The following is a 57,671-nucleotide window of genomic DNA, read 5'->3' on the forward strand; positions in this document are numbered from 1 at the left end:
TTGGGGGTGCTTGGTCCGGGGTTGCGTGGGGTGGTGGCGCCGTTGGCGCAGCAGGCTTTTGTGGGTGGGTTTGAGACGGTGTTGCAGGTTGCGGGGGGGATGGCGCTGGTGTTTGCGGTGGTGGTTGGGGGGCTGCTGGGAAGGCCTCTGCCACAGACTCAAGGGCAAATCGTAGGTGTATGAAAAAGGCACTTGGTTAACCAAGTGTATTTTTTGGGTTTGGTGGGAAGGGGATTTGAACCCGCATCCATACCAGGCCGTCTGGCCATCATCTCAAAGACGCTGCATTTCCTATGGTTTGGCTCGATTTGACGGTAAATCAGTTGCAGAGCTGGCGCTCCTGCGATTGTTGAGTATCCCTTTATCGCGCAATATTGCGCAAAAGCGGTCGGAAGGATGCCGAATCCTGTAGAATCTCGGCCCGCGAAAAAAGGGGGATTTATGGCTCACACGGCACAGACAAAACAGGCTCGACAGGCAGACCAAATGGCTGCTGAGTCTTCGAGCCAGGCACTTGCCTCCGCCAGAGTCATGGCTCGCGCCCTGGCTACCACTTTTCCAGCAGATCACCAACTGTCTCTGGCACGTGCGTTCGGTGTTCGTCTGATCGAGGCTTGGTGGTGTGGTCTGACTAGCGTCGACATCGTACCCCAGGAATTGCGCTCTCCGCTCCAGCCGTTTCCTACCGAGCCCCTGCCAGAGGCCGCCGCCGCACTCGCGGAAACCATCGGTCGCACTGCCGCGAAATTTGATGCCGAGACCGCCGCTTATCAGATTGGCCTTACCTATACCGGTATGCTCCCAGCTGAACATCGCGGGGAATTCGGAATTTTTTACACTCCCCCTGCCTTGACTGAGCGTTTGCTCGACCAAGTAACGGCCGTGAATGTTGACTGGGCGAAGTGCCGCGTACTTGATCCGGCCTGCGGCGGAGGAGCTTTCCTGGCACCTATCGCCCAGCGGATCATGGATGCGCAGAAGGACTGCAGCCCGAAGTTGCTAATGCAGAGCATCGGCAACCGCTTGCGCGGCTACGAGATTGATCCCTTTGGGGCATGGCTCAGCCAGGTTACCCTGGATGCCGTGGTATTGCCGATTAGTCGTCTGGCTGGGCGCAAGCTGCCCGTCATGGTTACGGTTTGCGACTCGCTTCGCCGTAACCCACCCAAAGACCGTTTTGACCTTGTGATTGGCAATCCTCCATACGGCCGCGCCAAGCTCGATGCTGAGATTCGCGAGCGCTACAAGCGCTCGCTGTATGGTCATGCCAATCTGTATGGGCTGTTCACCGATTTGGCACTCCGCCACACCAAGATAGGCGGCGTGATAGCCTACGTCACCCCGACCTCGTTCCTGGCCGGTGTCTACTTTAAGAACCTGCGAGCTTTGCTGGGGCGCTCAGCTCCGCCACTGACCATCGACTTCGTCACTGCTCGTAAGGGCGTTTTTGATGATGTGCTACAAGAAACGGCCCTGACGACCTATCGTCGCGGCGGGGATAGCGCTCCAGTTGCAGTTGCCGAGATTGCTCCCTCTAGCGAGGGGTTGGAAGTCCAAAAGACGGGCGAGATACTCCTCCCAGCTAATGATCCATCCCTGCCTTGGCTCTTGCCCCGTACCACCGCGCAAAGCGCTTTGGTCGAGCTCCTGACACGTATGCCCCATCGTCTATCCGACTGGGGCTATGGCGTGAGTACCGGACCTCTAGTTTGGAACCGTTTCAAGAGTCAGCTTGCACACCGCCCAAGCAGCAAACGCTTGCCGCTAATTTGGGCTGAGGCAATCACTGCCGATGGCCATTTTGTGTTCCGTGCAGACAAGAAGAACCACGCACCCTACTTCGAACTGAATGCTGGAGACAGCTGGCTGGTGACCACTAAGCCTTGCGTTTTACTGCAACGCACAACGGCCAAGGAACAAAGTCGTCGCCTGATTGCCGCAGCATTGCCTGCTGAGTTCCTGAAAAAGCATGGGGGTGTCGTCATAGAGAACCATATCAATATGATTCGACCAATTACCGAAACACCACAGGTTAGCGCCGAGGTGCTGGGGGCATTTATCAATAGCGCAGCCGCAGATCGCGCGTTCCGCTGCGTAAGTGGCTCTGTCGCGGTTTCTGCGTATGAGTTGGAGTCGCTGCCGCTGCCTGGTCCAGAGAAACTCGTGGAGTTGGCCCAGTTGGTCTCCGAAGGTGCCGATCGCGACTCCATTGAGGCTGCATGCAATCGATTGTTTGAAGGGGATATGTAGTGCTGCCACCTTATGTACCAAGGGAGTTGGTCGCTGAGAGGCTCCTGCTAATCTTCCCGGAAGGAACTCCAAATCGGATTTATTGCACTCGTGAATTAGCCGCAAGCACTGTATTTGCCATGCTTTATATCGGGGCCGTTGAGCACTCCAGCGTTCGACTGGGGCCTGTGCATGTCTATCGCATGACTGACGTGCAGGCAGCGAATAACAGCGACGAGGAGCGCCTCTGCTACAGGACTAACTTACGCAAGAAGTCTTACGAGGTTCCCGGTAAGCGCTGGTACGCCGACAACACTCGTGAACCCATTCGCGATGAGACCCTCCGCGAAGGTCTCGTTGCAGTTGGTGCTGTCATGGAAGACAAGGATGTGCCGACTACATCCGGTAAGCCGCGTTACGCAATCAAGACTGATCTGGCCGCCTTGTTCGACCCTGCGCTCCAGGGGAAAGAGTTAGAAGGCGCTATTCTTGAGTGGCAATCTGAGCATTTGAACAAGGGTGCGCTTGCGAGGATTTCGCTGATGCGTATGGGCGCTGCCGATCAGGAAGGCGTGCTTGTTCACTTCCCCAACGGTGAAACGCGAGCACTCTCTCATGGCCCCAGCTCAATGATATCTCGGGCAGTCGTTGAGGCTTTTGCCAAGCATTTCCTAGAGAAGCCGGTCGTGCTTTGGCTCAGTGAGTCGAGCAACAAGGTCGCCATGCAGGACCTGCGCATGGCTTCCACCATTGGACTCGACATCGAGGCACAGAAGAACCTACCCGATCTAATCTTGGTGGATCTCGGACCGAGCAACCCGCTGATCGTATTTATCGAAGTTGTGGCCACCGATGGTGCGATCACTGCGCGCCGCCAGAAGGCACTGTTCGATCTGACGGACAAAGGCGGCTTCAAACGCTCGCAAGTAGCGTTTGTCACTGCGTATGCAGATAGGGAGTCAGCAGGCTACAAGAAGACCATCACAGGCTTGGCTTGGGGCTCGTTTGCTTGGTTTATGAGTGAACCCGATAAAATTCTAATGCTCCGTGATGGAGTCAGTCCTCTGTCTAGCTTGAATCAGCGGCTAGCTCCTTAGAGAGCACAAGCAACAGAGAGCACAAGCAGCGCGCAAGGGGAAACTTGGCTGGGTCCAATCAGTTATCAATTCAAGTACATCATTTCTCGAGAAGTACTTTAGGAGGCTGTATGGCGGATAAGGAATGGGCCGAAGTAGCGTACGCCGCAGTGCGTCAGGTCGCTGAGAGACAGTTAGAGTTCACGCCTGACGATATATGGGCAACTGGACTTCAGAAACCAGGTGATGCGCGCGCCCTAGGTGGTGTGATGCGTCGGGCTCACAGGGAGGGGCTGATAGAAAAAACAGGGCGTGTACAACCGACTACGCAACCAGAAAGCCACGGTACCGATATAACGGTCTGGCGTTCACTAATATTTGTCGCCGCAGGCGTATAGCAGCGTACTTGATCAGCCCAGAGGCTATGAGGTCGGATACCGCTGGTGAGCCAGTAGTTCTGTATACCTCTCGGGCTCTTGAGAACGCAGGCATGCTCTTCGTAGCTCTCAGTTCTGTCTGCCGTGCTTTCCATTCACACAAGCGATCAGCATTGCTACAGTCTCGCCTCGATTCTGTGAAAGCAATGAGTATCAACATGCCCGCGATGTGGATGATTCGAGGTGATGGTGGCCGTCTCTATGACGATTTCAGGGATCGCAGTCTTGCTGCCATTGGGTGGGCTCAGCTAGCGCTTGAGGCCAAGCCCGGCGTTTCCAGGAAGGCATTGATCCAAGCCTATAAAGACCTTCAACCAGGAATAAAGGACGCGAGTGCCGTAGCGGGGGCGTCGCAGGTCTTCCGTTTCGTTAACGAAATCAACATTGGCGATACGGTTGTTACCTATTCCCCTGCAAACCGGACCTACCTGGTAGGTCGCTTCACTGGAGCGTGCCTGCTCCGCCCCGATCTGGCAGATGATGGTATGTCTTTGACCCGACCTGTTGAGTGGTACACGCAGGAGGTCGATCGCGACAAGCTAACAGGCGCCAGCAGAAATAGCCTGGGGTCCACGCTAACCGTATTTAAAGTTTCTGAGGATGCTCAGAAAGAGCTACTTGCCCTTGCTACTGGAAAAAACATCTCCACACCACCGAAAGACTTGATTGAAGATTCCGAGGTTCTGGAAGACCCGTTGAAGGGGGTTCAGGAAATTGCGTTTGAGCGGATCAAAGACCAAATCAACAGCCTGGATTGGGCTGAGATGCAGGAGCTGGTGGCCGGAATTTTACGAGCAATGGGCTACAAGACACTGGTGTCTCCGGCCGGTGCTGATCGCGGCAAAGACATTATTGCTTCACCCGATGGTTTCGGATTTGAGCCTCCGCGCATCGTTGTGGAGGTCAAGCACCGGAATGCCCGTATGGGAAGTAACGAGATCCGTAGCTTTCTCGGCGGCAGGCACAAGGATGATCGAGGACTGTACGTGAGTACTGGCGGATTCACGAAGGAGGCGTTGTATGAGGGGGAGCGAGCCAATGTGCATCTGACGATGTGGACACTGGATGAGCTGGCTCGGACGCTGATGGCGCATTACCCAGCCACCGATCCGGAGACGAAGCGGTTGGTACCGTTGACTTACTTCTATATGCCTGCGTGAAACGTGCTATGACCGGATCCTAGGCACAAAAAAAGACGCCCGAGGGCGTCTTCTTCTTTGGATTTGGTGGAGCCGGGGGGATTTGAACCCCCGTCCGCCAGTACTCCGCTGTCGGTACTACATGCTTAGCCGTGTCTACTGATTTAATCCGCAGCCGCCCGACGGGCAGGGTGCTTTGGATGAGTTGGGTAAGTTTTAGTCGCTTCGCCCCCAACGTGCTGCACGACGATCCTGTTCTGTATGACAATCATTTCGGGTTTACAGGCATCCCCTGATGATTGCTGGACCCGAAGGTACCAGGAGTGCATGTCAGCTGCAGTTAAGCAGCGAGAGCAGCACCGTATTGGTCGTCATTGGCAACTATAGAAAGTTGCAACAGTGGATTTACGAGTTCTGTTACCAACTCGGCATGCACCTAGAGTTTCGCTACCGGCGTCGAATCCTAATCGGCCCCACACTCAGCTCTAGCTGACCGTACCTTTCGGCACGTGAGGCGGAGTATACGCCTTTGCGCGCGCTGCGTCGACAGGTGCGCCGTTTCAGGTGCCGTTGCCGCCTTTCTCGGTTTTCTCCAGGCGCTCGAGCACTTTGCTGGTGATGGCGATGCATTCCTTGGTGTCGCCGGAGGCCTGGGCGGCCTTGGCTTTGTCCACGTGCTCGGTGAGGGCCTTGTCCAGGCCTTCGGAGGTGGCGCCGGCGGTGGCCATGGCGTCGTCGATCTTCTGCAGGTTCATGGCGCACAGGTCGTCGGCGGCGAAGACGGGCGAGGCCAGCAGGGTTGCGGCCGCGAACAGGGCGGATAGCGCAGTGCCTTTCATGGGGGTCTCCTCGTTAGGCCTCTGGAGGGTGGGCCTGATTGGTGGACTGTGCGGTGTTGGCGGGGGTTCCATCGGAGTTGTGAAGCACGCTGGCCTGTAGGGGCGGCCTTGTGCCGCGAAAGGGGCGCGTAGCGGCCCCCGGGTTTCAGTGTTGAGCAAAGATCGCCGGGGCCGCTTGGCGGCCCTTTCGCGGCACAAGGCCGCTCCTACAGGAGGTGGCGGTGGGGCTTAGTGAGGGGACTTTTCCAGGGCTAGCTCCATGTCGTCGATCAGGGCCTTGGCCATGGCGCTAAGGATGCGCGCTGAACTGCCGGCGAGCAGGTCGCCTTCCATTTCGGCTTCGCAGGTCAGGTGGCGGATGCAGCCAAGCAGTACCGACAACTCGCTGAAGGCATCTGCGAACGGGATGTCGGGTTGCACGCTGAACATGTCCATGCAGCGGGTCTTACCGGGAGTGACGGTCATGGTTGCACTCCTGGCTTGTGTTCGAGCAGCGCGCAGGCGAGCTGGCCGAGGTAGTCGCTGGCGGTGAACAGGCGGTCGCGGTAGGCGCCGGGTTCGGTCTTGAAGTAGACGTCGAGTACATCGGAAATGGCGGTGGCGACCTCGACGGCGGCGGCCATGGCGTCTTCGCGGGTTAGGGTGGGGGAGATGGTGAGGTAGGACGCGATGTGGGGTGGGTCTGGGACGAGCTTTTTCATGGTGAACACTCCGGCGCATTGAATGAATGCTGCCAGCCGTGCCTTTCTCACGGGACGAAGGGTGGCAGCCTTGCACGGGGTGAGAAACCGAGGCGCAGGAGGAACTCGGCCAGACCGAAGTCTGCCCATGCACGGCTGCCATAACAGGATTGCCGAACTCCTAACACCTCGGGTTCTCACGCCCGGTCACCAAATGTGGCGACGGAGTGACGTTATCCTTGGGGTATTTCCCCGGCAACGCGGCGGCTTCCGACAGGTGCGTAGGATAGGTCCCAAGCTGGTTTGGTTTGAAGCATTTGGTTGCAGGTTCGGAAATGTCGTACGGCTTGAGGGTGGTTCGCCGGCAAGGCCGGCGCCTACGAGGGGGCAGTTCGCAAGGCTTTGGGAGCGGGTTTGCCCGTGAAGCCGGCACTGCGGGGGATGGCACCGGCTTTGCCGGTGTTCGCGGATAAATCCGCTCCTACAGGGACCGTGCCGGGCTTGGTATCGGCACCGTACCTGTAGGCGCTGGCCCGGGTGATTTCAGATCGCGCGGGCCCTTGTCACGCGGTCTACGAGGTACACGAGGCCGTGATAGTCGATGCCGCTATGGCTCGACAAGCCGATCTCGCAGGTGCGGCTGGTGGAGATCCCTTCGCTGCAATACTGCACCGCGTCCTTGAGGGTGCGCAGCGAGTGGGCGTTGAGCTCCGGGGTGGTGAAGCCTTTGTCCCCGGCAAAGCCACAGCAGTGAATGCCTTCGGGGATCACCACCTGCTTGCTGCAACGCCGCGCCAGGTCGATCAGCGCCTGGCTCTCGCCCAGGTGCTGGGTGCTGCAGGTCACGTGCACCGCCACCGGCTCGTCCTGGGGGGTGAACTCCAGTTTGTCGACCAGGTGGGTGCGGATGAAACGCACCGGGTCGTACAGGTCCAGCCGGGTTTCGCCCAGGTCCTGCACCAGGCGCAGGGTGCAGGGGCTGGTGTCGCAGTAGATCGGGTCGAGGCCGCCGCGGCTGGCGTGCAGCAGCGCGGTGATCAGCTCCTGGCGCTTGTGCTCGGCCTGCTCGGGGTAGCCCTTGGAGGCGAACGGCTGGCCGCAGCACAGGCTGTCGGGGTTGTCCGGGAACACCACCTGGTAGCCGGCCTTCTCCAGCAGGGCGCGGGTCTTGTCCAGCAGCGAGCTTTGCTCGCGGTCGGCGTAGGCCGGGCCCATCACCCGCGATACGCAGGCGGCCAGGTAGACCACGCGGGGGCGGGCATCGTGGCTCGGTGCGCTGAATTCGATGGCGCGCAGCGGCTGCGGCATGGCGGGCGTCCACTGCGGCAGGCGGCCTTTGCTGGCTTTGCTCAGGCTGGCGCTCAGGCGGCTCATGCGTGGGGCGCCGAGCAGCTTGCGCGCGCCGTTGGCGGCGGCCAGGGTGAAGCGGGCGCCGCGCAGGGTGGCGTGGAAATGCTCGGCCAGCCAGTCGGCGGCCTTGCCATGCTCGGCCGCCTGGCCGCGCAGCTTCTTCACCAGCTCGCCGGTGTTGATGCCCACCGGGCAGCGCTGGGCGCACAGGCCGGTGGCGGCGCAGGTGTCGAGGCCCTGGTACTGGTAGGTGCGCAGCAGCTCGCGGGTGTCGGCGCCGGCGCGTTTCTTCGCCTGGATGTCGCGCCACATGACGATGCGCTGGCGGGGGCTGAGGGTCAGCCCTTTCGATGGGCACACCGGCTCGCAGAAGCCGCACTCGATGCACTTGTCGACGATCTCGTCGGCGGCCGGCAGCGGCTTGAGGTTTTTCAGGTGGATGTCCGGGTCGCTGCTCAGCACCACGTCTGGGTTGAGGATGCCGTTGGGGTCGAGCAGGCGCTTGAGCTGCCACATCAGCTGGTAGGCGTCCTTGCCCCACTCCAGCTCGACGAAGGGCGCCATGTTGCGCCCGGTGCCGTGCTCGGCCTTGAGCGAGCCGCCGAACTCCACCGCCACCAGTTGCGCCACGTCGTCCATGAAGGCTTGGTAGCGCGCCACTTCTTCAGCGCTGTTGAAGCCTTGGGTGAACACGAAATGCAGGTTGCCCTCCAGGGCGTGGCCGAAAATGATCGCCTCGTCGTAGCGGTGTTTGTCGAACAGCTGGATCAGGCGGTTGACGCCCTCGGCCAGTTGCTCGACGGGGAAGGTCACGTCTTCGATGATCACCGTGGTGCCGGTCTGGCGCACGGCGCCGACGGCGGGGAAGGTGTCCTTGCGGATTTTCCACAGCTGGTTGTACACCGTCGGGTCTTCGCTGAAGGCGACGTTCTGCTCCAGCGGGAACTCGGCGATGGACGCCATCACCTGGTCGAGCTGTTCGTGCAGCAGGCTCTGGCTGGCGGCGCGGGATTCGATCAGCAGGGCGCAGGCGTTGGCCGAGAGGCCTTTCACCCACGCCGGCATGCCAGGCATGTCCTGCACCGAGCGCAGGCTGCGGCGGTCGAGCAGCTCCACGGCGGACACCGGCTGCGGCTTGAGCAGGGTCACCGCCCGGCAGCAGCTTTCCACGCTGGGGAACACCAGCAGCGCACTGGCCTTGTGCGGGTGGTCGGGCACGGTGTCGTAAGTGACGGCGCTGATGAAACCGAGGGTGCCTTCGGAACCAACCAACAGATGTTGCAGGATGTCGAGCGGCTGGTCGTAGTCCACCAGCGCGTTGAGCGACAGACCGGTGGTGTTCTTCAGTCGGTACTTGTGCCGGATGCGGTCGGCCAGCTCAAGGTTGGCGCGGGTCTCGCGACCCAGGCGGGCCAGTTCGTCCAGCAGGCCGGCATGGCTTTGCTCGAACGCGGCGACGCTGGCCGGGTCTTCGCTGTCCAGGCGGGTGCCGTCGACCAGCACCAGGCGCAGGCCAGCGAGGGTGTGGTAGGTGTTCTGCGCGGTGCCGCAGCACATGCCGCTGGCGTTGTTGGCGACGATGCCGCCGATCTTGCAGGCGTTGATCGAGGCCGGGTCCGGGCCGATCTTGCGCCCGAAGGGGGCGAGCCAGGCGTTGGCCTGGGCGCCGATCACGCCGGGTTGCAGGCGGATCTGCGTGCCCTGGCCGCGAATCTCCCGGCCGTTCCAGTTATCACCGAGCACGATCAGCACCGAGTCGCTGATGGCCTGGCCCGACAGGCTGGTGCCGGCGGCGCGGAAGGTCACCGGCACGCGCTCGCGCTGGGCCAGCTTCAGCAGCGCGACCACTTCGTCTTCGGACTCCACGCGCACCACCAGCTTGGGGATCAGTCGGTAGAAGCTGGCGTCGGTGCCAAAGGCCAGGGTCGAGGTCGGGTCGTCGAAGCGGCGTTCGGCGGGGATCAGGCGCTCGGCATCACGCAGGAACGCGGCGGGCAGGCTCATGCAGTCTCCTCGCGGGGCCGCGGCGTCTCGTGCGCGGCGTGCCCCGGGCAATCAGGCGTTGGCGGGCGCGTTCAGGCGCCCAGTTCGCGGACCAGCGAGTCGCGGGTGATCTCGCTGATGGACTTGGCGCCGGTCAGCACCATGGCCACGCGCATTTCTTTCTCGAACAGCTCCAGCAGGTTCTTCACCCCGGCCTCGCCGTGGGTGGCCAGGGCATAGAGGAAGGCGCGGCCGATCAGCACGGTGTCGGCGCCCAGGGCGATCATGCGCACCACGTCGAGGCCGCTGCGGATGCCGGAGTCGGCGAGGATCTTGATGTCGCCCTTCACCGCGTCGGCGATCGCCGGCAGGGCGCGGGCGCTGGACAGCACGCCGTCGAGCTGGCGGCCGCCGTGGTTGGAGACGACGATGCCGTCGGCACCGAACTTGACTGCGTCGCGGGCGTCGTCGGCGTCGAGGATGCCCTTGATGATCATCGGGCCGTCCCAGAATTCGCGGATCCACTCCAGGTCTTTCCAGGAGATGGACGGGTCGAAATTGTTGCCCAGCCAGCCGATGTAGTCGGCCAGGCCCGTGGGGTTGCCACGGTACTTGGAGATGTTGCCCAGATCATGCGGGCGGCCGAGCAGGCCGACATCCAGTGCCCACTGCGGGTGGGTCATGGCCTGCCACACGCGGCGCAGCGGCGCGTTCGGGCCGCTCATGCCGGAGTGGGCGTCGCGGTAGCGGGCGCCGGGCACGGGCATGTCGACGGTGAACACCAGGGTCTTCACGCCGGCCGCTTTCGCCCGCTCCAGGGCGTTGCGCATGAAGCCGCGGTCCTTCAGTACATACAGCTGGAACCACATCGGCCGGTCGATGGCCGGGGCCACTTCCTCGATCGGGCACACCGACACCGTCGACATCGTGAATGGGATGCCATGGGCCGCCGCCGCGCGCGCCGCCTGCACTTCGCCACGGCGGGCGTACATGCCGGTGAGGCCGACCGGGGCCAGGGCCACGGGCATGCTCAGGGTTTCGTCGAACAGACGGGTCTTAAGGCTCAGGTCCGACATGTTCTTCAGCACGCGCTGACGCAGGGCGATGCTGGCCAGGTCGGAAACGTTGTGGCGCAGGGTGTGCTCGGCGTAGGCGCCGCCGTCGGCGTAGTGGAACAGGAAGGGGGGCAGCTTGCGTTGGGCCGCGGCGCGATAGTCGGTGGAGGCGGAAATGATCATGGATTCTCGCAGCGTGGGTTGGGGGAGATGCCGGGCGCCAGGGCGCCCGGCCCCTTCACTTTAGTGATGAACCAGCATGCCGGTCAGCCAGTAGGCCTGGATCAGGGTGATCAGGCCGACGATGGTGGCGAAGAACAGGCTGTGCTTGACGGTGAAGCGGAACAGGTCGGATTCCTTGCCCACCAGGCCGGTGGCGGCGCAGGCCACGGCGATCGACTGTGGCGAGATCATCTTGCCGGTCACGCCGCCGCTGGTGTTGGCCGCCACCAGCAGGGTGTCGTTGACCCCGATCTGGTGCGCGGTGGTGGCCTGCAGCGAGCTGAACAGGGCATTGGACGAGGTGTCGGAACCGGTCAGGAATACGCCCAGCCAACCTAGGAATGGCGAGAAGAACGGGAACGCGGCGCCGGTGCCGGCCAGTACCAGGGCCAGGGTCGAGGACATGCCCGAGTAGTTGGTGACGAAGGCGAAGGCCAGCACCATGCCGATCGACAGGATCGGCCAGCGCAGCTCCCAGAAGGTCTCTTTGAAAGTGGTCAGACCAGTTTTGACGTTGATCTTCAGCACCCACATCGACACCAGTGCGGAGAGGAAGATCGCGGTGCCGGTGGCGGAGATCGGGTCGAGCTTGAACACCGCCGGCATGGCGGTCGGCGCGGTGACGATCGGCGCGGTCTTGATCACCAGTTGGTCGAGGTGCGGGATGGCGAAGTTGAACACGAAGTTGTACATCGCGCCGCCCGGGGCGAAGGCCGCCTTGAACGGCTTCAGCGTCCAGATCGTGACCAGCACGGTCAGGATCAGGAACGGCGACCAGGCCTTGAAGATCTCGCCCAGGCTGTATGGCGAAGGCTGGCTGCCACCGCTGCTGACCACGGCGGCGCCGACGCTGCCCTTGGCTTCGGCGAACGAGCGCTTGGGCTGCCAGACTTTCAGGAACAGGGTCAGGGCGATCAGGCTGGCCAGGGCCGAGGTGATGTCCGGCAGCTCCGGGCCGATGAAGTTCGAGGTGAAGTACTGGGTGACGGCGAAGCTTGCGCCTGCGACCAGGGCGGCGGGCCAGGTCTCTTTCACGCCGCGCAGGCCGTCCATCATGAACACCAGCCAGAACGGCACGAACAGCGACAGCAGCGGCAGCTGGCGGCCGGTCATGGCGCCGATGTGGAAGGCGTCGATGCCGGTCACTTGCCCTGCGACGATGATCGGGATGCCCAGGGCGCCGAAGGCCACCGGCGCGGTGTTGGCGATCAGGCACAGGCCGGCGGCGTACAGCGGGTTGAAGCCCAGGCCCACCAGCAGCGCGGCGGTGATGGCCACTGGGGCGCCGAAGCCGGCCGCGCCTTCGAGGAAGGCACCGAAGCAGAAGCCGATCAGCAGCACTTGCAGGCGCTGGTCGTCGGTGATCGACAGCACCGAGCTGCGGATCACTTCGAACTGGCCGCTCTTGACCGTGAGTTTGTAGAGGAACACCGCGGCGACGATGATCCAGGCAATCGGCCACAGGCCGTAGAGGAAGCCATAACCCGCGGCGGCCAGGGCCATGTCGACCGGCATCTGGAAGGCGAAGATCGCCACCAGGATCGACAGCGCGAGGGTGATGCTGCCGGCGACGTGGCCTTTGAGGCGGAACACGGCGAGGGCGAGGAAGAAGAACACGATGGGGATGACCGCCGCCAGCGCGGACAGGCCAAGGCTACCAAGCGGGGTATAGAGTTGTTGCCAGGTTTGCATATGGGGTGGCCCCTAATTGTTGTTGGTCAAGGCACTGGCATTGGATAATTGGTAAGACCAATTTACAATGGCTGGGCGCTAGGTTAAGAGCCCGGTCATGGCTGTGTCAATTTGTCCTACACAAAACTTTGGTCGAGCGCCGATGAGCGGCCGTTTGGATGAGTGGGGTCGCAGTGGCGACGCATTCGGGTTTTTCTACGGCCGTTTTGGCCGGTGTAGGAGCGGCCTCGTGCCGCGAACGGGCCGCAACGCGGCCCCTGCGTGGCGGAACATCTGTCGCCCCGCTGCGGATAAGCGCAGAATAAGCGCCCCCGAAATCGGTGCCGGGGCATGTGGAGAGCAAGCAATGGTTTTTGATCAGGTCCGCCAGCGGCGCCTGTCCGACGACATCGTCGATCGGTTGGAAGGGATGATTCTCGAAGGCACGTTGACGTCGGGGCAGCGCCTGCCCGCTGAGCGTGTCCTGGCCGAGCAGTTCGGCGTGTCTCGCCCGTCGCTGCGCGAGGCGATCCAGAAGCTGGTGGCCAAGGGGCTGCTGGTCAGTCGCCAGGGCGGTGGCAACTACGTGGCCGAAGCCTTGGGTTCCACCTTCAGCGACCCGTTGTTGCAGTTGCTGGAGCGCAATCCGGAGGCCCAGCGCGACCTGCTGGAGTTCCGCCACACATTGGAGGCGTCATGCGCCTACTACGCGGCCCAGCGGGCCACCGAGCCTGATCGCGAGCGATTGAAGATCGCGTTCGATGCGCTGCAGGACTGCTACAACCGTGTCGGCGAAGTCGACCGGGCAGAGGAGGGCGCGGCCGATGCGCGTTTCCACCTGGCCATTGCCGAGGCCAGTCACAATGCCGTGTTGCTGCATACCATCCGTGGGTTGTTCGACCTGCTCAAGCGCAACGTGGTGACCAATATCGGCGGCATGTACCAGCAGCGCAGCGAAACGCGCGACATGCTGATCAGCCAGCATCGCGAGTTGTACCAGGCGATCGTCGAAGGGCGCGCGGAGGATGCGCGGGAGGTTTCCAGCCGGCACATTCTGTATGTGCAAGAGGTGCTGGAAGAAGCGCAGCAGCAGGCTCAGCGGGTGGCGCGAGCGGAGCGGCGCAGCGGGCGTTGAGCGTCGTGGCTTATCGCGGATGAATCCGCTCCTACAGGGGTGTGGAACCTGTAGGAGCGGATTCATCCGCGATGCAGGCGCCGCAATGCGAAGGGCTGCTTACTCTTCCTTGCCCTTGTTGCGCATGGTGCGCTGCAGCTCGCGGTTGGAGTCGCGCTCGCGCACGGTGTCGCGCTTGTCGAACTCCTTCTTGCCCTTGCCCAGTGCGATCTCGCACTTGATCAGGTGCTTGCTCCAGTACAGCGACATCGCCACGCAGGTGTAGCCCTTCTGCGCCACGGCCGCTTCCAGGCGCTCCAGCTCGCGCTTGTTCAGCAGCAGCTTGCGGGTGCGGATGGGGTCGGCGATGACGTGGGTGCTGGCGGTGGTCAGCGGGGTGATGTGGCTGCCGAACAGCCAGGCTTCGCCATCCTTGAGCAGCACGTAGCTGTCGGTCAGGTGCGCCTTGCCGGCCCGCAGGCTCTTTACTTCCCAGCCGGACAGGACCAGCCCGGCCTCGAACTTGTGTTCGATGAAGTAATCGTGTCGCGCCTTCTTGTTCTGCGCGATGGTCCCGGTCGGATGTTTCTTTTGCTTAGCCATAGGGGCGGCATTATAGGGAGAGTCCGCGTCCTCGGCTACGGGGTTTAGGTGCGCTTGAGCCAGTTGTGTGAATCCCGGACAATACAGGCCTCGTTCTGCCGCGCAGAACCGTATTCGAGGCGCTGCAACGCGCCACCGCCCAGATTGGAAGTGACGCCTGGATGACTACCCATATTCAACGCTCCGCCCTGCTGCCATACCCTGCCCAGGCGCTCTACGACCTGGTCAACGATGTGGCCAGCTACCCGGAGTTCCTGCCCTGGTGCTCCGCCTCGACGGTGCTCGAGGCCAGCGACACGCACATGCGCGCCAGGCTCGAAGTGGCCAAGGGTGGGATGAGCCAGCAATTTGTCACTAGCAATGTGCTGGTGCCGGGGCAGTCGATCGAGATGAACCTGGAGGAAGGGCCGTTCACCCAGCTGCATGGGGTGTGGGTGTTCAAGCCGCTGGGCGACAAGGCCTGCAAGATCAGCCTCGACTTGTCGTTCGATTACGCTGGGGCTTTGGTGCGTGCCACCCTGGGGCCGTTGTTCAACCAGGCGGCCAATACCATGGTCGATGCCTTCTGCCAGCGCGCCAAGCAACGCTATGGCTGACACTTCGCTGCGCATCGAGGTTGTCTGAGCCACGCTTGAGCATCAGTGGCTGCTGGCGTGCGAGGTGCCGGCCGTTTCGGCTCGGCGAGCGGCTAAAGCCAAGGCGGCACGCGAACGTTGAGTGCCCCTGGCCTACCAAGCAGGCAATAAAAAGCCCGGATCCAGTCCGGGCTTTTTTTGTCGCCGCAATTATTGCGGAGAGGTTTCCAGCGGTGCTGGCGTCGGGACCGGGGTGGTCTCGATGGTGTCGATCTCTTTCTGCAGGGTGTCTTCCAGCGAACCTGGCTTGGCCGGTTTTTCCTGCGGCTGGCTTGGTTGCTTGTTTGGGCTTACCGTGGTGTCGCCGCTGCCGCCGAGGATCTCCTGGTCGCGGCTCACGCCCGGCATGAAGTCGCCGGACAGGCTGACCAGTTGGTCGCTTTCGTTGAAGAAGATGCTCATGCGCTCTTGCTGACGCTGGCCGCCACCAGGCTGCAGGCTATAGAGATAGTCCCAGCGATTGGTGTGGAAGGTGTCCTGGATCAGCGGGTTGCCCATGATAAACCTTACTTGCCGACGGGTCATTCCGGGGCGCAATTGGTCTATCATGTCCTGCGTGACGACATTGCCCTGCTGGATGTCGATTTTGTAAACCCCGGGAAACGAGCAACCGGCGAGTGCGAGCAGTCCCACGAGAGTGAAACTGGTTAGCAAGAGCTTGGTGTTGTTTTGCATCGGTGGGCGACTTCCACTATCTTGGCTGGACAACGTAAACCCCGATCATACCCGTATTAAGAGAAGCTGCGAAGCAGCATCGGCGAGAAAGCTGACCATGGTTGAAAATAGCGAATTGCGCAAAGCGGGCCTCAAGGTAACCCTGCCTCGAGTCAAGATCCTTCAGATGCTCGACTCCACCGAGCAGCGTCACATGAGTGCCGAGGATGTCTACAAGGCACTGATGGAAGCTGGCGAGGATGTCGGTCTGGCGACCGTGTATCGCGTACTGACCCAGTTCGAAGCGGCGGGTCTGGTGGTTCGCCACAACTTCGACGGCGGCCACGCGGTGTTCGAGCTGGCCGACGGCGGCCACCACGACCACATGGTCAACGTGGAGACCAGTGAGGTCATCGAATTCATGGATGCTGAAATCGAACGCCGTCAGAAAGAAATCGTGGCCGAGCACGGCTACGAGCTGGTGGACCACAATCTGGTCCTCTATGTGCGTAAGAAGAAGTAACGATTTCGATCGTTATCAACAGCAAAGGCGACCCTAGGGTCGCCTTTGTGCTTTCGGGGGAAAACTGCAGCCCCCCGTAGGAGCGGCTTCAGCCGCGATCACCCGCAAAGCGGGTGCCAGGCACCGCGTCGCCGGCATCGCGGCTAAAGCCGCTCCTACAGGCGAACAGGTCTCAAGCCTTGCCGCTCACCACCATCTTGCGCGCATGGGCCAGTGATTCCTTGGTCAGGTCGATCCCGCCAAGCATCCGCGCCACCTCCTCGACCCGCTCGCGCTTGCCCAGGCTGGCGACGGCGGTGTGGGTGGTGTCGCTGTTGCGCACCTTGTGCACGAACAAGTGATGGTGCCCCTGCGCTGCGACTTGGGGTAGGTGAGTCACGGTCAGCACCTGGCCGCGGTCACCCAGCCGGCGCAGCAGCTGGCCGACGATCTCTGCTGTGGGGCCACCAATGCCTACGTCCACTTCGTCGAACACCAGCGTCGGGATGCGCGAGGTCTGCGCGGTGATTACCTGGATCGCCAGGCTGATGCGCGACAGCTCGCCGCCCGACGCGACCTTGGCCAGCCCTTTGAGTGGTTGGCCGGGGTTGGCGCTGACCAGCAGCTCGATCTGCTCCAGGCCATGGGGTGAAAGCTCGCCGTTGTCGAAGGGCGTGAGCGCGATGCAGAAGCGCCCGCCCGGCATCCCCAGGCGCTGGATCTCCTGCTCGACGGCAGTGGCCAGTTGTTTCGCGGCCTGCTGGCGCAGGGCGCTGAGCTCGCAAGCCTTCTCTTTATAGTGATGGGCGTAGGCTGCCAGCTCTTCGCCCAGGCGTTCGATCGACTCGTCGCTGGCGTTCAGGCCCTCCAGCTCTTCCATCAGACGCTGTTGCAGGTGCGGCAGCTCGGTGGGGTGCACGCGATGTTTGCGGGCGAGGGTGTAGATGGTGTCGAGCCGCTCTTCCAGAACCTGAAGGCGCATGGGATCGGCGTCGAAATGGTCGAGGAAGCGATTGAGTTCGCCGACCGCTTCCTCCACCTGGATCTGCGCGCTGGCGATCAGGTTGACCGCCTCGCCCAGCGCCTTGGGGGCGTTGCTGACGGCGGTGAGCCGGCTGAGGCTGACGGTCAGGGCGTTCAGTACGTTGCCCGAATCGCTTTCGCTGCACTGGTCGATGACCTGGCGGCAGATGCCGAACAGCGCCTCGGCATTGGTCAGGTTCTTGTGCTCCTGCTCCAGCTGCTCCAGTTCGTGCTCGCCCAGCCCCAGGTTGTCCAGCTCTTCGAGCTGATAGCTGAGCAACTGGTGACGCGCGCGCTGCTCGTCCCCTGAATTGCTCAGCCGCTCCAGTTCAAGGCGGGTCTGGTTCCAGCGCTTGGCGGCCAGCTGTACCTGGCGTGCGAGATCAGTGGCGCCGGCGTACTCATCCACCAGGCGGCGGTGGGTGTCGGTTTTCAGCAGCGACTGGTGCTCATGCTGGCTGTGGATATCGATCAGCAGTTCGCCCAGCGCCTTCAGGTCGCCCAGCGGGCAGGGCGTGCCGTTGATGTAGCCACGGCTGCGGCCTTCGGCAGTGATCACCCGGCGCAGGATGCACGGGCCGTCGTTTTCCAGGTCGCGCTCCACGAGCCAGTCGTGGGCTTCGGGGATGTCGACCAGGTCGAAGGTGGCGAGGATGTCGGCCTTGTCCGCGCCCGGGCGCACCACGCCGCTGTCGGCGCGATCGCCCAGGGCCAGGCCGAGGGCGTCGAGCATGATCGACTTGCCGGCCCCGGTTTCGCCAGTGATCACGGACATGCCGCGGGCGAGTTCGAGGTCGAGGTGTTCGACGATGGCGTAGTTGTGAATGGACAGGTGCACCAGCATGGGGCGGCTCCCGAGGGGTCATGTCTGGATATTTATACAGTGCTTTTCGCGGCTCTGCCAATAGCCGCCGATGAATGTCGAAAAGCGCCTCGCCCCTTGAACCTGGTTTTTCCGGCCCCATATAGCCGGCAAGACATGGCGAGCCTGGCTCGTACAACAGAAATTGCGGAGGAGAAACCTAATGGCTGACGAACAGCTGGATGAGAAGAACCTGAATTCCGAAGAAACCGGCGCAACGAATGTCGATGCCCGCGTCCAGGAGCTCGAGGAGCAGCTGGCCGCCGCCAAGGACCAGTCCCTGCGCGCCGCCGCCGACCTGCAGAATATCCGCCGCCGTGCCGAGCAGGACGTCGAGAAGGCCCACAAGTTCGCCCTGGAGAAGTTCGCCGGCGACCTGCTGCCGATCATCGACAGCCTGGAGCGTGGCCTGGAACTGTCCAACGCCGATGACGACACCATCAAGCCGATGCGCGAAGGCATCGAGCTGACCCTGAAGATGTTCCACGACACCCTCAAGCGCTACAACCTGGAGGCCCTCGAGCCGCACGGCGAGCCGTTCAACGCCGAGCACCACCAGGCCATGGCCATGCAGGAAAGCGACAAGGTCGAGCCGAACACCGTGGTCAACGTGTTCCAGAAGGGCTACCTGCTCAACGGCCGTCTGCTGCGCCCCGCCATGGTGGTGGTCAGCAAGGCGCCGGCACCGGCGCAACCTTCTATCGATGAGAAGGCTTGAAATCCGCCGGGGCATCCCCATCTAGGTGTCAAGCATTCAAATATTACCGCAGTTGGCCAATGTAGCCGCTGCCACCTAATTCAAGTTTCGGGAGAGTAAACATGGGTAAAATCATCGGTATCGACCTGGGGACCACCAACTCCTGCGTCTCCGTGCTGGAAAACGGCACCGCCAAGGTTATCGAGAACGCCGAAGGCGCGCGTACCACCCCTTCGATCATCGCCTACGCCAACGACGGTGAAATCCTGGTCGGCCAGTCGGCCAAGCGCCAGGCGGTCACCAACCCGAAGAACACCCTGTTCGCGGTCAAGCGCCTGATCGGCCGCCGTTTCGAAGAGGAAGTGGTTCAGAAAGACATCAAGATGGTCCCTTACAAGATCGTCAAGGCGGACAACAACGACGCCTGGGTCGAAGTGAACGACCAGAAGATGGCGCCGCCACAGATTTCCGCTGAAATCCTGAAGAAGATGAAGAAAACCGCCGAAGACTACCTCGGCGAGCCAGTGACCGAGGCGGTCATCACCGTTCCGGCCTACTTCAACGACAGCCAGCGCCAGGCTACCAAGGACGCCGGCCGCATCGCGGGCCTTGAAGTCAAGCGGATCATCAACGAGCCGACCGCAGCCGCACTGGCCTATGGCATGGACAAGGCCAAGGGCGACCACACCGTGATCGTCTATGACCTGGGTGGCGGTACCTTCGACGTTTCGGTGATCGAGATCGCCGAAGTCGACGGCGAGCACCAGTTCGAAGTGCTGGCCACCAACGGTGACACCTTCCTGGGTGGTGAAGACTTCGACATGCGCCTGATCGACTACCTCGTCGACGAGTTCAAGAAAGAGTCCGGCATGGACCTGCGCAACGACCCGCTGGCCCTGCAGCGCCTGAAAGAGGCTGCGGAAAAGGCCAAGATCGAGCTGTCGTCCGCCCAGTCGACCGACGTCAACCTGCCGTACATCACTGCAGACGCGACCGGTCCGAAGCACCTGAACGTGAAGATCTCCCGCGCCAAGCTGGAGTCGCTGGTGGAAGACCTGATCCAGCGCACCATCGAGCCTTGCCGCATCGCCCTGAAGGACTCGGGTATTGATGTAAGCAAGATCGATGACGTGATCCTGGTCGGCGGCCAGACCCGCATGCCGCTGGTGCAGAAAACCGTTGCCGATTTCTTCGGCAAGGAAGCGCGCAAGGACGTCAACCCGGACGAAGCCGTCGCCATGGGCGCCGCGATCCAGGGCGCCGTTCTGGCCGGTGACGTGAAGGACGTGCTGCTGCTCGACGTCAGCCCGCTGACCCTGGGTATTGAAACCATGGGCGGCGTGATGACCGCGCTGATCGAGAAGAACACCACCATCCCGACCAAGAAGTCGCAGGTGTTCTCGACCGCCGACGACAACCAGGGCGCCGTGACTATCCACGTGCTGCAGGGCGAGCGCAAGCAAGCTGCGCAGAACAAGTCGCTGGGCAAGTTCGACCTGGCCGATATTCCGCCAGCACCGCGTGGCGTGCCGCAAATCGAAGTGACCTTCGACATCGACGCCAACGGCATCCTGCACGTCGGCGCGAAAGACAAGGCCACCGGCAAGGCTCAGTCGATCGTGATCAAGGCCAACTCCGGCCTGTCCGACGAAGAAGTCGAGCGCATGGTGCGTGACGCCGAGGCCAACGCCGAGGAAGACCGCAAGTTCGAAGAGCTGGCCGCTGCCCGCAACCAGGGTGACGCGCTGGTCCACTCGACCCGCAAGATGGTCGCTGACGCCGGTGACAAGGTCACCGCTGAAGAGAAAACCGCCATCGAAGCGGCCGTGGTTGCCCTGGAAGCCGCCGTCAAGGGCGACGACAAGGCTGCCATCGACGCCAAGGTCGAAGAGCTGTCCAAGGTTTCGGCTCCGGTAGCCCAGAAGATGTATGCCGAGCAAGGCGAGCAGGCTCAGGGCGGCGCCCAGCAGCAGGCCGAGCCGGAAGCCAAGCACGATGACGTGGTTGACGCCGAGTTCGAAGAAGTCAAAGCCGACGACAAGAAGTAAGCGTTGCATGTTGTCGGCCAGTTCATCGCCGTTTGGCGGTGAACTGGTAGGATGTCGCCGCGCGGGGGCTTGCTCCCGCGTTGGCGTGTCTGGAACACGAGAATTATTTACAGCATCTGTCTGGGCGCATTCGCGTATGGCGGCAGGTGCTGGCGGCATGGCGCACAGATGCGCAGAGGTATGCCGAACGCCCCCAAGAGTGCATATGACCTATGGCAAAGCGTGATTTTTATGAGGTCCTGGGTGTCGAGCGCGGCGCCAGCGAAGGCGACCTCAAGAAGGCCTACCGCCGTCTGGCGATGAAGTTCCACCCGGACCGCAACCCGGGCGACAAGGAATCGGAAGACAAATTCAAGGAGGCCAACGAGGCCTACGAAGTGTTGTCCGATGCCAGCAAGCGCGCGGCCTACGACCAGTACGGCCATGCCGGTGTCGACCCGAGCATGGGTGGCGGCGGTGCCGGCTTCGGTGGCGCCAACTTCTCCGACATCTTCGGTGATGTCTTCAGCGATTTCTTCGGCGGTGGCCGTGGCGGTTCGCGCAGCGGCGGCGCCCAGCGCGGCAGCGACCTGCGCTACACCCTCGAGCTGAATCTCGAAGAAGCGGTGCGTGGCACCACGGTCAGCATCCGCGTCCCCACGCTGGTCAACTGCAAGCCGTGCGACGGTTCTGGCGCGAAGAAGGGCTCGACCCCGTCGACCTGCCCGACCTGCGGCGGTATCGGCCAGGTGCGCATGCAGCAGGGCTTCTTCGCTGTGCAGCAGACCTGCCCGCGTTGCCATGGCCAGGGCAAGATCATCACCGACCCATGCACTTCGTGCCATGGCGAAGGCCGTGTCGAAGAGTACAAGACCCTGTCGGTCAAGGTGCCGGCCGGTGTCGACACCGGTGACCGCATCCGCCTGTCCGGCGAGGGCGAGGCGGGCACCCACGGTGGCCCGACCGGCGACCTCTATGTGGTCATCAACGTGCGCGAGCACGATATCTTCCAGCGCGACGGCAAGCACCTGTACTGCGAAGTGCCGATCAGCTACACCGACGCCGCCCTGGGTGGCGAGCTGGAAGTGCCGACCCTCGATGGCCGGGTGAAGCTGAAAATCCCCGAAGGCACCCAGACCGGCAAGCAGTTCCGCCTGCGTGGCAAGGGCGTTGCGCCGGTGCGCGGTGGTGCGGCGGGCGACCTGCTGTGCCGCGTGGCGGTGGAAACCCCGGTCAACCTCAGCCGTCGCCAGCGTGAGCTGCTCGAAGAGCTGCGCGACTCGCTCGAGGGCGACAGCTCCCATTCGCCCAAGGCCAGTGGCTGGTTCGAGGGTGTGAAGCGCTTCTTCGGCGATCTCTGAGAGGGAACAGGCTATGCGACGTATTGCGGTAATGGGCGCGGCTGGGCGGATGGGCAAGACCCTGATCGAAGCCGTGCAGCAAACCCCGGGTGCCGGGCTGACCGCGGCGATCGATCGCCCGGACAGCTCCCTGGTCGGGGCGGATGCCGGTGAGCTGGCGGCGCTGGGGCGGATCGGCGTGCTGCTGTGCGACGATCTGCACAAGGTTGTCGATGAGTTCGACGTGCTGATCGACTTCACCCACCCGTCGGTGACGCTGAAGAACCTGGCGTTCTGCCGCAAGGCCGGCAAGGCGATGATCATCGGCACCACTGGTTTCAGCGTCGAGGAGAAGCAGCTGCTGGCGGAGGCGGGCAAGGAGATCCCGATCGTCTTCGCCGCCAACTTCAGCGTTGGCGTCAACCTCAGTCTCAAATTGCTGGACATGGCGGCCCGCGTGCTGGGTGACGATGTGGACATCGAGATCATCGAGGCCCACCACCGGCACAAGGTCGATGCGCCGTCGGGTACCGCGCTGCGCATGGGCGAAGTGGTCGCCAATGCGCTGGGGCGTGACTTGCAGGAAGTGGCCGTTTACGGCCGCGAGGGCCAGACCGGCGCCCGTGATCGCAAGACCATCGGCTTCGCCACCGTGCGTGCGGGTGATGTGGTCGGTGATCACACCGTGCTGTTCGCCGCCGAAGGCGAGCGCCTGGAGATCACCCATAAGGCGTCGAGCCGCATGACCTTCGCCAAGGGCGCGGTGCGTGCCGCGCTGTGGCTGGATGGGCGCGAGCCTGGCCTGTACGACATGCAGGACGTGCTCGAGCTGCGCTGATTTCAGGGCCTTTGTAGGAGCGGCTTCAGCCGCGATGCAGGCGACGCGGTGGCACCCGCTTCGCGGGTGATCGCGGCTGAAGCCGCTCCTGCAATGGATTGCGCCATTTCCCTCTGTCGCAATCCTGTGTTTTAGAGACACATTCCAGGTAGACCCAAAACGCATTTTTCTGTAAGCTACAGCTTTAGTGTGTCCACTAAAAGCGCGCAGACTAATTCAGCATAAAAGCGGGGTGACGTGTCCATACGTCATTCCGCTTTTTTGCAACCTGCGATCGCCCTTTCAGGCTTGATTTACGGGAGGTCTTCTTGACTAAGCCAGCCATACTCGCCCTTGCTGATGGCAGCATTTTTCGCGGTGAAGCCATTGGAGCCGACGGTCAGACCGTTGGTGAGGTCGTGTTCAATACTGCAATGACCGGCTACCAGGAAATCCTCACAGACCCTTCCTACGCCCAGCAAATCGTTACCCTGACCTACCCGCACATCGGCAATACCGGCACCACCCCGGAAGACGCCGAATCCAATCGCGTCTGGTCCGCCGGCCTGGTCATTCGCGACCTGCCGCTGCTGGCAAGCAACTGGCGTAACACCCAGTCCCTGCCCGACTACCTGAAAGAACACAACGTCGTCGCCATCGCCGGCATCGACACCCGTCGCCTGACCCGCATCCTGCGTGAGAAGGGCGCCCAGAACGGCTGCATCCTGGCCGGTGACAACATCAGTGAAGAGGCCGCCATCGCCGCCGCCCGCGCCTTCCCGGGCCTGAAAGGCATGGACCTGGCCAAGGTCGTCTCCACCAAGGAGCGCTACGAGTGGCGCTCCAGCGTGTGGGAGCTGAAGACCGACAGCCACCCGACCATTGAAGCCGCCGACCTGCCGTACCACGTCGTGGCCTTCGACTACGGCGTCAAGCTGAACATCCTGCGCATGCTGGTCGCCCGTGGCTGCCGCGTCACCGTGGTGCCTGCACAGACCCCGGCCAACGAAGTCCTGGCGCTCAACCCCGACGGCGTGTTCCTGTCCAACGGCCCAGGCGATCCCGAGCCGTGCGACTACGCGATCCAGGCGATCAAAGAGATTCTCGAGACCGAGATCCCGGTGTTCGGCATCTGCCTCGGCCACCAGCTGCTGGCCCTGGCCTCCGGCGCCAAGACCATGAAGATGGGCCACGGCCACCACGGTGCCAACCACCCGGTCCAGGACCTGGACACCGGCGTGGTCATGATCACCAGCCAGAACCACGGTTTCGCCGTCGACGAAGCCACCCTGCCGGGCAATGTCCGCGCCATCCACAAATCGCTGTTCGACGGCACCCTGCAGGGCATCGAGCGCACCGACAAGAGCGCGTTCAGCTTCCAGGGCCACCCTGAAGCGAGCCCAGGCCCGACCGACGTCGCGCCACTGTTCGATCGTTTCATCGATGCCATGGCCAAGCGCCGCTGAGCATCCTGCAGCAAGGCCCCGGGCCGGCAATCGCCGCGCCCGGAAGCGCCTGACCCAGATTGTTCAAGACGGCTTGCCGACTGACCCGCGGATTTGAGTGACAACCATGCCAAAACGTACAGACATCAAAAGCATCCTGATTCTCGGCGCTGGCCCGATCGTGATCGGCCAGGCCTGCGAATTCGACTACTCCGGCGCCCAGGCGTGTAAAGCCCTGCGCGAGGAAGGTTTCCGCGTCATCCTGGTGAACTCCAACCCAGCCACCATCATGACCGACCCGGCCATGGCCGACGCCACCTACATCGAGCCGATCAAGTGGCAGTCGGTGGCCAAGATCATCGAGAAAGAGCGCCCTGACGCGGTGCTGCCGACCATGGGTGGCCAGACCGCGCTGAACTGCGCCCTGGACCTGGAGCGCCACGGCGTCCTGGAAAAGTTCGGCGTGGAGATGATCGGTGCCAACGCCGACACCATCGACAAGGCTGAAGATCGTTCGCGCTTCGACAAGGCGATGAAGGACATTGGCCTGGAGTGCCCGCGCTCCGGTATCGCCCACAGCATGGAAGAGGCCAACGCAGTCCTCGAGAAGCTCGGCTTCCCGTGCATCATCCGCCCGTCGTTCACCATGGGCGGCACTGGCGGTGGTATCGCCTACAACCGTGAAGAATTCGAAGAAATCTGCACCCGTGGCCTGGACCTGTCGCCGACCAAGGAACTGCTGATCGACGAATCGCTGATCGGCTGGAAGGAATACGAGATGGAGGTGGTCCGCGACAAGAAGGACAACTGCATCATCGTCTGCTCGATCGAGAACTTCGACCCGATGGGCGTGCACACCGGTGACTCGATCACCGTGGCTCCGGCACAGACCCTGACCGACAAGGAATACCAGATCATGCGCAACGCCTCGCTGGCGGTGCTGCGTGAAATCGGTGTCGAGACCGGCGGTTCCAACGTGCAGTTCGGTATCTGCCCGAACACCGGCCGCATGGTTGTGATCGAGATGAACCCGCGTGTATCGCGTTCGTCCGCACTGGCATCGAAGGCCACCGGCTTCCCGATCGCCAAGATCGCCGCCAAGCTGGCCATCGGTTACACCCTCGACGAGCTGCAGAACGACATCACCGGCGGCCGCACCCCGGCGTCCTTCGAACCGTCGATCGACTACGTCGTCACCAAGCTGCCACGCTTCGCCTTCGAAAAATTCCCGAAAGCCGACGCCCGCCTGACCACCCAGATGAAATCCGTGGGTGAAGTCATGGCCATCGGCCGTACCTTCCAGGAGTCCCTGCAGAAAGCCCTGCGCGGCCTGGAAGTCGGCGCCTGCGGCCTCGATCCGAAAGTCGACCAGGCCAGCCCTGAAGCCGCCAGCACCCTCAAGCGCGAACTGACCGTGCCGGGTGCCGAGCGTATCTGGTACGTCGCCGACGCCATGCGCTCCGGCATGACTTGCGAAGAAATCTTCGCCCTGACCGGCATCGACATGTGGTTCCTGGTTCAGATGGAAGATCTGATCAAGGAAGAAGAGAAGGTCAAGACCCTGGCCCTGTCGGCGATCGACAAGGACTACATGCTGCGCCTCAAGCGCAAGGGCTTCTCGGACCAGCGCCTGGCCAAGCTGCTGGGTATCACCGACAAGAACCTGCGTCGCCACCGCCACAAGCTGGAAGTGTTCCCGGTGTACAAGCGCGTCGACACCTGCGCCGCCGAGTTCGCCACCGACACCGCCTACCTGTACTCCACCTACGAGGAAGAGTGCGAGGCCAACCCGTCGACCCGCGACAAGATCATGATCCTGGGTGGCGGCCCGAACCGTATCGGCCAAGGCATCGAGTTCGACTACTGCTGCGTGCACGCCGCCCTGGCGCTGCGTGAAGACGGTTACGAGACCATCATGGTCAACTGCAACCCGGAAACCGTCTCCACCGACTACGACACCTCCGACCGCCTGTACTTCGAGCCGCTGACCCTGGAAGACGTGCTGGAAGTCTGCCGTGTCGAGAAGCCGAAAGGCGTCATCGTCCACTACGGCGGCCAGACCCCGCTGAAACTGGCCCGTGCCCTGGAAGAAGCCGGCGTGCCGATCATCGGTACCAGCCCGGACGCCATCGACCGTGCCGAAGACCGTGAGCGCTTCCAGCAGATGGTCCAGCGCCTGAACCTGCTGCAGCCGCCAAACGCCACCGTGCGCAGCGAAGAAGAAGCCATCAGCGCCGCTGGCGGCATCGGCTACCCGCTGGTGGTTCGCCCGTCCTACGTGCTGGGTGGCCGCGCCATGGAGATCGTCTACGAGCTGGACGAGCTCAAGCGCTACCTGCGTGAAGCGGTACAGGTCTCCAACGACAGCCCGGTACTGCTCGACCACTTCCTCAACTGCGCCATCGAGATGGACGTGGATGCGGTCTGCGACGGCACCGATGTGGTGATCGGCGCGATCATGCAACACATTGAGCAGGCTGGTGTTCACTCCGGTGACTCCGCATGCTCGCTGCCACCTTACTCGCTGAGCCAGGAAGTGCAGGACGAAGTCCGCGTCCAGGTCAAGAAGATGGCCCTGGAGTTGGGCGTGGTCGGCCTGATGAACGTGCAGCTGGCCCTGCAGGGCGACAAGATCTACGTGATCGAAGTCAACCCGCGCGCCTCGCGTACCGTGCCGTTCGTCTCCAAGTGCATCGGCACCTCGCTGGCGATGATCGCGGCCCGTGTCATGGCCGGCAAATCGCTGAAAGAGCTGGGCTTCACCCAGGAAATCATCCCGAACTTCTACAGCGTCAAGGAAGCCGTCTTCCCGTTCGCCAAGTTCCCAGGGGTTGACCCGATCCTCGGCCCTGAGATGAAATCCACTGGTGAAGTCATGGGTGTCGGCGACAGCTTCGGTGAAGCCTTCGCCAAGGCCCAGATGGGCGCCAGCGAAGTGCTGCCGACCGGTGGCACCGCATTCATCAGCGTGCGTGACGACGACAAGCCACAAGTGGCTGGCGTTGCCCGCGACCTGATCGCCCTGGGCTTCGAAGTGGTTGCAACGGCAGGCACTGCCAAGGTCATCGAAGCGGCTGGCCTGAAAGTGCGCCGTGTGAACAAGGTGACCGAAGGTCGTCCGCACGTGGTCGACATGATCAAGAACGACGAAGTGTCGCTGATCATCAACACCACCGAAGGCCGCCAGTCGATCGCCGACTCCTACTCGATTCGTCGTAATGCGCTGCAGCACAAGATCTACTGCACGACCACCATTGCGGCGGGTGAAGCCATCTGCGAGGCGTTGAAATTCGGTCCGGAAAAGACCGTTCGTCGCCTGCAGGATCTGCATGCAGGACTCAAAGCATGAGCATTACCAAGTATCCGATGACCGTCCAGGGCGCTCGCGCCCTGGAGGAAGAGCATCTGTTCCTGAGCAAGACCGAGCGTCCGCGCCTGAGCCAGGCGATTGGCGAAGCGCGCGAGCTGGGCGACCTCAAGGAGAACGCCGAGTACCACGCCGCCCGCGAAGAGCAGGGCATGGTCGAGGCGCGCATCCGCGATATCGAAGGCCGTCTGCAGAACTCGGTGGTGATCGACGTCACCACCATCGCCCACACCGGCAAGGTGATTTTCGGCACCACCGTGGTGCTGGCCAACACTGAAACCGATGAAAAGGTGACCTACCAGATCGTCGGTGAAGACGAAGCCGACGTTAAGCAGGGCAAGCTCTCGAGCGGTGCGCCAATTGCCCGTGCCATCATCGGCAAGGAAGAAGGTGATACGGTTGTCGTCAAGACGCCAAGCGGCACGGTCGAGTACGAGATTGTCGAAGTCAAGCACATCTGACCGGCGCCTGCGGGCGCCATCCCTCGAGGGGATCCTCTGGCAGCTGGCCCAGGTGTTCTGGGTCGGTGGCCTGTGGGTGTTCCATGTGGGGCTGGTGCCGGCGCTCAAGGTGAGCGGCCTTGCGCCGTTGCTGGTGCATGACGTGGCCGCGCAGATCGACCGTTGGTTGATCGGCGTGGCGATGCTCGGGCTGATCACCCAGCTGGCGGTATTGGCGAGGGTAGACGGCCTGGCGGCCTGGTGGCGGCAATTCCGCGGGCAGATGCTGTTGCTCGGTTTCGCGGCCTGCGTCAGCTACTACACGCTACGCTACGGGATTTCCGTGGGCGAGCGTTGGCAGATGTTCTGTTTCCTGGTGCTGGGCTTTTCCGGCATCGTGCTGGTGGCCCAGCCGGTCCCGGTCAGGGCGCGTCGGTAACCAGTTCAAGATCGCCGGGGCCGCTTTGCGGCCCTTTCGCGGCACAAGGCCGCTCCTACAGGGATCGCGTTGCGCCGAGGTCGGTGCAATCCCTGTGGGAGCGGCCTTGTGTCGCGATGGGCTGCGCAGCAGCCCTGCTACCGTTACTTGTAACGGTGGATGTTGGACAGCTGCTTGTTCGGCTGCGGGTTCTTGCGGTAGATCAGCGCTTTCTTGCCGATGGTCTGCACCAGCTCGGCGCGGCCAGCCTTGCACAGTTCGGCGATGGTCTCGGCGCGCTCTTCGCGATCTTCCGAACGAATCTCGACCTTGATCAGCTCGTGGTCGACCAGGGCGCGTTCCAGCTCGGCGATCACGCCTTCATTCAAACCGTTGCCAGCAACGATCAGGACCGGCTTCAGGTCATGACCAATGGACTTGTATTGCTTCTTCTGCTCGTTATTGAGCGGCATAATCTGACCCTTTTCGTCTGATTCTGTAAAATTGACGGGCATTTTACCCGAGGGCCTGTGGCTCCGCCCAGTCAAACACGACGCATATCATCGAGGTGCCCCGTGGTACAACGTTCCAAAAGCAGCGCAAACTGGCTGCGAGAACATTTCAACGATCCTTTCGTCAAGCAGGCGCAGAAGGATGGCTACCGCTCGCGCGCGAGCTACAAGCTGCTGGAGATCCAGGAAAAAGACCGCCTGATCCGCCCTGGCATGAGTGTGATCGACCTCGGCGCCGCGCCGGGTGGCTGGTCGCAGGTGACCAGTCGTCTGATCGGCGGCCAGGGCCGGCTGATCGCCTCGGACATCCTGGAAATGGACTCGATTCCCGATGTTACCTTCATCCAGGGCGACTTCACCCAGGACGAAGTGCTTCAGCAGATCCTGCAGGCGGTCGGTGATTCACATGTGGACCTTGTGATTTCCGACATGGCCCCCAATATGAGTGGTACGCCCGCGGTGGACATGCCGCGCGCCATGTTCCTCTGTGAGCTGGCCCTGGATCTGGCAACCCGCGTGCTCAAGCCTGGCGGGGATTTCCTGATCAAGATTTTCCAGGGCGAAGGTTTCGACATGTACCTGAAGGACGTGCGCAGCAAGTTCGACAAGGTGCAAATGCGCAAGCCGTCGTCCTCGCGGGACCGTTCCCGTGAACAGTACCTGTTGGGCAAGGGGTTCAAAGGCGCGTGAGCGGCGTTATGCGGGGGCTCCGATAGTTAAAACCAATCGGTCACCCCGTCTGGATCGTCCGAACTTCGTGTAGTCTAGCTTTCACAAAGGGTTACAGACGGTGCCTGCGGATGCGTGGGTAATGTAGTAAGTTAGGGCGATGAATATCATGCGAGGCACGGCTGCGTCGTGCGCCGGCCTCAGAGGGTAGCGAATTGAACGACATGGCAAAGAATCTGATCCTCTGGTTGATCATCGCCGCCGTCCTGGTGACGGTGATGAACAACTTCTCCAGCCCTAACGAGCCGCAGACCCTCAACTATTCCGACTTCATCCAGCAGGTCAAGGATGGCAAGGTCGAGCGCGTGACCGTCGACGGCTACATCATTACCGGCAAGCGCACCGACGGCGACAACTTCAAGACCGTGCGCCCGGCCATCACCGACAATGGCCTGATCGGCGACCTGGTCGACAACCACGTTACCGTCGAGGGCAAGCAGCCTGAGCAGCAGAGCATCTGGACTCAACTGCTGGTAGCCAGCTTCCCGATCCTCGTGATCATCGCCGTGTTCATGTTCTTCATGCGCCAGATGCAGGGCGGTGCCGGCGGCAAGGGCGGCCCGATGAGCTTCGGCAAGAGCAAGGCGCGGCTGCTCTCCGAAGACCAGGTCAAAACCACCCTGGCCGACGTTGCTGGTTGCGACGAAGCCAAGGAAGAGGTCGGCGAGCTGGTCGAGTTCCTGCGTGACCCGGGCAAGTTCCAGCGTCTGGGTGGTCGCATCCCGCGCGGCGTGCTGATGGTCGGCCCGCCCGGTACCGGTAAAACCCTGCTGGCCAAAGCCATTGCCGGTGAAGCCAAGGTGCCGTTCTTCACCATTTCCGGTTCCGACTTCGTCGAGATGTTCGTCGGCGTGGGTGCCAGCCGTGTTCGCGACATGTTCGAACAGGCCAAGAAGCACGCGCCGTGCATCATCTTCATCGACGAGATCGACGCCGTGGGTCGCCACCGTGGCGCCGGCATGGGCGGTGGTCACGATGAGCGCGAACAGACCCTGAACCAATTGCTGGTCGAGATGGATGGTTTCGAGATGAACGATGGCATCATCGTCATCGCCGCCACCAACCGTCCCGACGTGCTCGACCCGGCGCTGCTGCGCCCCGGTCGCTTCGACCGCCAGGTGGTGGTTGGTTTGCCGGACATTCGCGGTCGCGAGCAGATTCTCAAGGTGCACATGCGCAAGGTGCCGGTTGGCGAGAACGTCAACGCCGCGGTCATTGCCCGTGGTACGCCGGGCTTCTCCGGTGCCGACCTGGCCAACCTGGTCAACGAAGCCTCGCTGTTCGCTGCGCGCTCCAGCAAGCGTGTGGTCGAGATGAAGGAGTTCGAGCTGGCCAAGGACAAGATCATGATGGGCGCCGAGCGCAAGACCATGGTCATGTCCGAGAAAGAGAAGCAGAACACCGCCTATCACGAAGCCGGTCACGCCATCGTTGGTCGTGTGGTGCCCGAGCATGACCCGGTGTACAAGGTCTCGATCATTCCGCGTGGCCGTGCCCTGGGTGTGACCATGTTCCTGCCCGAAGAAGATCGCTACAGCCTCTCCAAGCGAGCGCTGATCAGCCAGATCTGCTCGCTGTATGGTGGTCGTATCGCCGAAGAAATGACCTTGGGCTTTGACGGTGTCACCACCGGCGCTTCCAACGACATCATGCGTGCCAGCCAGATTGCTCGAAACATGGTCACCAAGTGGGGCCTGTCAGAGAAGCTCGGCCCGCTGATGTATGCCGAAGAAGAGGGTGAGGTGTTCCTGGGTCGCAGCGCGGGCAGCCAGCATGCCAGCGTTTCGGGCGAGACCGCCAAGCTGATCGACTCGGAAGTGCGCAGCATCATCGACCAGTGCTATGCGACGGCCAAGCAGATCCTGACTGAAAACCGCGACAAGCTCGATGCCATGGCCGAGGCCCTGATGAAGTACGAAACCATCGATGCCGACCAGATCGACGACATCATGGCGGGCCGTACGCCACGCGAGCCGCGTGACTGGGACAACGATGCCGGCACATCCGGCAACCAGGCCTCCCAGGGTGACCGTCCGGAATCGCCGATCGGCGGCCCAGCGGCTCAACACTAAGGGTTTCTATGACCTCACAGCTGTACCCGACCCGGTTGCCTTGCGGCAACCGGGTTCTTGATTTGTCCCGTACCCATGTCATGGGTATTCTCAATATCACCCCTGATTCCTTCTCCGATGGCGGGCGCTTCAGCCAGCGCGACGAAGCGTTGCGACATGCCGAGGCGATGGTGGCGGCCGGTGCGACATTGATCGATGTCGGGGGGGAGTCCACTCGCCCTGGTGCTCGGGCCGTTTCGCCCACCGAGGAACTGGAGCGGGTCGCACCCATCGTCGAGGCTTTGAATGCTCGGCTGGACGTGGTCATTTCCGTCGACACCTCGACACCTTCGGTCATGCGCGAATCGGCCCGTCTCGGCGCAGGCCTGATCAATGACGTGCGTGCCCTGGAGCGTGACGGTGCCCTTGGCGCCGCGGCTGACACCGGCCTGCCCGTTTGCCTGATGCATATGCGCGGGGAGCCGGGTAACATGCAGGACAACCCGCATTACGAAAACGTGACCGCCGATGTGGGGCGCTACCTCGAGCAGCGCATGGCCGCCTGCGCGGCGGCTGGCATCGGCGCTGAACGCATCATCCTCGACCCGGGTTTCGGGTTTGCCAAGACGCTTGAGCACAACCTCAGTCTGTTCAAGCACATGGAGGCGCTATACCGCCTCGGGCGCCCGCTATTGGTGGGGGTGTCGCGCAAGAGCATGATCGGCCTCACGCTGGACCGGCCAGTGGGCGAGCGGCTTTACGGCAGCCTCGCGCTGGCGGCTTTGGCGATGACCAAGGGTGCGAGCATCCTGCGTGTGCACGATGTGGCCGAAACCGTCGATGTGGTGCGTATGATCGCCGCCGTGCAGGGCGCCGAATAAGAACATTGGAGTTCCCATGAGCAGAAAATACTTTGGTACCGATGGTATCCGTGGCCGTGTTGGCCAGTTTCCGATCACCCCGGATTTCATGCTGAAACTGGGCTGGGCGGCGGGCATGGCCTTCCGCAAGCAAGGCCACTGCCGTGTGCTGGTGGGCAAGGACACCCGGATCTCCGGTTACATGTTCGAGTCCGCGCTCGAGGCCGGGCTGTCCGCGGCCGGTGCCGACGTCATGCTGCTCGGGCCGATGCCAACGCCAGCTATCGCCTACCTGACCCGCACCTTCCATGCCGAAGCTGGGATCGTTATCAGTGCCTCGCACAATCCGCATGACGACAACGGCATCAAGTTCTTCTCCGGTAGTGGCACCAAGCTACCCGATGAAGTCGAGCTGATGATCGAGGAGCTGCTCGATCAGCCGATGACGGTCGTCGAGTCCGGCAAGCTGGGCAAGGTGTCGCGGATCAACGACGCCGCAGGTCGCTACATCGAGTTCTGCAAGAGCAGCGTACCGACCAGTACCAGCTTCGAAGGGCTCAAGATCGTCGTGGATTGCGCCCATGGCGCCACCTATAAGGTCGCGCCGAGCGTGTTCCGTGAGCTGGGTGCCGAGGTGACGGTACTGCACGCAGCGCCTGATGGGCTGAACATCAATGAGGGTTGCGGCTCGACCCACATCGAGTCGCTGCAAGCCGCGGTGCTGGTGGGGCATGCCGACCTGGGCATCGCTTTCGATGGCGACGGTGACCGGGTACTGATGGTCGACCATACCGGTGCCATCGTCGACGGTGACGAGTTGTTGTATATCATCGGTCGAGACCTGCATGACCGCGGCAAGCTGCAGGGTGGCGTGGTCGGCACGCTCATGAGCAACCTGGGCCTGGAGCTGGCCTTCAAGGAGCTGGACATCCCGTTCGTGCGGGCCAAGGTCGGCGACCGTTATGTCATGGCCGAGCTGCTCGAGCGCGAGTGGCTGCTGGGTGGCGAGAATTCCGGGCATGTCGTGTGCTGCAACCACACCACCACCGGCGATGCGATCATTGCCGCGCTGCAGGTGCTGATGGCCCTCAAGCGTAAAGGCGAGACCCTTGCCCAGGCGCGTCAGGGCGTGCGCAAGTGCCCGCAGGTATTGATCAACGTGCGCTTCGAAGCGGGCAAGAGTGACCCGTTGCAAAACCCGCTGGTGAAAGAGGCGAGCGACAAGGCGACCGAGGCCATGGCTGGGCGCGGGCGGGTGCTGCTGCGCAAGTCCGGCACCGAACCGTTGGTGCGTGTGATGGTCGAAGGCGACGACGAAAACCAGGTGCGTGGCCATGCCGAAGCCCTGGCGAAACTCGTTGCTGAAGTTTGTGCCTGAAATAGGCTTGCCAGCGCAGATCGGGTTGGGTAAGATCTGCGCCCACTTTGACCGACGAGGTAAAGCATGCGTCGCCCCATGGTAGCTGGTAACTGGAAGATGCACGGTACCCGCGCCAGCGTCGTAGAGCTGACTCAGGGCTTGGGCAATATGTCCCTGCCCAGCGGTGTGGAAGTCGCGGTGTTTCCGCCTTCGCTGTTTATCACCCAGGTGATCGATGGCCTGGAAGGCAAGGGAATCAGCGTAGGCGCTCAGAATTCTGCTGTACAGCCTGAGCAAGGCGCGCTGACCGGTGAAGTTGCTCCGAGTCAGCTGGCTGAAGTCGGTTGCAAGTATGTTCTGGTTGGGCACTCCGAGCGTCGCCAGATTATTGGTGAAAGCGACGAAGTGCTGAACCGGAAGTTTGCAGCGGCTCAGAAAAGTGGTTTGACGCCGGTGCTCTGTATAGGGGAAACTCTCGCAGAGCGCGAAGCAGGCGAGACGCTCGAAGTTGTAGGGCGTCAACTAAGCAGTGTTATCGACGCGTTCGGTATCAGGGCTTTTGCCAATGCAGTAATTGCCTATGAGCCTGTTTGGGCCATCGGTACTGGTTTGACGGCCTCGCCACAACAAGCCCAGGATGTGCATGCAGCCATCCGCAAGCAGTTGGCGGTGATGGACGCCGAAGTTGCAGCTAAGGTGCAACTTCTCTACGGCGGCAGCGTGAAGGCGGCCAATGCGGCTGAACTGTTCGGCATGCCGGATATCGATGGGGGGCTCATTGGTGGAGCGTCCCTGAACGCAGACGAATTCGGTGCAATTTGTCGCGCCGCAGGAAACTGAACAAATGCTGGAAACAGTCGTAGTTGTTTTTCATCTGTTGGCAGCGTTGGCACTGGTTGTAATGGTGTTGCTGCAACAGGGTAAAGGTGCGGAAGCAGGTGCATCTTTCGGCGCAGGTGCTTCAAATACTGTGTTCGGAAGCCAAGGTTCCGCTACCTTTTTGAGTAAAGTTACTGCTATACTTGCCGCCACTTTCTTTTTGACTGCACTTGGGTTAGGATACTTCGCCAAGCAGCAAGCTCACCAGCTGACTCAAGCTGGTCTGCCAGATCCAGCAGTGCTGGAAGTCAAAGAGCCAAAGCCGGCGGTCAATGATGATGTACCGGTGCTCCAGCAGCAGAAGAGTGAAGCCACCAACTCCGGTGACGTACCTCCTCCAGCGAAAGAGCAGCAGTAACGGGTTTCAAGTAGTATTGCCGAGGTGGTGGAATTGGTAGACACGCAACCTTGAGGTGGTTGTGCCCATAGGGTGTAGGGGTTCGAGTCCCCTTCTCGGTACCAATTGAAGCATGAAAGCCCGCTTTGAGCGGGCTTTCTTGCAGGTGGAGGTCGGATTGACCCAGCAAAGGGTTCAGTCTTATACTTTCGCCCCAGCTTTGTCGCGGGGTGGAGCAGCTTGGTAGCTCGTCGGGCTCATAACCCGAAGGTCGTTGGTTCAAATCCAGCCCCCGCAACCAGCTTCAGCAGAGCCCCTTTTCAGGGGCTTTTTGCTAGCCGAACAGTTTTAGGCGTCGTTGTCCAACGGCGCTTTCAGGGATGGGCGCTTCGCCCATTTTTTATTTGCACAGCATGCACGAGGGGGTTCAGGTGTCGAGCAAGCTAGAACAGTTGCAGGCCTTGTTGGCCCCGGTTGTCGAGGGTCTGGGCTACCAATGCTGGGGGATCGAATACGTCTCCCAGGGGAAACATTCGGTACTGCGTATCTACATCGACAAGGAAGGCGGCATCCTGGTGGAAGACTGCGAAGCCGTCAGCCGTCAGGCCAGCGCCATCCTCGATGTGGAAGATCCGATCAGCTCTGAATATACCCTCGAGGTGTCCTCTCCAGGCATGGATCGCCCGCTGTTCACCCTTGAACAGTTTGCTTCGCATGCCGGCGAGCAGGTGAAGATCAAGCTGCGTACGCCCTTCGAAGGTCGTCGTAACTTCCAGGGCCTTCTCCGTGGTGTGGAGGAGCAGGATGTGGTGGTCCAGGTGGACAATCACGAGTTCCTGTTGCCGATCGACTCGATCGACAAGGCCAATATTATTCCCAGTTTTGACTGAGACGTGCCGGGCCCGGAGGACTTTCCGGGGCCAATGGCTTGCGCAAGGCGAGGCGTACGATGAGCAAAGAAGTACTGCTGGTTGTTGAATCGGTATCCAACGAAAAGGGTGTACCACCCGGCGTCATTTTCGAAGCGCTGGAAGTGGCCCTGGCCACTGCAACCAAAAAACGTTTTGAGGACGAAGTCGACCTGCGTGTGGAAATCAACCGCCACACGGGTAGCTACGAGACTTTCCGTCGCTGGACCGTGGTCGACGAGAACGACCTGGACGATCCAGCCATCGAGACCTGGCTGAGCAAGATCCAGGACACGCACCCGGACGCCAAGATCGGTGACGTGATCGAAGAGAAGATCGAGTCGATCGAGTTCGGTCGCATCGCCGCTCAGACCGCCAAGCAGGTCATCGTGCAGAAGGTCCGCGAGGCCGAGCGCGCGCAAGTCGTCGACGCCTACCGCGAACGCGTGGGCGAGATCATCTCCGGTACCGTGAAGAAGGTCACCCGCGACAACGTCATCGTCGACCTTGGCAACAACGCCGAGGCGCTGCTGGCGCGTGAAGACATCATTCCCCGTGAGACCTTCCGTGTCGGCGTGCGCCTGCGTGCGCTGCTCAAGGAAATCCGCACCGAGAACCGCGGCCCGCAGCTGGTCCTGTCGCGCACCGCGCCGCAGATGCTGATCGAGCTGTTCCGCATCGAAGTGCCGGAAATCGCCGAAGGCCTCATCGAAGTCATGGCCGCCTCCCGTGATCCGGGATCGCGTGCCAAGATCGCCGTCCGCTCCAAGGACAAGCGCATCGACCCGCAAGGCGCCTGCATCGGCATGCGTGGTTCGCGCGTCCAGGCCGTATCCGGCGAGCTGGGTGGCGAGCGTGTGGATATCGTCCTGTGGGACGAGAACCCGGCGCAGTTCGTCATCAACGCCATGTCGCCAGCAGAGGTTGCTGCGATCATCGTTGATGAGGACGCCCATGCGATGGATATCGCGGTAGCCGAGGATAACCTGGCCCAGGCCATCGGACGTGGCGGCCAGAACGTCCGTCTGGCCAGCCAGCTGACTGCCTGGACCCTGAACGTGATGACCGAGAAGGACATCCAGGCCAAGCAACAAGCGGAAACCGGCGACATCCTGCGTAATTTTATCGATGAACTGGAAGTCGACGAAGAGCTGGCACAGGTGCTGGTCGACGAAGGCTTCACCAGCCTCGAAGAAATTGCCTACGTACCGTTGGAAGAAATGCTCAACATCGATGGCTTTGACGAGGACATCGTCAACGAGCTGCGTGCTCGTGCCAAGGACCGTTTGTTGACCAAGGCCATCGCTACCGAAGAAAAACTGGCAGACGCCCATCCGGCCGACGACCTGCTCTCCCTCGAGGGCATGGACAAGGACCTGGCGGCCGAACTGGCGGTGCGCGGCGTGGTTAACCGCGAAGACCTGGCCGAGCAGTCGATTGACGATCTGCTCGACATCGACGGCATCGACGAAGAGCGTGCCGGCAAGTTGATCATGGCCGCCCGAGCCCACTGGTTCGAGTAATTAGGCGCGGCCTGAGGAGAGAAGTGCATGACGCAAGTCACGGTGAAAGAACTGGCCCAAGAGGTCGAGGCACCGGTAGAGCGCCTGCTGCAGCAGATGCGTGAGGCAGGTCTGCCGCACACCGACGCCGGTCAGGTAGTGACCGACAATGAGAAGCAGACCCTGCTGACTCATTTGAAAAGCAGCCACAAGAGCAAGGCGGAAGAGCCGCGCAAGATCACCTTGCAGCGCAAGACCACCAGCACTCTGCGTGTCGCCGGTAGCAAAAGCATCAGCGTAGAAGTACGCAAGAAGAAAGTGTTCGTGCAGCGCAGCCCGGAAGAGATCCAGGCCGAGCAGAAGCGTGAGCAGGAAGAGCGCCGCGCCGCTGAGAACGCCGCGCGCGAGAAGGTTGACGCCGACGTTCGCCAGCGCAACGAAGAACAGGCTCGTCGCCAGGCCGCGCAAGCGCCTGCCGCCGCCCCTGTGGCCAAGGCTGAGCCAGCTCCGGCTGCCGCCGCGCCTGCTGCTCCTGCAGTGCCTGACGCGCCGGTGTCCGAAGACGCCGCCGCCCGTGCCGCTGAGCGCAAGAAGGACGAAGCCCGTCGCAATGAAAGCCGCACCCGTGACGATGATCGTCGTGGCGGCGGTGTTGCTGGCGAGCGCCGTGGCGAAGCGCCGCGAGTGTCCATCAAGGTCAAGGTCAAGGAGAAGGAAAAGGCTCCGACTCCGCGTGCCGCGCCACGCACCACCGAAGAAGAGAGCGATGGTTTCCGTCGCGGTCGCGGTGGCAAGGGCAAGCCGAAGAAGCGCAACCAGCATGGCTTCCAGAACCCGACCGGTCCAGTCATCCGTGACGTGACCATCGGCGAGACCATCACCGTTTCGGACTTGGCGCAGCAGATGTCGGTCAAAGGCGCTGAAGTCGTCAAGTTCATGTTCAAGATGGGTACCCCGGTCACCATCAACCAGGTGCTCGACCAGGAAACCGCTCAGCTGATTGCCGAAGAACTGGGCCACAAGGTCACCCTGGTCAGCGACACTGCCCTGGAAGATTCCCTGGCCGAATCGCTGAAGTTCGAAGGTGTCAGCGAGTCCCGCGCGCCGGTCGTGACCGTCATGGGCCACGTCGACCACGGCAAGACCTCGCTGCTCGACTACATCCGTCGTGCCAAGGTTGCCGCTGGCGAAGCCGGTGGTATCACCCAGCACATCGGTGCCTACCACGTGGAAACCGACCGCGGCATGGTCACCTTCCTCGACACCCCCGGCCACGCAGCGTTCACTCAGATGCGTGCCCGTGGTGCCAAGGCGACCGACATCGTCATCCTGGTGGTGGCGGCGGACGACGGCGTGATGCCGCAGACCCGCGAAGCCGTCCAGCACGCGAAAGCCGCTGGCGTTCCGCTGGTTGTCGCGGTGAACAAGATCGACAAGCCGGGTGCTGACCTCGATCGCATCCGCAACGAGCTGGCCGTCGAAGGCGTGACCTCCGAGGACTGGGGTGGTGACACCCCGTTCGTCAAGGTCTCGGCGAAGATGGGTACTGGTGTCGACGAGCTGCTCGAAGCTGTACTGCTGCAGGCCGAGATCCTCGAACTCAAGGCCACTCCGACCGCACCTGGTCGCGGTGTCGTGGTCGAGTCGCGCCTGGACAAGGGCCGTGGCCCGGTGGCCACCATCCTGGTTCAGGACGGTACCCTGCGTCAGGGCGACATGGTCCTGGTCGGTTCCAACTATGGCCGCGTGCGTGCCATGCTCGACGAGAACGGCAAGCCTGTGAAGGAAGCCGGCCCGTCGATTCCGGTCGAGATCCTCGGCCTGGACGGCACCCCGGACGCGGGTGACGAGATGTCCGTGGTCGCCGACGAGAAGAAGGCCCGCGAAGTTGCCCTGTTCCGTCAAGGCAAGTACCGCGAGGTCAAGCTGGCCCGTGCTCACGCCGGCAAGCTGGAAAACATCTTCGAGACCATGGGTCAGGAAGAGAAGAAGACCCTCAACATCGTCCTCAAGACCGATGTGCGTGGTTCGCTCGAAGCGCTGCAGGGTTCGCTCGGCAGCCTGGGCAACGACGAAGTCCAGGTGCGCGTGATCGGTGGCGGCGTCGGTGGTATCACCGAAAGCGACGCCAACCTGGCACTGGCTTCGAACGCGGTACTGTTCGGCTTCAACGTACGTGCCGATGCCGGCGCGCGCAAGATCGTCGAGCAGGAAGGTCTGGACATGCGTTACTACAACGTGATCTACGACATCATCGAAGACGTCAAGAAAGCGTTGACCGGCATGCTCGGCAGCGATGTTCGCGAGAACATCCTGGGTGTCGCCGAAGTGCGGGACGTGTTCCGTTCGCCGAAGTTCGGCGCCATCGCTGGCTGTATGGTCATCGAGGGTACCGTGTACCGCAACCGTCCGATCCGCGTACTGCGCGAGGACGTGGTGATCTTCGAAGGCGAACTGGAATCGCTGCGTCGCTTCAAGGACGATGCCTCCGAAGTGCGTAACGGCATGGAGTGCGGTATTGGCGTCAAGAGCTACAACGACGTCAAGGTCGGCGACAAGATCGAAGTCTTCGAGAAAGTCCAGGTGGCTCGTACCCTGTAAGGGGCGAGCGTGGCGCAGGCCCCGTCGCAAGGCGGTTGGCGGCGCCTCACAAGGTAGCGCCCGGTCAGGCTTCAGTCTGACCGGGCGTTTGCCGCTTTACGTTACAGGTAGCAAGAATGGCAAAAGAATATAGCCGTACCCAACGCATCGGCGATCAGATGCAGCGTGAGCTGGCCGAACTGATCCGCCGTGAAGTCAAAGATCCGCGCGTCGGCCTGGTGACCATCACCGCCGTCGACGTCAGCCGTGACCTTGGCCACGCCAAGGTCTTCATCACGGTCATGGGCCAGGATGGCACCGATGCCGTGCCGCAGACCCTCAAGGCCCTCACCAGCGCCGCGAGCTTCCTGCGCCTGCACCTGGGCCGCGTCATGCAACTGCGCAGCGTGCCGCAATTGCACTTCCACTTCGATGAAAGCGTCAGCCGTGGTGTCCACCTGTCGGCGCTGATCGAACGTGCGGTGGCCGAAGACCGCCTGCACAAGGATGCCGACGAGCTGGACGCCAAGGAGTAAGCGGTGGCCCAGGTCAAACGTATCCGCCGCAATGTCAGCGGCATCATCCTGCTCGACAAACCATTGGGGTTCACCTCCAACGCCGCCTTGCAGAAGGTCCGCTGGTTGCTCAACGCGGAAAAGGCCGGCCACACCGGCAGCCTCGACCCGCTGGCCACCGGCGTGCTGCCGCTGTGCTTCGGTGAAGCGACCAAGTTCTCCCAGTACCTGCTCGATTCCGACAAGGGCTACGAGACGGTCATGCAGCTGGGGCAGACCACCACCACCGCGGACGCCGAGGGCGAAGTCCTGCAGACCCGCGAAGTGACCGTTGGTCGCGCCGATATCGAGGCGGTGATCCCGCGTTTCAAGGGTGACATCCAGCAGGTACCGCCGATGTACTCGGCGCTCAAGCGTGATGGCCAGCCGCTTTACAAGCTGGCGCGTGCAGGAGAGGTAGTGGAGCGCGAGGCGCGTTCTGTTACTATTGGCCGCTTGGAGTTGCTCGAGTGCGAAGGTACCCGTGCGCGACTGTCGGTTGGATGCAGCAAAGGCACCTATATCCGCACGCTGGTCGAGGATATCGGTGAGGCGCTGGGCTGCGGAGCCTACGTCGCCGAACTGCGCCGCACCCAGGCTGGCCCTTTCGCGCTGGCACAGACCGTGACGCTCGAGGAGCTCGAACAGGCCCACGCAGAGGGTGGCAATGAAGCGCTCGATCGCTTCCTGATGCCGTCCGACAGCGGGCTGCAGGACTGGCCACTGGTGCTGTTGTCCGAGCACAGCGCGTTCTACTGGCTGCACGGCCAGGCGGTACGCGCGCCGGACGCACCGCAGTTTGGCATGGTCCGCGTACAGGATCACAATGGCCGCTTCATCGGAATCGGTGAAGTGAGCGAAGACGGGCGCATTGCGCCGCGTCGGCTGATTCGGTCGGAATGACCGAAACCGTGGGGCGAGGCTTCGGCCGAGGTCCGCGGGATCAAGGGTGGCTGTTAGTAGGCGCGGTCACACCTTCTTTATCAATACAGGGATTTGTCCCTGGCCTATTGGACCCCGCTCGCGGGATCCGTTTATCAGGAGAAGCCAAATGGCCCTCAGCGTCGAAGAAAAAGCCCAGATCGTTGCCGATTACCAGCAAGCCGCCGGCGATACCGGTAGCCCGGAAGTGCAGGTTGCTCTGCTGACCTTCAACATCAACAAGCTGCAAGGTCACTTCAAGTCCAACGAAAAAGACCACCACTCCCGTCGTGGTCTGATCCGTATGGTCAACCAGCGTCGTAAGCTGCTGGACTACCTGAAGGGCAAGGACACCACTCGTTACAGCGCCCTGATCGGTCGCCTGGGCCTGCGTCGCTAATAGCGGCCTGGCCAGTGGTGTTGCATGGTGTGTCGCATTCTTCGGCATCGCTGCCTGTCAGCGTCGCCGTTGGACACACTACGCGATCTGCGAGGTTGGCAGCCTGGTTCGCCGTGCGGTTCATCCGCCCGGCACCAGGCTCCCAGCCTCGTGTTGTATCTGGACGGTCAATGGGGCCGATTCCCCGTTCTGCCCAAGAATTCGCAAGAACCCGTTCCCCCAAGAGCCACTGAAAAAGGTAGGAAACCGTGAACCCGGTAATCAAGACATTCCAGTTCGGTCAATCGACCGTTACGCTCGAAACGGGCCGTATTGCCCGTCAGGCCACCGGCGCTGTGCTGGTCACCGTCGACAACGACGTCACCGTGCTGGTGACCGTGGTCGGCGCCAAGCAAGCTGACCCGGGCAAGGGCTTCTTCCCGCTGTCCGTGCACTACCAGGAAAAGACCTACGCCGCTGGCAAGATCCCGGGTGGTTTCTTCAAGCGTGAAGGCCGTCCTTCCGAAAAAGAAACCCTGACCTCGCGCCTGATCGACCGTCCGATCCGTCCGCTGTTCCCTGAAGGCTTCATGAATGAAGTCCAGGTCGTCTGCACCGTGGTTTCCACCAGCAAGAAGACCGACCCGGACATCGCCGCCATGATCGGTACCTCGGCTGCCCTGGCCATCTCGGGCATCCCGTTCGAAGGCCCGATCGGCGCCGCCCGTGTTGCCTTCCACGAAAGCACCGGCTACCTGCTGAACCCGACCTACGAGCAACTGGCTGCCTCGAGCCTGGACATGGTCGTTGCCGGTACCTCGGATGCTGTGCTGATGGTTGAATCGGAAGCCCAGGAGCTGACCGAAGACCAGATGCTGGGCGCCGTGCTGTTTGCCCACGACGAATTCCAGGCCGTGATCAAAGCGGTCAAAGAGCTGGCTGCCGAAGCCGCCAAGCCTACCTGGGACTGGAAACCTGCCGTTGCCAATACCGCCCTGTTCGACGCCATCCGCGCCGAGTTCGGCGAGGCGGTCTCCCAGGGTTACACCATCACCGTCAAGGCCGACCGTTATGCGCGCCTGGGTGAGCTGCGCGACCAGGCGGTTGCCAAGTTCTCCGGTGAAGAAGGCCAGCCATCGGCCGGTGAAGTCAAAGACATCTTCGGCGAGATCGAATACCGCACCGTTCGCGAAAACATCGTCAACGGCAAGCCACGTATCGACGGCCGCGACACCAAGACCGTGCGCCCGCTGAACATCGAAGTCGGCGTTCTGCCCAAGACCCACGGTTCGGCACTGTTCACCCGTGGCGAAACTCAGGCCCTGGTCGTCGCGACCCTGGGTACTGCCCGTGACGCCCAGCTGCTGGACACCCTCGAAGGCGAGAAGAAAGACCCCTTCATGCTGCACTACAACTTCCCGCCGTTCTCGGTGGGCGAGTGTGGCCGCATGGGCGGTGCCGGCCGTCGCGAAATCGGCCACGGCCGTCTGGCCCGCCGTTCGGTCCAGGCCATGCTGCCGGCCGCCGACGTGTTCCCGTACACCATCCGCGTGGTGTCGGAAATCACCGAATCCAACGGTTCCAGCTCCATGGCTTCGGTCTGTGGTGCATCCCTGGCCCTGATGGACGCCGGTGTACCGATGAAGGCGCCGGTTGCCGGTATCGCCATGGGCCTGGTCAAGGAAGGTGACAAGTTCGCCGTCCTGACCGACATCCTGGGTGACGAAGACCACCTGGGCGACATGGACTTCAAGGTAGCCGGTACCGCCAAGGGCGTCACCGCGCTGCAGATGGACATCAAGATCAACGGCATCACCGAAGAGATCATGGAAATCGCCCTGGGCCAGGCCCTGGAAGCGCGCCTGAACATCCTCGGCCAGATGAACCAGATCATCGGCGAGTCGCGTACCGAACTGTCGGCCAACGCTCCGACCATGATCGCGATGAAGATCGACACCGACAAGATCCGTGACGTCATCGGTAAGGGCGGCGCCACCATCCGCGCCATCTGCGAAGAGACCAAGGCCTCGATCGACATCGAAGACGACGGTTCGATCAAGATCTTCGGCGAGACCAAGGAAGCCGCGGACGCTGCCAAGCAGCGCATCCTGGGCATCACCGCCGAGGCCGAGATCGGCAAGATCTACGTCGGCAAGGTCGAGCGCATCGTCGACTTCGGCGCCTTCGTCAACATCCTGCCGGGCAAGGACGGCCTGGTGCACATCTCCATGCTGAGCGACGCTCGCGTCGAGAAAGTCACCGATGTGCTGAAAGAAGGTCAGGAAGTCGAAGTGCTGGTACTGGACGTGGACAACCGCGGCCGTATCAAGCTGTCGATCAAGGACGTTGCCGCTGCCAAGGCATCGGGCGTCTGAGCGACTGACGCGTAACAGGAAAAGGGCCCTTCGGGGCCCTTTTTTGTTGCCTGGATATTGATCTGATTCGAGCTCTGTAGGAGCGGCTTTAGCCGCGAATACCCGCGAAGCGGGTGCCAGAAGCGTGGTGTCTGCATCGCGGCTCAAGCCGCTCCTACAGAAGGTTCCGAAACCTGCCAGCGAACATGCATCTTGCACATCGTTTTTTCCAAGGTATTGCAGATTGCACGATCATGCATGAATGAGCATGATGCTAACCTATTGAATTTTAAGGAAATATAAGCAGACCAAAAGCTGGCACGGCGCGTGCACCTACCTTCATACCTGTCGCCAGGATCCACGGCGCAGACCTTTCGAAAAACAGGAGTGACCCTCATGAAGAAGTTCGCCATTGCTGCCGCTACTGCTACCGCTCTGACCCTGACCCTGGCTAATGCGGCGTTTGCCCAACAGTCCACCCAGGCCCCGATGACGCTGGCGGCCGGTGAGGTGACCAAAGCCAAGGAAGCTACCTCCGACACTTGGATCACCACCAAGGTGAAGGCTGACCTGATGACCGAGAAAGGCGTGCCAGGCAGTGACATCAAGGTCGAAACCAACAAAGGCGTCGTGTCCCTGTCCTCGGACGTGGCCATCACCGATGCCCAGAAGGACATGGCGGTTGCCATCGCCAAGAAGATCAAAGGCGTGCAGGCCGTCTCGGCTGATGGCCTGAAAGCCGAGTAAGGGATGTCCCGTCGGCCAAAGGGACTTGGCCACCTTTCAAGCAAAAGCCCCGGCATGTGCCGGGGCTTTTCATTGGTTGCCTGCTCAGTGTTCGGCGGCCGTTTCCCGTCGCCGGACCGGCTCGCCTTCGCTGTTCACTTCCATTACGGGAACTTCGTTGCCATCGGCGTCGAACAGCTTGCCATCTTTGAAGTAGTCGCCATCACGCAGCGCGGAGATGTCCGCGTAGTTGATGGTGCGCTCGTAGGCGGCGGCGAACACCGACTGCTGGTCGGAGTTGCCGGTGGTGAAGTGGTTGAAGATCAGGTTCAGCAGGATGGCCATGATCGCCGCCGAGCTGATGCCCGAGTGGAAGATGGTTTCGAACCAGTTCGGGAAGTTGTGGTAGAAGGTCGGCGCCGCGATCGGGATCATGCCGAAGCCCAGCGAGGCGGCAACGATGATCAGGTTGACGTTGTTCTTGTAGTTGACCTTGGACAAGGTGCGGATGCCGCTGGCGGCCACGGTGCCGAACAGCACGATGCCGGCGCCACCCAGCACAGGGGTTGGTACTGCGGCGATGACCCGGCCCATTACCGGTAGCAGGCCCAGCACCACCAGGATCACGCCACCGGTGGCCACCACATAGCGGCTCTTCACGCCGGTCACGGCCACCAGGCCGACGTTCTGGGCGAAGGCGCTCTGGGTGAACGAGCCGAAGATCGGTGCCAGGATGCTCGATGCCATGTCGGCGCGCAGGCCATTGCCCAGGCGCTTGGAGTCGACCTTGGTGTCGATGATCTCACCAACCGCGAGGATGTCCGCGGAGGTTTCCACCAGGGTCACCATGATCACGATGCACATCGACAGGATCGCAGCGATGTGGAACGTCGGCATACCGAAATGAAACGGGCTGGGGAAGGCGAACATCGGGCCTTCGCCGACCTTGCTGAAGTCGGTCATGCCCAGTGCCCAGGCGATCAGGGTACCCACCACCATGGCCAGCAGGATCGACAGCCGCGAGATGGTCGCGTTACCCAGCTTGCTCAGCAGCAGGACGATGGCGAAGGTCAATGCCGCCAGGCCGATGTTGGCCACGCTGCCGAACTCGGGCGAGGCGCTGTTGCCGCCCATCACCCAGCGCGCGGCCACGGGCATGAGGGTCAGGCCGATGGTGGTGATGACGATGCCGGTCACCAGGGGCGGGAAGAACTTGGTGATGCGCGAGAACACGGGGGTGATCAGAAAACCGATCAACGACGCCGCCATGACTGCGCCGAGTACGCCCTGAAGCCCGCCGCCACCTTCACTGCTGATGATGGCGCCCATGGTTGCCACGCCAGCGAACGACACCCCTTGCACCAGCGGCAGTTGACAGCCGAAGAACGGCAACCCGAGGGTTTGCAGCAATGTCGCCAGGCCACCCGCGAACAGCGAGGCGGCGATCAGCAGGCCGATCTCCGCGGGGCCCAGGCCGGCAGCCTGGCCCAGGATCAGCGGGACGGCGACGATCCCTCCGTACATGGTCAGGACATGTTGCAGCCCGTAGGCCAGGTTGGCGCCGAGGCCGAGATTTTCGTCCTCGGGGCGCGGGGCGGGAGACGTGCTGGGGGACGTGGTCATTGGAGCAGGCTCTCTGTTTATTGTTGTGCCGCTACTGTAGACAAGTCTGACAAAACATTGCCACAAGAATTGTATACAAAGTTTTGATCGTAGCGTCGGCAAGGGTGCTTCCAGGGCGCGCAAAACCTGGATGCACGTTGCGTTCCAACATGCATGGAGCTGTTCTAGAGGGGTGTGTACAAACGTGTGCGGTGGGAGAGAGAAGCTGTCTGGCTGGACAGGAAAGCTGTCACAGCCAGATTGTTAGCAGGCTAAGAGATTTCAATCTTCGATGAGTTCGCGCAGCTCGCGCATCATTTCGGTGCTGTCGCCCACGTTCAGTTCCACCAGACGGTGCAGATGGGTCATCGAGTCAATATCGATATACAGGCAGACGAAGCCCAGGCGGGTCGGTTCTTCGTGGCGCAGTTCAACTTGCATCTGAACCTGGGTCTGCTTGTCGTTCAGCTGGATGATCGCTTCGAAATCCTGGGTCAGGTCGGCATCCCAGGGCTTGGGGCATTTGATCAGCAAGCCTTTGAGCGACAGGTCGAGCAGTTGCACTGGCCAGCGGCGTTCACCCTGGCGCAATTCGGCGGGGGCATCGAAGGCGATGCGTTGGAAACGGCGGCGTTCGTCGTGATCGCTCATGGGAAAGGCCCTCGGGGGTTCAACCTGACTATAGTTAATTCTGCCGCTGTATCAGGTACCGCAATCTGGCCGCAGAGGCTCTAGACCAAAGCAAGTGTGGCAATGCGCTTTGACTCGCCCTAGACTCGATGGGCGGTCTTTTCCAATCCACCAGCTGGAAGTAAACCATGAACAACAATAATAGCCTGCTACGCCACATTCCGTGGCTGGCGCTGGCAGTCATAGGGGCCTGCGCGCTGGGTGTGGTTGCCCTGCGTCGCGGTGAGGCAATCAACGCCTTGTGGATCGTGGTCGCGGCAGTGGCCATCTACCTGGTTGCCTACCGTTACTACAGCCTGTTCATCGCCACCAAGGTGATGCAGCTCGATCCTCGCCGGGCCACGCCCGCGGTACTCAACAACGATGGCCTGGACTACGTCCCGACCAACAAGCACATCCTCTTCGGCCATCACTTCGCCGCCATTGCCGGTGCCGGCCCGCTCGTGGGCCCGGTGCTCGCGGCGCAGATGGGCTACCTGCCCGGTACGTTGTGGCTGATCGCCGGCGTGGTGCTGGCTGGCGCGGTGCAGGACTTCATGGTCCTGTTCCTGTCCACCCGCCGCAACGGCCGGTCGCTGGGTGACATGGTCCGTGAGGAGATGGGCCGAATCCCCGGCACCATCGCCCTGTTCGGCTGCTTCCTGATCATGATCATCATCCTCGCGGTGCTGGCGCTGATCGTGGTCAAGGCCCTGGCCGAAAGCCCTTGGGGCATGTTCACGGTGATGGCGACCATCCCGATCGCGATGTTCATGGGCATCTACATGCGCTACATCCGTCCGGGGCGCATCGGCGAGATCTCGGTCGTCGGTGTGATCCTGCTGCTGCTGTCGATCTGGCTGGGGGGCCAGATCGCCGCGGATCCGGTGTGGGGCCCGGCGTTCACCTTCACCGGCGTGCAGATCACCTGGATGCTCGTGGGCTACGGCTTCGTCGCCGCCGTGTTGCCGGTGTGGCTGGTGCTGGCGCCGCGTGACTACCTGTCGACCTTCCTCAAGATCGGCACTATCGTCGGCCTTGCCATCGGCATCCTGGTCATTGCGCCCGAGCTGAAAATGCCCGCGCTGACGCAGTTCACCGACGGTACCGGCCCGGTATGGAAGGGCACCCTGTTCCCGTTCCTGTTCATCACCATCGCCTGTGGCGCGGTGTCCGGCTTCCATGCGCTGATTTCTTCGGGCACCACGCCCAAGCTGCTGGACAACGAAGCCAACGCCCGCTACATCGGCTACGGCGGCATGCTCATGGAGTCGTTCGTCGCCATCATGGCCATGGTCGCCGCCTCGGTGATCGAGCCGGGCGTGTACTTCGCCATGAACAGCCCGGCTGCGGTGGTTGGTGCCGACGTCGCCTCGGTGGCGCAGACGGTCAGCAGTTGGGGCTTCATGATCACCCCCGAGCAGCTCGAGGCTACCGCCCGTGACATCGGCGAGCACACCATCCTGGCCCGTGCCGGTGGTGCACCGACGCTGGCGGTGGGTATCGCGCAGATCCTGCACCAGGTATTGCCGGGTGAGAACACCATGGCGTTCTGGTACCACTTCGCGATTCTGTTCGAGGCGCTGTTCATCCTCACCGCGGTGGACGCTGGTACCCGTGCCGGTCGCTTCATGCTGCAGGACCTGCTGGGCAGCTTCGTGCCAGCCCTGAAGCGCACCGAGTCGTGGACCGCCAACTTGATCGGCACGGCGGGTTGCGTGGCGCTGTGGGGCTACCTGCTGTACCAGGGCGTGATCGACCCGCTGGGCGGTATCAATACGCTCTGGCCGCTGTTCGGTATCTCCAACCAGATGCTCGCCGGTATCGCCCTGATGCTGGGTACCGTGGTGCTGATCAAGATGAAGCGCCAGCGCTATGTCTGGGTCACCCTGTTGCCGGCCGTGTGGCTGCTGATCTGTACCACCACCGCGGGCCTGATCAAGCTGTTCGACCCGAATCCGGCCGTAGGCTTCCTGGCCTTGGCCAAGAAGTACAGCACCGCGCTGGACGCCGGCCAGGTACTGGCCCCGGCCAAGGATATCGGGCAGATGCAGCACGTGATTTTCAACGCCTACACCAACGCCGGCCTGACTGTGCTGTTCCTGGTGGTGGTGTTCAGCGTGCTGTTCTTTGCCGTCAAGGTCGGCCTGGCCGCCCTGGGCCGCAAGGAGCGCACCGACAAGGAAACCCCGTTCCAGGCCCTGCCTGACGCTTGAGAGGACTGCAGTGATGTTCAACGACCTGGGTCGACTGGGTAAGTACCTGGGGCAGGCAGCCCGCCTGATGGTCGGCATGCCCGACTACGACAACTATGTCGAGCACATGCGCAGCAAGCACCCGGACAAGCCGGTGATGAGCTACGAGGCGTTCTTCCGCGAACGCCAGGAAGCGCGTTATGGTGGCAAGTCCGGGCCCAAGTGCTGTTGAACCCGCGACATGCGTGATTCAGTGGGAGCCCGGGCAACCGGGCTCCCACTGTCATTTTCAGCCCCAAGGAGATTTCTGCGTGCAAACGCCCATTCCCGTTACCGTGCTGACCGGCTTCCTTGGCGCCGGCAAGACCACATTGCTCAAGCACATGCTCAAGGCCGAGCACGGCCTGAAGATCGCCGTGATCGAGAACGAGTTCAGTGAGGCCGGCATCGACAGCCAGTTGCTCGGTGACGAACCGGTGCAGGTGATGACGCTGGCCAACGGTTGCGTATGCTGCAGCATCCATGGCGACCTGACCCGCGCCCTGTACTTGCTGCTCGAGCGCCTCGACGCCGGCGAGATCGCCTTCGATCGCCTGGTGATCGAATGCACCGGCCTGGCTGATCCGGCACCGGTGGCGCAAACCTTCTTCATCGAGGAGGACCTGCGTGATCGTTACCTGCTCGACGGCATCGTCACCCTGGTCGACGCGGCCCACGCCGAACTGCACCTGACCCAGGCCATCGCCCAGGCCCAGGTGGGCTTTGCCGACCGGCTGCTGCTGAGCAAGACCGACCTGGTCGAGCCACAGGCGGTCGACGCCCTGCGCGAGCGCCTGGCGCGCATCAATGGCCGGGCGGCGATTCGCGTGGTCGAGCATGGCCGCATCGACCTGGCCGAGCTGCTCGATGTGCGCGGGTTCAACCTCAACCCGGACCTGGGTATCAGCTTCAAGCACACCTTGCGCCCGGTACTCAAGCCCGCCACCCCTGACCGTATCTCGACACTGGTACTGCGTACTGAAACGCCGTTGGACATTGATCGGCTCAGCGACTTCATGAACGAGCTGCTGGAGGCGCATGGCAAGCAATTGCTGCGCTACAAGGGCGTGCTGAACATTGCTGGCGAGGACCGCCGCCTGGTATTCCAGGGGGTTCTGAAGCTGTACGGGTTCGACTGGGATGCCGAGTGGAAGGAAGGCGAGACGCGGGAAAGCGTGATGGTGTTCATCGCCGATGAGCTGCCGGAGGAGAAGATTCGAATTGGATTCGAGGCGTTGAGTTACGAGGGAGTCAGAAGTATCTGACTTGCTAATGCCGCCTTGTGGCGGCATTTTTTCCTTTACTTACTCAAGCGAGGAAGACCGAATGGACCTTCACAAAGGGATGGATTTTGATGGCTTCCTTTCGGAGGAGGGCCTGGCTGAAGTGGTATCTGAGGGGCACTCAAGCAGGTGCTCATCTGGCAATTGATGCAATGCATCAAGAAGATTCACATTGCAAGCGACGATGGCGTTCAGGGGCTGGAGCGAGTTGCCAACCAGGCGAGTGACGCCAATCCAGCGCATAACATAACCAGCACAGTGGGACTCGTGCCCACGGAGCTGGATATCAAGTTCGTCAGGGCAGCCAGCAGTTGGTGAACAAGAGCGATCAGTGCCATGGCAGGAGAAGCAGCTCCTGTTGACTGCCTGCTTGCCAGTGACAGACTCACCGGGTATGCCATTCCCTGAGCTACAAGCATCAGGCAATAGGGTAGCCAGATCGCGTAAGCCGAATTTTTCAACAGTGATGATGCAATAAGCATGATGAGTGCGCCAAGTAACAGCAAAGCACTCGAAAATCGAAGCATCGTTACTTCGTTGTGGCCGGTTGCAAGGGTGCTCGCCAGACGAGTACCGAGCAGATAGGCAATGCTGATTGGCCATCCCAATAGCCCATATTCCCACATGGACCAGTTGAAGGACTGCTGGAAAAGCAAGGGCGCTGTACTGCTAAATACGACGATGATGGAGTACCCAAAACCTCCGGCAAGCACAGGCAGGATGAAGCGTGGTTGCACAATGAGCTTATGGAAACTGGCAATCTCACCTGTTCGGTGTGGAGGAACTATGTGGTGAGCTGCGATATTCCAGCCCTTCAGTGTTGCCATGAGTACACAGGGTATCGCGACGAGCAGCATGGCCACTCGCCAGTTCGTGAGCGTGGCAATCATCGCCCCGATAAACTGGGAGGCTCCAAGAGAGAGAACGAAGCAAAGTGAAAGGCTGCTATAGGCGCGTGTCAGATCCTTACCATCATACTGCTCGACCAGCAACGCACGAGCGGCAACTGATATACCGCCTGCCAGGGCTCCCTGAAGCAGGCGTAAAACAAGAAATGCCCAGGCAACGGGTGATACTGCGAGCAGAAATGTGCAGCAGCCGTAGAGGAGTAGCGTCCAGGTCAGCATACGGCTTGAACCGAGAGTGGCTCCCAAACGACCCCACAGGATTACGCACCCCCCCATTCCTACAAGAAACAGGCTCAGGCTGAGTGCGGCGAATTCATCTGTTGCATTCAGGTCGTCAGCAATGGCCGGGAGCATGGGTAGGTAGAAGGTTATACCCGACTGGCACAACAGTACGGCTAAGCAACTGAAGTAGAGAATTCGCCGTTTGGTCATGGCTGAGTCTTCAGTAAATGGGCGATGGCAGGGTTGCTGTTCAGGTACTCAGCGACACTTTGGCAGAAGCTCTCGATTTCACCAGGCTGCATGTCTGCTCTGAGCGTAATGCGCAGCGCTGCAGCATTCTTGGGTACGACAGGAAAGAAGACGGCTGAAGTGAGAAACCCGCTGTTGGCCAGGAAGGTCGACGCAGCAATGGCGTGCTCAGCCTCTCCAAGCGGTATTAGCCTAATGGGAGATGTTGATCCAGCATGAGGTGTAGGCAAAAGCCTGTCGAACAATTCGATGTTGTTTTTCAACGCCTGCTGCAGCGTAGTCAACAGGGGACTGGAGTGAAGTCGGGCGGACGCCCGGCCTGCACCGATAGCTGCGGCATTGAGGCTTTGGGACCAGTTGGTAGGACCTCCATATCTCTGTACAAGACGTTTCTGTTGGGTATTTGCCAGCATGACCAGGCCACCGCTTGCGGCAAATGCTTTCCCCAAGGACGCTACAATGATGACCCCTTCATCCAGCTCCTGTAGTTGCCCCCTGACAAAGCCCTGCCCAAAAACACCTACCGTAGAAAGGGCATGTGAGTCGTCCAAGTACAAGAACAAACCGTAGCGCTCCTTGAGGTACAACAAGGCGTCCATGTGTGCCGTCCCGCCCATGCTGTAGTAGCCGTCGGTGATATAGGCAACCCTTCCGTGTTGCCTGCAGATGCTCTCGAGTTGGTCCATATCGTTATGGGGAAGCGTCTGGACCTCGGTCTCATCCGCACAGGCTGCTTTGATATGGTTCAGGGAGTAGTGGGCAAACTTGTCGAACACCATATGGGGCGATATACCATCGGTGAAAATACCTGCGGCAACAAGTGGTAGTACTCCAGAGCTTGCTGCGCTGCATGACAATGTGGCCAGAGACGCGCATCCAAACAGTTCGGACAGTTCAGCCTCATATTGGTCTAGCACTTGAAGCTGGCAGCGATTACGCGAGTTGGCGATACGTAGGGTGCGCGAATTTTCCAGCTCTTCGATTGCCCCTTGGAGGATATCCGGGTGGTAGTCCAGCCCAAGATAGGAGGTTGTACAGAAGTGTTGCAGCGTCCTGCCGTGTTGGTCCTGAAGTAGATTTCTGGCAATGGGCTGCACCTGCAATCCGGAAAGATGCTTGGCATACGATGTCTGCCAGTCCGCCTCGGACTTCTGAATCATGCTCCTGTAATTGGTGAATTGATTTCGAGTGACTGCCATGTCAAACACTTCCTGCAATGGTTTGGAGCAAGCAGTGTGCATTGCAGGAAAGCGTCGGTATGTCCGAAGCCGGGTGTTTTGATCGAGGTAATTTTCCGAGAAGAGCGTCAGAAATACCTTGGCGTGTCGCGGAGAATTAAACAATCACGTTTAAGGTTTTTGTAGGGCCTGCATGCGTCCAGAACACAAGTCACAAAAAAGCCCGGCACATGGCCGGGCTTTTTCACATCAGGCGTCTGCCAATCAGTTGCCGTACACCGGCAGCTTCTTGCAGATGGCCTTGACCTTCTCACGCACGGCGTCGATCACCGCTTCGTTGTTCAGGTCGGCCAGGATGTCGCAGATCCAGCCGGCCAGCTCGCGGCATTCTGTCTCTTTGAAGCCACGGGTGGTGACGGCAGGGGTGCCGAAACGCAGGCCCGAGGTGACGAACGGCGAACGCGGGTCGTTCGGGACCGAGTTCTTGTTGACGGTGATGAAAGCCTTGCCCAAGGCGGCGTCGGCGTCCTTACCGGAGATTTCCTGCTTGATCAGCGACAGCAGGAACAGGTGGTTCTGGGTGCCGCCGGAAACGACGTCGAAACCACGCTCGATGAACACTTCGGCCATGGCCTGGGCGTTCTTCACCACTTGCTGCTGATAGGCCTTGAACTCAGGCTGCAGGGCCTCCTTGAAGCAGATCGCCTTGGCGGCGATGACGTGCTCCAGCGGGCCGCCCTGGGCGCCTGGGAAGACGGCGGAGTTCAGCTTCTTCTCGATGTCGGCGTTGGCACGGGCCAGGATCAGGCCACCACGTGGACCGCGCAGGGTCTTGTGGGTGGTGGTGGTGACGACGTCGGCGAACGGAACCGGGTTCGGGTATACGCCCGCGGCGACCAGGCCGGCTACGTGGGCCATGTCGACGAACAGGTAGGCACCGACCTTGTCGGCGATTTCGCGGAAGCGAGGGAAGTCCAGGACCTGCGAGTAGGCGGAGAAGCCGGCGACGATCATCTTCGGCTTGTGCTCCAGGGCCAGCGCCTCGACTTCGTCGTAGTTGATCAGGCCGTTGGCGTCGATGCCGTACTGGATGGCGTTGTACAGCTTGCCCGAGGAGGAAACGCTGGCGCCGTGGGTCAGGTGACCACCGTGGGCCAGGCTCATGCCCAGGATGGTGTCGCCGGCCGACAGCAGTGCCAGGTAGACAGCGGCGTTGGCTTGGGAGCCAGCGTGTGGCTGGACGTTGGCGTAGTCGGCGCCGAACAGCTCCTTGGCGCGGTCGATGGCCAGTTGCTCGACCACGTCGACGTACTCGCAACCACCGTAGTAGCGCTTGCCTGGGTAGCCTTCGGCGTACTTGTTGGTCAGAACCGAACCCTGGGCCTCCATGACCGCCGGGCTGGTGTAGTTTTCCGAAGCGATCAGCTCGATATGCTCTTCCTGGCGCAGGGCTTCTTGCTGCATGGCTTCGAAGAGCTCGGCGTCGTACTTGGCAATGGTCAAATCACGGCTGAACATGGCGGTCCTCAAGGATCGGGCTGAATTGGGGGGGCATTCTAACCGATTGATTCGCCGCTGGCATATGAAGTGGCATCAAGTCGCGGACCAATGGCCTTCATGTTGTAACCCGCGCCGTGTCTGGGCTGGAGTTGACTTTTGGGTCCGTTTTTGCGGTTCGGCACCGCACCCTGTAGGAGCGGCCTTGAGCCGCGAAAGGGCCGCAAAGCGGCCCCGGCGATCTTCGCGTCAACACTGAACCCTGGGGCTGCTGCGCAGCCCTTTCGCGGCTCAAGGCCGCTCCTACAGGGATCGTGTGATACCGGGCGGTTACTGGAACATGAACAGCGTTTCGTTGCTGAACTGCGCCTCGAACTGGTTGGCCGGCATCGGCCGGCCGAACAGGTAGCCCTGCACCTCGTCGCAACCGTGCTCGCGCAGGAACTCCAGTTGTTCATGGGTTTCCACGCCCTCGGCGATCACCGCCAGGTTCAGGCTGTGGGCCATGGCGATGATCGCCCGGGCGATCTGTGCGTCCTGCTCGCCCTCGGGCAGGCCGTCGACGAAGGTGCGATCGATCTTCAGCACGTCGATGGGGAACTGCTTGAGGTAGTTGAGCGATGAATAGCCGGTACCAAAGTCGTCGACCGCAATGCTCAGGCCAAGGTTCTTCAGGCTGTCGAGGATCTGCATGGCTTCGTTGACTTCGCGCATCAGGATGCTCTCGGTCAGCTCAAGCTCCAGGCAGGCCGGGGGCAGGCCGGTCTCTTCCAGGATGGTGGCGATCCGTGTACCCAGTTGGCCGTCGGAGAACTGCCGCGCCGAGATGTTCACCGACACCTTCGGTACCCGCACCTTCTCCTTGTGCCAGGCCTTGAGCTGACGGCAGGCCTCGCGCAGCACCCAGTCGCCGACATCCACCACCAGGCCCAGTTCCTCGATCACCGGGATGAAATCGCCAGGCGGTACCAGGCCACGGGTCGGGTGACGCCAGCGCAGCAGGGCTTCGGCGCCGGTCAGGCGCTTGCCGTCACCGCTGAACTGCGGCTGGTAGTAGAGGATGAACTCGTTCTGCTCCAGGGCATGGCGCAGGTCGCTCTCCAGCTCCAGGCGCTCCAGGGCGCTGGCGTTCATGTCGGCCTGGTAGAACTGGAAGTTGTTCTTGCCGCGCTCCTTGGCGTGGTACATGGCGGTGTCGGCGTTCTTCATCAGTTGGCTCAGCTCGCTGCCGTCCTGTGGGCTGAGGGCGATGCCGATACTGGCGGTGACGAAGAACTCGCGGTTCTCCAGCACGAAGGGGGTCACCAGACTGTCGAGGATGTGCTCGGCTACATGGATGGCACGGTTGAGCGCCAGTTCGCGGGTGGCCTTCGGTTGCAGCAGCAGGGTGAATTCGTCGCCCCCCATGCGCGCCACGGTGTCGTCGTTGTCGACACAGGCCAGCAGGCGCTCGGCCATGTCCTTGAGCATGCGATCGCCCGCGGCGTGGCCAAGGGAATCGTTGATCGGCTTGAAGCGATCGAGGTCGAGGAACATCAGCACCACCCAGGCCTTCTGCCGCTCGGCCTGCTGCAGGGCGGTGTACAGGCGGTCCTGGAACAGCGTGCGGTTGGGCAGGTGGGTCAGGGCGTCGTAGTAGGCCAGGCGGTGGATACGTTGTTCGCTGGCCTTGCGTTCGCTGATGTCGGTGAAGAAGCACACGTAGCTGGCCAGGTCGCCTTCGTCGTCGAGCACCGCGGTGATGCCCACCCACGCCGGGTAGTGCTCGCCGTTACGGCGCTTGAGGAACACCTCGCCCTCCCAGCTGCCGCGCTGGTTGAGCTGTTTGAGCACGTAGCCCAGGTGCGCGTCCTGCTGGTGCTCGACGGTGAGCATGCCGGGCAGTTGGTCGAGCACTTCGGCGACGGCGTAGCCGCTGACCCGGCTGAACGCTTCGTTGGCCTGGACGATGTAGCCGGCCGGGTCGGTGATCAGGATGGCCGAGGTGGAGTGTTCGAACACCGTGGCCGCCATGCGCAGGTCTTTCTCGGCCCGGCGTTGCTGGCTGATGTCACGACCCACGCCCAGCACGCCCTCGAAACGCTCGTGTTCGTCCCACACCAGCACCAGGCGCAGTTCGATGGGAATCTTGCGGCCATCGGCGCGCAGACAGTCGAACAGGAACAGCTGCGTGGGCAGGGTGGTGCGCAACTGGGCCAGTTGTTCGGCGTTACCCTGTGCCTTGCTGACCCGTTCGATCAGGTCATAGGCGCCGGTGAGCTGGGCGGGGTTGGCGATGATCGACTGCCAGCCATTGGCGAAGATCCATTCGGCCTGGTAGCCCAGCACCGCCAGCACTGACGGGCTGACATAGTTGAGCCGCAGCTGGTTGTCGGTGGAGAAGATCACGTCGCTGATGCTCTCGGCGAGCATGCGGTAGCGCTGCTCGCTGTCACGCAGCGACTCGCTGGCCTCGATCTGTACCGTGACATCCTTGCCCACGCCGATGATGCGGGTGACCAGGTCGTCGCTGTCGCGGGTCAGCACTTGCTCGCGGATGTCGTAGCAGCGCC

Annotated in this window: 47 protein-coding genes, 2 tRNA genes, 1 other RNA gene and 1 pseudogene (1 of these 51 running past the window's edge); 34 read left to right on the top strand and 17 right to left on the bottom strand. The window is 61.7% G+C overall.

All coding sequences use genetic code 11. The features are described 5' to 3' along the window. The 4 genes and pseudogenes from P5705_RS04435 to P5705_RS04450 form a co-directional block, all read left to right on the top strand. Nucleotides 1-183: pseudogene (locus tag P5705_RS04435) on the top strand (MFS transporter); the annotation flags it as partial. A 303-nt stretch (nt 184-486) separates the two neighbouring features. Further along, on the top strand, nt 487-2,250 hold the full coding sequence (locus P5705_RS04440) for an HsdM family class I SAM-dependent methyltransferase (RefSeq protein ID WP_277459733.1): 1,764 nt from the start codon (nt 487-489) through the stop codon (nt 2,248-2,250). Beyond that, the gene (locus tag P5705_RS04445) at nt 2,250-3,326 is read left to right on the top strand and encodes a BsuBI/PstI family type II restriction endonuclease (protein ID WP_277459734.1); all 1,077 of its coding nucleotides are present in this window, start codon (nt 2,250-2,252) and stop codon (nt 3,324-3,326) included. The genes P5705_RS04440 and P5705_RS04445 overlap by 1 nt, the downstream gene beginning before the upstream one ends. Nucleotides 3,327-3,900: 574 nt before the next feature. Continuing rightward, nucleotides 3,901-4,902, top strand: coding sequence for a restriction endonuclease (locus P5705_RS04450; RefSeq protein WP_277459792.1), 1,002 nt, complete (start codon nt 3,901-3,903; stop codon nt 4,900-4,902). 64 nt (nt 4,903-4,966) lie between these two features. Here the strand turns inward: P5705_RS04450 and ssrA are convergent. The 7 genes from ssrA to P5705_RS04485 all read right to left on the bottom strand — a co-directional run bounded on the left by ssrA (nt 4,967) and on the right by P5705_RS04485 (nt 12,702). After that, nucleotides 4,967-5,356: a transfer-messenger RNA gene (ssrA, locus tag P5705_RS04455) on the bottom strand. Nucleotides 5,357-5,441: 85 nt separating this feature from the next. Beyond that, a complete protein-coding gene (locus P5705_RS04460) occupies nt 5,442-5,720 on the bottom strand; it encodes a hypothetical protein (RefSeq protein WP_248918606.1) in 279 nt (92 codons plus the stop codon). A gap of 228 nt (nt 5,721-5,948) precedes the next feature. Next, complete coding sequence (locus P5705_RS04465) at nt 5,949-6,185, bottom strand: DUF3077 domain-containing protein (protein ID WP_252090773.1); 237 nt, start codon at nt 6,183-6,185, stop codon at nt 5,949-5,951. Continuing rightward, nucleotides 6,182-6,421 carry a hypothetical protein gene (locus P5705_RS04470; protein WP_277459735.1) on the bottom strand — a complete coding sequence of 80 codons (240 nt, stop codon included), beginning with the start codon at nt 6,419-6,421 and terminating at the stop codon, nt 6,182-6,184. The genes P5705_RS04465 and P5705_RS04470 overlap by 4 nt, the downstream gene beginning before the upstream one ends. Nucleotides 6,422-6,943: 522 nt before the next feature. Then, nucleotides 6,944-9,754 (bottom strand): FAD-binding and (Fe-S)-binding domain-containing protein, encoded by a 2,811-nt coding sequence (locus tag P5705_RS04475; RefSeq protein WP_277459736.1) that lies wholly within the window; start codon nt 9,752-9,754, stop codon nt 6,944-6,946. A gap of 71 nt (nt 9,755-9,825) precedes the next feature. Then, on the bottom strand, nt 9,826-10,971 hold the full coding sequence (gene lldD, locus P5705_RS04480) for an FMN-dependent L-lactate dehydrogenase LldD (protein WP_277459737.1): 1,146 nt from the start codon (nt 10,969-10,971) through the stop codon (nt 9,826-9,828). A gap of 60 nt (nt 10,972-11,031) precedes the next feature. After that, nucleotides 11,032-12,702: a lactate permease LctP family transporter gene (locus tag P5705_RS04485; protein ID WP_277459738.1), complete on the bottom strand. Its 1,671-nt coding sequence runs from the start codon at nt 12,700-12,702 to the stop codon at nt 11,032-11,034. A 346-nt stretch (nt 12,703-13,048) separates the two neighbouring features. Between P5705_RS04485 and P5705_RS04490 the strand changes: the two genes are divergently transcribed. Next, a complete protein-coding gene (locus P5705_RS04490) occupies nt 13,049-13,816 on the top strand; it encodes an FCD domain-containing protein (protein WP_277459739.1) in 768 nt (255 codons plus the stop codon). A 99-nt stretch (nt 13,817-13,915) separates the two neighbouring features. On the opposite strand, the gene smpB is transcribed toward P5705_RS04490, so the two are convergent. Further along, nucleotides 13,916-14,398 (bottom strand): SsrA-binding protein SmpB, encoded by a 483-nt coding sequence (smpB, locus tag P5705_RS04495; RefSeq protein ID WP_011532120.1) that lies wholly within the window; start codon nt 14,396-14,398, stop codon nt 13,916-13,918. 161 nt (nt 14,399-14,559) lie between these two features. Between smpB and P5705_RS04500 the strand changes: the two genes are divergently transcribed. Beyond that, complete coding sequence (locus P5705_RS04500; protein ID WP_277459740.1) at nt 14,560-14,994, top strand: type II toxin-antitoxin system RatA family toxin; 435 nt, start codon at nt 14,560-14,562, stop codon at nt 14,992-14,994. 189 nt (nt 14,995-15,183) lie between these two features. On the opposite strand, the gene bamE is transcribed toward P5705_RS04500, so the two are convergent. Further along, on the bottom strand, nt 15,184-15,708 hold the full coding sequence (bamE, locus tag P5705_RS04505) for an outer membrane protein assembly factor BamE (RefSeq protein ID WP_213659517.1): 525 nt from the start codon (nt 15,706-15,708) through the stop codon (nt 15,184-15,186). A 97-nt stretch (nt 15,709-15,805) separates the two neighbouring features. On the opposite strand from bamE, the gene fur reads away from it, so the two are divergent. Next, nucleotides 15,806-16,210, top strand: a complete 405-nt coding sequence (gene fur, locus P5705_RS04510) for a ferric iron uptake transcriptional regulator (RefSeq protein ID WP_008096237.1) — start codon at nt 15,806-15,808, stop codon at nt 16,208-16,210. Nucleotides 16,211-16,382: 172 nt separating this feature from the next. On the opposite strand, the gene recN is transcribed toward fur, so the two are convergent. Continuing rightward, nucleotides 16,383-18,056: a DNA repair protein RecN gene (gene recN, locus P5705_RS04515; protein WP_277459741.1), complete on the bottom strand. Its 1,674-nt coding sequence runs from the start codon at nt 18,054-18,056 to the stop codon at nt 16,383-16,385. A 181-nt stretch (nt 18,057-18,237) separates the two neighbouring features. Between recN and grpE the strand changes: the two genes are divergently transcribed. From grpE to P5705_RS04555, 8 genes are all read left to right on the top strand, one after another. Continuing rightward, nucleotides 18,238-18,792 (top strand): nucleotide exchange factor GrpE, encoded by a 555-nt coding sequence (gene grpE / locus P5705_RS04520; RefSeq protein ID WP_248918616.1) that lies wholly within the window; start codon nt 18,238-18,240, stop codon nt 18,790-18,792. A 101-nt stretch (nt 18,793-18,893) separates the two neighbouring features. Next, entirely contained in the window at nt 18,894-20,819 is a 1,926-nt protein-coding gene (dnaK, locus tag P5705_RS04525) for a molecular chaperone DnaK (protein ID WP_277459742.1), read from the top strand. 212 nt (nt 20,820-21,031) lie between these two features. Continuing rightward, on the top strand, nt 21,032-22,159 hold the full coding sequence (gene dnaJ / locus P5705_RS04530) for a molecular chaperone DnaJ (RefSeq protein ID WP_240064622.1): 1,128 nt from the start codon (nt 21,032-21,034) through the stop codon (nt 22,157-22,159). A 13-nt stretch (nt 22,160-22,172) separates the two neighbouring features. Then, complete coding sequence (dapB, locus tag P5705_RS04535) at nt 22,173-22,976, top strand: 4-hydroxy-tetrahydrodipicolinate reductase (RefSeq protein ID WP_213659521.1); 804 nt, start codon at nt 22,173-22,175, stop codon at nt 22,974-22,976. Nucleotides 22,977-23,284: 308 nt separating this feature from the next. Then, nucleotides 23,285-24,421 (top strand): glutamine-hydrolyzing carbamoyl-phosphate synthase small subunit, encoded by a 1,137-nt coding sequence (gene carA, locus P5705_RS04540; RefSeq protein WP_277459743.1) that lies wholly within the window; start codon nt 23,285-23,287, stop codon nt 24,419-24,421. Between the two features lie 106 nt (nt 24,422-24,527). Further along, nucleotides 24,528-27,749, top strand: a complete 3,222-nt coding sequence (carB, locus tag P5705_RS04545; RefSeq protein WP_277459744.1) for a carbamoyl-phosphate synthase large subunit — start codon at nt 24,528-24,530, stop codon at nt 27,747-27,749. Further along, on the top strand, nt 27,746-28,228 hold the full coding sequence (gene greA, locus P5705_RS04550) for a transcription elongation factor GreA (protein WP_277459745.1): 483 nt from the start codon (nt 27,746-27,748) through the stop codon (nt 28,226-28,228). Before carB ends, greA begins: the two co-directional genes overlap by 4 nt. Next, nucleotides 28,206-28,646, top strand: coding sequence for an MFS transporter (locus P5705_RS04555; RefSeq protein WP_277459746.1), 441 nt, complete (start codon nt 28,206-28,208; stop codon nt 28,644-28,646). Before greA ends, P5705_RS04555 begins: the two co-directional genes overlap by 23 nt. A gap of 143 nt (nt 28,647-28,789) precedes the next feature. On the opposite strand, the gene yhbY is transcribed toward P5705_RS04555, so the two are convergent. After that, the gene (yhbY, locus tag P5705_RS04560; RefSeq protein ID WP_003249945.1) at nt 28,790-29,098 is read right to left on the bottom strand and encodes a ribosome assembly RNA-binding protein YhbY; all 309 of its coding nucleotides are present in this window, start codon (nt 29,096-29,098) and stop codon (nt 28,790-28,792) included. A 102-nt stretch (nt 29,099-29,200) separates the two neighbouring features. On the opposite strand from yhbY, the gene rlmE reads away from it, so the two are divergent. From rlmE to P5705_RS04640, 16 genes are all read left to right on the top strand, one after another. Beyond that, a complete protein-coding gene (gene rlmE, locus P5705_RS04565) occupies nt 29,201-29,827 on the top strand; it encodes a 23S rRNA (uridine(2552)-2'-O)-methyltransferase RlmE (RefSeq protein ID WP_011532133.1) in 627 nt (208 codons plus the stop codon). Between the two features lie 203 nt (nt 29,828-30,030). Beyond that, nucleotides 30,031-31,938, top strand: coding sequence for an ATP-dependent zinc metalloprotease FtsH (ftsH, locus tag P5705_RS04570; protein ID WP_240064619.1), 1,908 nt, complete (start codon nt 30,031-30,033; stop codon nt 31,936-31,938). An 8-nt stretch (nt 31,939-31,946) separates the two neighbouring features. Then, nucleotides 31,947-32,798 carry a dihydropteroate synthase gene (folP, locus tag P5705_RS04575; protein WP_277459747.1) on the top strand — a complete coding sequence of 284 codons (852 nt, stop codon included), beginning with the start codon at nt 31,947-31,949 and terminating at the stop codon, nt 32,796-32,798. A 16-nt stretch (nt 32,799-32,814) separates the two neighbouring features. Further along, nucleotides 32,815-34,155 carry a phosphoglucosamine mutase gene (gene glmM / locus P5705_RS04580; RefSeq protein WP_277459748.1) on the top strand — a complete coding sequence of 447 codons (1,341 nt, stop codon included), beginning with the start codon at nt 32,815-32,817 and terminating at the stop codon, nt 34,153-34,155. Nucleotides 34,156-34,221: 66 nt separating this feature from the next. Continuing rightward, complete coding sequence (tpiA, locus tag P5705_RS04585; protein WP_277459749.1) at nt 34,222-34,977, top strand: triose-phosphate isomerase; 756 nt, start codon at nt 34,222-34,224, stop codon at nt 34,975-34,977. A gap of 4 nt (nt 34,978-34,981) precedes the next feature. Continuing rightward, nucleotides 34,982-35,374, top strand: coding sequence for a preprotein translocase subunit SecG (secG, locus tag P5705_RS04590; protein ID WP_186656847.1), 393 nt, complete (start codon nt 34,982-34,984; stop codon nt 35,372-35,374). Nucleotides 35,375-35,392: 18 nt separating this feature from the next. Next, nucleotides 35,393-35,478, top strand: a tRNA-Leu gene (locus P5705_RS04595). Between the two features lie 99 nt (nt 35,479-35,577). Next, nucleotides 35,578-35,654 (top strand) — tRNA-Met (locus tag P5705_RS04600). 130 nt (nt 35,655-35,784) lie between these two features. Beyond that, entirely contained in the window at nt 35,785-36,243 is a 459-nt protein-coding gene (rimP, locus tag P5705_RS04605; RefSeq protein ID WP_016391791.1) for a ribosome maturation factor RimP, read from the top strand. Nucleotides 36,244-36,302: 59 nt separating this feature from the next. Further along, nucleotides 36,303-37,784 carry a transcription termination factor NusA gene (nusA, locus tag P5705_RS04610; protein ID WP_011532140.1) on the top strand — a complete coding sequence of 494 codons (1,482 nt, stop codon included), beginning with the start codon at nt 36,303-36,305 and terminating at the stop codon, nt 37,782-37,784. A gap of 27 nt (nt 37,785-37,811) precedes the next feature. After that, nucleotides 37,812-40,364 carry a translation initiation factor IF-2 gene (gene infB, locus P5705_RS04615; RefSeq protein ID WP_277459750.1) on the top strand — a complete coding sequence of 851 codons (2,553 nt, stop codon included), beginning with the start codon at nt 37,812-37,814 and terminating at the stop codon, nt 40,362-40,364. Between the two features lie 116 nt (nt 40,365-40,480). Then, nucleotides 40,481-40,879, top strand: coding sequence for a 30S ribosome-binding factor RbfA (gene rbfA / locus P5705_RS04620; protein WP_050706985.1), 399 nt, complete (start codon nt 40,481-40,483; stop codon nt 40,877-40,879). A gap of 3 nt (nt 40,880-40,882) precedes the next feature. After that, nucleotides 40,883-41,800: a tRNA pseudouridine(55) synthase TruB gene (gene truB / locus P5705_RS04625; protein ID WP_277459751.1), complete on the top strand. Its 918-nt coding sequence runs from the start codon at nt 40,883-40,885 to the stop codon at nt 41,798-41,800. Between the two features lie 148 nt (nt 41,801-41,948). Beyond that, nucleotides 41,949-42,218 carry a 30S ribosomal protein S15 gene (rpsO, locus tag P5705_RS04630; RefSeq protein WP_240064612.1) on the top strand — a complete coding sequence of 90 codons (270 nt, stop codon included), beginning with the start codon at nt 41,949-41,951 and terminating at the stop codon, nt 42,216-42,218. A 248-nt stretch (nt 42,219-42,466) separates the two neighbouring features. Continuing rightward, nucleotides 42,467-44,572, top strand: coding sequence for a polyribonucleotide nucleotidyltransferase (pnp, locus tag P5705_RS04635; protein ID WP_277459752.1), 2,106 nt, complete (start codon nt 42,467-42,469; stop codon nt 44,570-44,572). 375 nt (nt 44,573-44,947) lie between these two features. Further along, nucleotides 44,948-45,298, top strand: coding sequence for a BON domain-containing protein (locus tag P5705_RS04640; RefSeq protein WP_011532146.1), 351 nt, complete (start codon nt 44,948-44,950; stop codon nt 45,296-45,298). Between the two features lie 84 nt (nt 45,299-45,382). Here P5705_RS04640 and P5705_RS04645 read toward each other — a convergent pair whose 3' ends face one another. Together P5705_RS04645 and P5705_RS04650 are read right to left on the bottom strand one after the other, a co-directional pair. Then, complete coding sequence (locus tag P5705_RS04645; protein ID WP_277459753.1) at nt 45,383-46,900, bottom strand: nucleobase:cation symporter-2 family protein; 1,518 nt, start codon at nt 46,898-46,900, stop codon at nt 45,383-45,385. Between the two features lie 261 nt (nt 46,901-47,161). Continuing rightward, nucleotides 47,162-47,530: a PilZ domain-containing protein gene (locus tag P5705_RS04650; protein ID WP_011532148.1), complete on the bottom strand. Its 369-nt coding sequence runs from the start codon at nt 47,528-47,530 to the stop codon at nt 47,162-47,164. Between the two features lie 167 nt (nt 47,531-47,697). Here P5705_RS04650 and P5705_RS04655 point away from each other — a divergent pair, with 167 nt between their 5' ends. The 3 genes from P5705_RS04655 to yjiA all read left to right on the top strand — a co-directional run bounded on the left by P5705_RS04655 (nt 47,698) and on the right by yjiA (nt 51,047). After that, a complete protein-coding gene (locus P5705_RS04655) occupies nt 47,698-49,764 on the top strand; it encodes a carbon starvation CstA family protein (protein ID WP_277459754.1) in 2,067 nt (688 codons plus the stop codon). A 13-nt stretch (nt 49,765-49,777) separates the two neighbouring features. After that, nucleotides 49,778-49,975 carry a YbdD/YjiX family protein gene (locus tag P5705_RS04660; protein ID WP_011532150.1) on the top strand — a complete coding sequence of 66 codons (198 nt, stop codon included), beginning with the start codon at nt 49,778-49,780 and terminating at the stop codon, nt 49,973-49,975. Between the two features lie 79 nt (nt 49,976-50,054). Next, a complete protein-coding gene (gene yjiA, locus P5705_RS04665; RefSeq protein WP_277459755.1) occupies nt 50,055-51,047 on the top strand; it encodes a GTPase in 993 nt (330 codons plus the stop codon). 209 nt (nt 51,048-51,256) lie between these two features. Here the strand turns inward: yjiA and P5705_RS04670 are convergent, their stop codons facing one another. The 4 genes from P5705_RS04670 to P5705_RS04685 all read right to left on the bottom strand — a co-directional run. Continuing rightward, nucleotides 51,257-52,405, bottom strand: coding sequence for an MFS transporter (locus P5705_RS04670; RefSeq protein ID WP_277459756.1), 1,149 nt, complete (start codon nt 52,403-52,405; stop codon nt 51,257-51,259). Next, nucleotides 52,402-53,652: an aminotransferase class I/II-fold pyridoxal phosphate-dependent enzyme gene (locus P5705_RS04675; protein ID WP_431196922.1), complete on the bottom strand. Its 1,251-nt coding sequence runs from the start codon at nt 53,650-53,652 to the stop codon at nt 52,402-52,404. The genes P5705_RS04670 and P5705_RS04675 overlap by 4 nt, the downstream gene beginning before the upstream one ends. A 234-nt stretch (nt 53,653-53,886) precedes the next feature. Continuing rightward, nucleotides 53,887-55,140: a serine hydroxymethyltransferase gene (glyA, locus tag P5705_RS04680; protein WP_277459758.1), complete on the bottom strand. Its 1,254-nt coding sequence runs from the start codon at nt 55,138-55,140 to the stop codon at nt 53,887-53,889. A 309-nt stretch (nt 55,141-55,449) separates the two neighbouring features. Next, nucleotides 55,450-57,671 carry the 3' portion of a sensor domain-containing protein gene (locus P5705_RS04685; RefSeq protein ID WP_277459759.1) on the bottom strand. Its footprint extends 1,609 nt past the window's final position, so the window shows 2,222 of its 3,831 coding nt (coding positions 1,610-3,831); the start codon falls outside the window, past its right edge; its stop codon occupies nt 55,450-55,452.

Origin of the sequence: Pseudomonas entomophila (genome assembly GCF_029478665.1) — a bacterium.
GTDB lineage: Bacteria > Pseudomonadota > Gammaproteobacteria > Pseudomonadales > Pseudomonadaceae > Aquipseudomonas > Aquipseudomonas entomophila_F.

What these genes read in the sequence shown, in the direction of transcription:
- P5705_RS04440 (WP_277459733.1), top strand. Translation starts at nt 487, where the DNA reads ATGGCTGCTGAGTCTTCGAGCCAGGCACTTGCCTCCGCCAGAGTCATG.
- P5705_RS04450 (WP_277459792.1), top strand. Translation starts at nt 3,901, where the DNA reads ATGCCCGCGATGTGGATGATTCGAGGTGATGGTGGCCGTCTCTATGAC.
- P5705_RS04460 (WP_248918606.1), bottom strand. Translation starts at nt 5,720, where the DNA reads ATGAAAGGCACTGCGCTATCCGCCCTGTTCGCGGCCGCAACCCTGCTG.
- P5705_RS04465 (WP_252090773.1), bottom strand. Translation starts at nt 6,185, where the DNA reads ATGACCGTCACTCCCGGTAAGACCCGCTGCATGGACATGTTCAGCGTG.
- P5705_RS04470 (WP_277459735.1), bottom strand. Translation starts at nt 6,421, where the DNA reads ATGAAAAAGCTCGTCCCAGACCCACCCCACATCGCGTCCTACCTCACC.
- P5705_RS04475 (WP_277459736.1), bottom strand. Translation starts at nt 9,754, where the DNA reads ATGAGCCTGCCCGCCGCGTTCCTGCGTGATGCCGAGCGCCTGATCCCC.
- lldD (WP_277459737.1), bottom strand. Translation starts at nt 10,971, where the DNA reads ATGATCATTTCCGCCTCCACCGACTATCGCGCCGCGGCCCAACGCAAG.
- P5705_RS04485 (WP_277459738.1), bottom strand. Translation starts at nt 12,702, where the DNA reads ATGCAAACCTGGCAACAACTCTATACCCCGCTTGGTAGCCTTGGCCTG.
- P5705_RS04490 (WP_277459739.1), top strand. Translation starts at nt 13,049, where the DNA reads ATGGTTTTTGATCAGGTCCGCCAGCGGCGCCTGTCCGACGACATCGTC.
- smpB (WP_011532120.1), bottom strand. Translation starts at nt 14,398, where the DNA reads ATGGCTAAGCAAAAGAAACATCCGACCGGGACCATCGCGCAGAACAAG.
- P5705_RS04500 (WP_277459740.1), top strand. Translation starts at nt 14,560, where the DNA reads ATGACTACCCATATTCAACGCTCCGCCCTGCTGCCATACCCTGCCCAG.
- bamE (WP_213659517.1), bottom strand. Translation starts at nt 15,708, where the DNA reads ATGCAAAACAACACCAAGCTCTTGCTAACCAGTTTCACTCTCGTGGGA.
- fur (WP_008096237.1), top strand. Translation starts at nt 15,806, where the DNA reads ATGGTTGAAAATAGCGAATTGCGCAAAGCGGGCCTCAAGGTAACCCTG.
- recN (WP_277459741.1), bottom strand. Translation starts at nt 18,056, where the DNA reads ATGCTGGTGCACCTGTCCATTCACAACTACGCCATCGTCGAACACCTC.
- grpE (WP_248918616.1), top strand. Translation starts at nt 18,238, where the DNA reads ATGGCTGACGAACAGCTGGATGAGAAGAACCTGAATTCCGAAGAAACC.
- dnaK (WP_277459742.1), top strand. Translation starts at nt 18,894, where the DNA reads ATGGGTAAAATCATCGGTATCGACCTGGGGACCACCAACTCCTGCGTC.
- dnaJ (WP_240064622.1), top strand. Translation starts at nt 21,032, where the DNA reads ATGGCAAAGCGTGATTTTTATGAGGTCCTGGGTGTCGAGCGCGGCGCC.
- dapB (WP_213659521.1), top strand. Translation starts at nt 22,173, where the DNA reads ATGCGACGTATTGCGGTAATGGGCGCGGCTGGGCGGATGGGCAAGACC.
- carB (WP_277459744.1), top strand. Translation starts at nt 24,528, where the DNA reads ATGCCAAAACGTACAGACATCAAAAGCATCCTGATTCTCGGCGCTGGC.
- greA (WP_277459745.1), top strand. Translation starts at nt 27,746, where the DNA reads ATGAGCATTACCAAGTATCCGATGACCGTCCAGGGCGCTCGCGCCCTG.
- yhbY (WP_003249945.1), bottom strand. Translation starts at nt 29,098, where the DNA reads ATGCCGCTCAATAACGAGCAGAAGAAGCAATACAAGTCCATTGGTCAT.
- ftsH (WP_240064619.1), top strand. Translation starts at nt 30,031, where the DNA reads ATGGCAAAGAATCTGATCCTCTGGTTGATCATCGCCGCCGTCCTGGTG.
- folP (WP_277459747.1), top strand. Translation starts at nt 31,947, where the DNA reads ATGACCTCACAGCTGTACCCGACCCGGTTGCCTTGCGGCAACCGGGTT.
- glmM (WP_277459748.1), top strand. Translation starts at nt 32,815, where the DNA reads ATGAGCAGAAAATACTTTGGTACCGATGGTATCCGTGGCCGTGTTGGC.
- tpiA (WP_277459749.1), top strand. Translation starts at nt 34,222, where the DNA reads ATGCGTCGCCCCATGGTAGCTGGTAACTGGAAGATGCACGGTACCCGC.
- secG (WP_186656847.1), top strand. Translation starts at nt 34,982, where the DNA reads ATGCTGGAAACAGTCGTAGTTGTTTTTCATCTGTTGGCAGCGTTGGCA.
- nusA (WP_011532140.1), top strand. Translation starts at nt 36,303, where the DNA reads ATGAGCAAAGAAGTACTGCTGGTTGTTGAATCGGTATCCAACGAAAAG.
- infB (WP_277459750.1), top strand. Translation starts at nt 37,812, where the DNA reads ATGACGCAAGTCACGGTGAAAGAACTGGCCCAAGAGGTCGAGGCACCG.
- rbfA (WP_050706985.1), top strand. Translation starts at nt 40,481, where the DNA reads ATGGCAAAAGAATATAGCCGTACCCAACGCATCGGCGATCAGATGCAG.
- rpsO (WP_240064612.1), top strand. Translation starts at nt 41,949, where the DNA reads ATGGCCCTCAGCGTCGAAGAAAAAGCCCAGATCGTTGCCGATTACCAG.
- P5705_RS04640 (WP_011532146.1), top strand. Translation starts at nt 44,948, where the DNA reads ATGAAGAAGTTCGCCATTGCTGCCGCTACTGCTACCGCTCTGACCCTG.
- P5705_RS04645 (WP_277459753.1), bottom strand. Translation starts at nt 46,900, where the DNA reads ATGACCACGTCCCCCAGCACGTCTCCCGCCCCGCGCCCCGAGGACGAA.
- P5705_RS04650 (WP_011532148.1), bottom strand. Translation starts at nt 47,530, where the DNA reads ATGAGCGATCACGACGAACGCCGCCGTTTCCAACGCATCGCCTTCGAT.
- P5705_RS04655 (WP_277459754.1), top strand. Translation starts at nt 47,698, where the DNA reads ATGAACAACAATAATAGCCTGCTACGCCACATTCCGTGGCTGGCGCTG.
- P5705_RS04660 (WP_011532150.1), top strand. Translation starts at nt 49,778, where the DNA reads ATGTTCAACGACCTGGGTCGACTGGGTAAGTACCTGGGGCAGGCAGCC.
- P5705_RS04670 (WP_277459756.1), bottom strand. Translation starts at nt 52,405, where the DNA reads ATGACCAAACGGCGAATTCTCTACTTCAGTTGCTTAGCCGTACTGTTG.
- glyA (WP_277459758.1), bottom strand. Translation starts at nt 55,140, where the DNA reads ATGTTCAGCCGTGATTTGACCATTGCCAAGTACGACGCCGAGCTCTTC.